Annotated in this window: 53 protein-coding genes and 1 pseudogene; 35 read left to right on the forward strand and 19 right to left on the reverse strand. The window is 61.0% G+C overall.

Going from position 1 to position 54,855, the window contains the following annotated elements:
• Window positions 1-355 precede the first annotated feature (355 nt).
• Window positions 356-1,204 (forward strand): annotated as a pseudogene (gene trpC, locus IF803_RS31530) (indole-3-glycerol phosphate synthase TrpC).
• 587 nt (window positions 1,205-1,791) lie between these two features.
• Here trpC and IF803_RS31535 read toward each other — a convergent pair.
• The 3 genes from IF803_RS31535 to IF803_RS31545 all read right to left on the reverse strand — a co-directional run bounded on the left by IF803_RS31535 (window position 1,792) and on the right by IF803_RS31545 (window position 4,990).
• The gene (locus IF803_RS31535; RefSeq protein ID WP_461194742.1) at window positions 1,792-3,051 is read right to left on the reverse strand and encodes an arsenic transporter; all 1,260 of its coding nucleotides are present in this window, start codon (window positions 3,049-3,051) and stop codon (window positions 1,792-1,794) included.
• Entirely contained in the window at window positions 3,051-4,319 is a 1,269-nt protein-coding gene (locus IF803_RS31540) for an MFS transporter (protein ID WP_051447955.1), read from the reverse strand. The genes IF803_RS31535 and IF803_RS31540 overlap by 1 nt, the downstream gene beginning before the upstream one ends.
• A gap of 221 nt (window positions 4,320-4,540) precedes the next feature.
• Window positions 4,541-4,990 carry a hypothetical protein gene (locus IF803_RS31545; protein ID WP_461194743.1) on the reverse strand — a complete coding sequence of 150 codons (450 nt, stop codon included), beginning with the start codon at window positions 4,988-4,990 and terminating at the stop codon, window positions 4,541-4,543.
• Between the two features lie 258 nt (window positions 4,991-5,248).
• On the opposite strand from IF803_RS31545, the gene IF803_RS31550 reads away from it, so the two are divergent.
• The 3 genes from IF803_RS31550 to IF803_RS31560 all read left to right on the forward strand — a co-directional run bounded on the left by IF803_RS31550 (window position 5,249) and on the right by IF803_RS31560 (window position 7,861).
• The gene (locus IF803_RS31550) at window positions 5,249-5,686 is read left to right on the forward strand and encodes a hypothetical protein (RefSeq protein WP_035631964.1); all 438 of its coding nucleotides are present in this window, start codon (window positions 5,249-5,251) and stop codon (window positions 5,684-5,686) included.
• 85 nt (window positions 5,687-5,771) lie between these two features.
• Window positions 5,772-6,437: a response regulator transcription factor gene (locus tag IF803_RS31555; RefSeq protein ID WP_304497290.1), complete on the forward strand. Its 666-nt coding sequence runs from the start codon at window positions 5,772-5,774 to the stop codon at window positions 6,435-6,437.
• Window positions 6,434-7,861 carry a sensor histidine kinase gene (locus IF803_RS31560; protein WP_461194744.1) on the forward strand — a complete coding sequence of 476 codons (1,428 nt, stop codon included), beginning with the start codon at window positions 6,434-6,436 and terminating at the stop codon, window positions 7,859-7,861. Before IF803_RS31555 ends, IF803_RS31560 begins: the two co-directional genes overlap by 4 nt.
• A 315-nt stretch (window positions 7,862-8,176) precedes the next feature.
• Here IF803_RS31560 and IF803_RS31565 read toward each other — a convergent pair whose 3' ends face one another.
• Together IF803_RS31565 and IF803_RS31570 are read right to left on the reverse strand one after the other, a co-directional pair.
• Window positions 8,177-9,325 (reverse strand): patatin-like phospholipase family protein, encoded by a 1,149-nt coding sequence (locus IF803_RS31565; RefSeq protein ID WP_461194745.1) that lies wholly within the window; start codon window positions 9,323-9,325, stop codon window positions 8,177-8,179.
• 68 nt (window positions 9,326-9,393) lie between these two features.
• Window positions 9,394-10,215, reverse strand: a complete 822-nt coding sequence (locus IF803_RS31570; protein WP_461194747.1) for a 3-hydroxybutyrate dehydrogenase — start codon at window positions 10,213-10,215, stop codon at window positions 9,394-9,396.
• 168 nt (window positions 10,216-10,383) lie between these two features.
• Here IF803_RS31570 and IF803_RS31575 point away from each other — a divergent pair, with 168 nt between their 5' ends.
• Window positions 10,384-11,280 carry a LysR family transcriptional regulator gene (locus tag IF803_RS31575; RefSeq protein WP_028341957.1) on the forward strand — a complete coding sequence of 299 codons (897 nt, stop codon included), beginning with the start codon at window positions 10,384-10,386 and terminating at the stop codon, window positions 11,278-11,280.
• A gap of 24 nt (window positions 11,281-11,304) precedes the next feature.
• Here IF803_RS31575 and IF803_RS31580 read toward each other — a convergent pair whose 3' ends face one another.
• Window positions 11,305-12,015 carry a peroxiredoxin-like family protein gene (locus IF803_RS31580; RefSeq protein ID WP_028341958.1) on the reverse strand — a complete coding sequence of 237 codons (711 nt, stop codon included), beginning with the start codon at window positions 12,013-12,015 and terminating at the stop codon, window positions 11,305-11,307.
• Between the two features lie 83 nt (window positions 12,016-12,098).
• A complete protein-coding gene (locus IF803_RS31585) occupies window positions 12,099-12,383 on the reverse strand; it encodes a hypothetical protein (protein WP_461194750.1) in 285 nt (94 codons plus the stop codon).
• 211 nt (window positions 12,384-12,594) lie between these two features.
• Between IF803_RS31585 and IF803_RS31590 the strand changes: the two genes are divergently transcribed.
• The 8 genes from IF803_RS31590 (at window position 12,595) to IF803_RS31625 (ending at window position 20,047) form a co-directional block, all read left to right on the forward strand.
• Window positions 12,595-13,083 (forward strand): DUF302 domain-containing protein, encoded by a 489-nt coding sequence (locus tag IF803_RS31590; RefSeq protein WP_461194752.1) that lies wholly within the window; start codon window positions 12,595-12,597, stop codon window positions 13,081-13,083.
• A 79-nt stretch (window positions 13,084-13,162) separates the two neighbouring features.
• Window positions 13,163-14,518: a dihydrolipoyl dehydrogenase family protein gene (locus IF803_RS31595; protein ID WP_461194753.1), complete on the forward strand. Its 1,356-nt coding sequence runs from the start codon at window positions 13,163-13,165 to the stop codon at window positions 14,516-14,518.
• Window positions 14,519-14,633: 115 nt separating this feature from the next.
• Window positions 14,634-15,122, forward strand: a complete 489-nt coding sequence (locus tag IF803_RS31600) for a cupin domain-containing protein (protein WP_028341962.1) — start codon at window positions 14,634-14,636, stop codon at window positions 15,120-15,122.
• A gap of 110 nt (window positions 15,123-15,232) precedes the next feature.
• Window positions 15,233-16,444 carry an MFS transporter gene (locus tag IF803_RS31605; RefSeq protein ID WP_304500406.1) on the forward strand — a complete coding sequence of 404 codons (1,212 nt, stop codon included), beginning with the start codon at window positions 15,233-15,235 and terminating at the stop codon, window positions 16,442-16,444.
• A 216-nt stretch (window positions 16,445-16,660) separates the two neighbouring features.
• Window positions 16,661-16,978, forward strand: coding sequence for a DUF485 domain-containing protein (locus IF803_RS31610; protein WP_051447956.1), 318 nt, complete (start codon window positions 16,661-16,663; stop codon window positions 16,976-16,978).
• Window positions 16,975-18,669 carry a cation/acetate symporter ActP gene (actP, locus tag IF803_RS31615; protein WP_461194754.1) on the forward strand — a complete coding sequence of 565 codons (1,695 nt, stop codon included), beginning with the start codon at window positions 16,975-16,977 and terminating at the stop codon, window positions 18,667-18,669. The genes IF803_RS31610 and actP overlap by 4 nt, the downstream gene beginning before the upstream one ends.
• Window positions 18,670-18,692: 23 nt before the next feature.
• Window positions 18,693-19,802, forward strand: a complete 1,110-nt coding sequence (locus IF803_RS31620) for a fumarylacetoacetate hydrolase family protein (protein ID WP_461194756.1) — start codon at window positions 18,693-18,695, stop codon at window positions 19,800-19,802.
• Window positions 19,751-20,047, forward strand: a complete 297-nt coding sequence (locus tag IF803_RS31625; protein ID WP_461194757.1) for a fumarylacetoacetate hydrolase family protein — start codon at window positions 19,751-19,753, stop codon at window positions 20,045-20,047. Before IF803_RS31620 ends, IF803_RS31625 begins: the two co-directional genes overlap by 52 nt.
• A gap of 130 nt (window positions 20,048-20,177) precedes the next feature.
• On the opposite strand, the gene IF803_RS31630 is transcribed toward IF803_RS31625, so the two are convergent.
• Window positions 20,178-21,254, reverse strand: coding sequence for an AraC family transcriptional regulator (locus tag IF803_RS31630; protein WP_028341966.1), 1,077 nt, complete (start codon window positions 21,252-21,254; stop codon window positions 20,178-20,180).
• A gap of 249 nt (window positions 21,255-21,503) precedes the next feature.
• Between IF803_RS31630 and IF803_RS31635 the strand changes: the two genes are divergently transcribed.
• The gene (locus IF803_RS31635) at window positions 21,504-22,271 is read left to right on the forward strand and encodes an enoyl-CoA hydratase/isomerase family protein (RefSeq protein WP_028341967.1); all 768 of its coding nucleotides are present in this window, start codon (window positions 21,504-21,506) and stop codon (window positions 22,269-22,271) included.
• 2 nt (window positions 22,272-22,273) lie between these two features.
• Window positions 22,274-23,485: a CaiB/BaiF CoA transferase family protein gene (locus IF803_RS31640; protein ID WP_028341968.1), complete on the forward strand. Its 1,212-nt coding sequence runs from the start codon at window positions 22,274-22,276 to the stop codon at window positions 23,483-23,485.
• A gap of 426 nt (window positions 23,486-23,911) precedes the next feature.
• On the opposite strand, the gene IF803_RS31645 is transcribed toward IF803_RS31640, so the two are convergent.
• Together IF803_RS31645 and IF803_RS31650 are read right to left on the reverse strand one after the other, a co-directional pair.
• A complete protein-coding gene (locus IF803_RS31645; RefSeq protein WP_461194758.1) occupies window positions 23,912-24,148 on the reverse strand; it encodes a type II toxin-antitoxin system prevent-host-death family antitoxin in 237 nt (78 codons plus the stop codon).
• Between the two features lie 279 nt (window positions 24,149-24,427).
• Entirely contained in the window at window positions 24,428-25,471 is a 1,044-nt protein-coding gene (locus IF803_RS31650; protein WP_461194759.1) for an AraC family transcriptional regulator, read from the reverse strand.
• Window positions 25,472-25,720: 249 nt separating this feature from the next.
• Between IF803_RS31650 and IF803_RS31655 the strand changes: the two genes are divergently transcribed.
• The 13 genes from IF803_RS31655 (at window position 25,721) to IF803_RS31715 (ending at window position 37,925) form a co-directional block, all read left to right on the forward strand.
• Window positions 25,721-26,215, forward strand: a complete 495-nt coding sequence (locus IF803_RS31655) for a helix-turn-helix domain-containing protein (RefSeq protein ID WP_461194760.1) — start codon at window positions 25,721-25,723, stop codon at window positions 26,213-26,215.
• 43 nt (window positions 26,216-26,258) lie between these two features.
• Window positions 26,259-27,368: an HlyD family secretion protein gene (locus IF803_RS31660; RefSeq protein WP_461194761.1), complete on the forward strand. Its 1,110-nt coding sequence runs from the start codon at window positions 26,259-26,261 to the stop codon at window positions 27,366-27,368.
• Window positions 27,369-27,798: 430 nt separating this feature from the next.
• Window positions 27,799-28,476 (forward strand): hypothetical protein, encoded by a 678-nt coding sequence (locus tag IF803_RS31665; RefSeq protein ID WP_420888154.1) that lies wholly within the window; start codon window positions 27,799-27,801, stop codon window positions 28,474-28,476.
• 156 nt (window positions 28,477-28,632) lie between these two features.
• Window positions 28,633-30,075 carry a DUF1254 domain-containing protein gene (locus IF803_RS31670; RefSeq protein WP_461194762.1) on the forward strand — a complete coding sequence of 481 codons (1,443 nt, stop codon included), beginning with the start codon at window positions 28,633-28,635 and terminating at the stop codon, window positions 30,073-30,075.
• A 294-nt stretch (window positions 30,076-30,369) separates the two neighbouring features.
• Entirely contained in the window at window positions 30,370-30,501 is a 132-nt protein-coding gene (locus IF803_RS31675) for a hypothetical protein (RefSeq protein ID WP_304497274.1), read from the forward strand.
• A 37-nt stretch (window positions 30,502-30,538) separates the two neighbouring features.
• Window positions 30,539-31,504 (forward strand): helix-turn-helix domain-containing protein, encoded by a 966-nt coding sequence (locus tag IF803_RS31680; RefSeq protein ID WP_304497273.1) that lies wholly within the window; start codon window positions 30,539-30,541, stop codon window positions 31,502-31,504.
• A gap of 314 nt (window positions 31,505-31,818) precedes the next feature.
• A complete protein-coding gene (locus tag IF803_RS31685) occupies window positions 31,819-32,562 on the forward strand; it encodes an outer membrane protein (RefSeq protein ID WP_304497272.1) in 744 nt (247 codons plus the stop codon).
• A 74-nt stretch (window positions 32,563-32,636) separates the two neighbouring features.
• Window positions 32,637-33,353, forward strand: coding sequence for an outer membrane protein (locus IF803_RS31690; protein ID WP_461194763.1), 717 nt, complete (start codon window positions 32,637-32,639; stop codon window positions 33,351-33,353).
• 27 nt (window positions 33,354-33,380) lie between these two features.
• Window positions 33,381-33,857: a DUF992 domain-containing protein gene (locus tag IF803_RS31695; RefSeq protein WP_461194764.1), complete on the forward strand. Its 477-nt coding sequence runs from the start codon at window positions 33,381-33,383 to the stop codon at window positions 33,855-33,857.
• A 62-nt stretch (window positions 33,858-33,919) separates the two neighbouring features.
• Window positions 33,920-34,276 carry an HdeA/HdeB family chaperone gene (locus tag IF803_RS31700; protein WP_461194765.1) on the forward strand — a complete coding sequence of 119 codons (357 nt, stop codon included), beginning with the start codon at window positions 33,920-33,922 and terminating at the stop codon, window positions 34,274-34,276.
• A 166-nt stretch (window positions 34,277-34,442) separates the two neighbouring features.
• Window positions 34,443-35,780: a TAXI family TRAP transporter solute-binding subunit gene (locus IF803_RS31705; protein ID WP_461194766.1), complete on the forward strand. Its 1,338-nt coding sequence runs from the start codon at window positions 34,443-34,445 to the stop codon at window positions 35,778-35,780.
• A 469-nt stretch (window positions 35,781-36,249) separates the two neighbouring features.
• The gene (locus IF803_RS31710; RefSeq protein WP_461194767.1) at window positions 36,250-36,957 is read left to right on the forward strand and encodes a L,D-transpeptidase; all 708 of its coding nucleotides are present in this window, start codon (window positions 36,250-36,252) and stop codon (window positions 36,955-36,957) included.
• Window positions 36,958-37,508: 551 nt separating this feature from the next.
• On the forward strand, window positions 37,509-37,925 hold the full coding sequence (locus IF803_RS31715; protein ID WP_461194769.1) for a hypothetical protein: 417 nt from the start codon (window positions 37,509-37,511) through the stop codon (window positions 37,923-37,925).
• A 459-nt stretch (window positions 37,926-38,384) separates the two neighbouring features.
• Here IF803_RS31715 and IF803_RS31720 read toward each other — a convergent pair whose 3' ends face one another.
• Genes IF803_RS31720 through IF803_RS31730 form a run of 3 tightly spaced genes read right to left on the reverse strand, consistent with a single transcriptional unit; the run spans window position 38,385 to window position 41,309 of the window.
• The gene (locus tag IF803_RS31720; protein WP_461194771.1) at window positions 38,385-39,383 is read right to left on the reverse strand and encodes an SIS domain-containing protein; all 999 of its coding nucleotides are present in this window, start codon (window positions 39,381-39,383) and stop codon (window positions 38,385-38,387) included.
• A gap of 11 nt (window positions 39,384-39,394) precedes the next feature.
• Complete coding sequence (locus tag IF803_RS31725) at window positions 39,395-40,351, reverse strand: N-acetylmuramic acid 6-phosphate etherase (RefSeq protein WP_028344258.1); 957 nt, start codon at window positions 40,349-40,351, stop codon at window positions 39,395-39,397.
• Between the two features lie 19 nt (window positions 40,352-40,370).
• Entirely contained in the window at window positions 40,371-41,309 is a 939-nt protein-coding gene (locus IF803_RS31730; protein ID WP_461194774.1) for a glucosamine kinase nucleotide-binding domain-containing protein, read from the reverse strand.
• A gap of 119 nt (window positions 41,310-41,428) precedes the next feature.
• Between IF803_RS31730 and nagA the strand changes: the two genes are divergently transcribed.
• On the forward strand, window positions 41,429-42,604 hold the full coding sequence (nagA, locus tag IF803_RS31735; RefSeq protein ID WP_028344260.1) for an N-acetylglucosamine-6-phosphate deacetylase: 1,176 nt from the start codon (window positions 41,429-41,431) through the stop codon (window positions 42,602-42,604).
• Between the two features lie 313 nt (window positions 42,605-42,917).
• On the opposite strand, the gene IF803_RS31740 is transcribed toward nagA, so the two are convergent.
• The 3 genes from IF803_RS31740 to IF803_RS31750 all read right to left on the reverse strand — a co-directional run bounded on the left by IF803_RS31740 (window position 42,918) and on the right by IF803_RS31750 (window position 44,226).
• Window positions 42,918-43,172 carry a hypothetical protein gene (locus IF803_RS31740; protein WP_018272925.1) on the reverse strand — a complete coding sequence of 85 codons (255 nt, stop codon included), beginning with the start codon at window positions 43,170-43,172 and terminating at the stop codon, window positions 42,918-42,920.
• Between the two features lie 45 nt (window positions 43,173-43,217).
• A complete protein-coding gene (locus IF803_RS31745) occupies window positions 43,218-43,415 on the reverse strand; it encodes a hypothetical protein (RefSeq protein WP_461194776.1) in 198 nt (65 codons plus the stop codon).
• Window positions 43,416-44,007: 592 nt separating this feature from the next.
• Window positions 44,008-44,226, reverse strand: a complete 219-nt coding sequence (locus tag IF803_RS31750; RefSeq protein ID WP_461194777.1) for a hypothetical protein — start codon at window positions 44,224-44,226, stop codon at window positions 44,008-44,010.
• A 130-nt stretch (window positions 44,227-44,356) separates the two neighbouring features.
• Between IF803_RS31750 and IF803_RS31755 the strand changes: the two genes are divergently transcribed.
• Together IF803_RS31755 and IF803_RS31760 are read left to right on the forward strand one after the other, a co-directional pair.
• Entirely contained in the window at window positions 44,357-44,782 is a 426-nt protein-coding gene (locus IF803_RS31755) for a YybH family protein (RefSeq protein ID WP_461194778.1), read from the forward strand.
• Window positions 44,783-45,023: 241 nt separating this feature from the next.
• Entirely contained in the window at window positions 45,024-48,383 is a 3,360-nt protein-coding gene (locus IF803_RS31760; protein WP_461194779.1) for an AAA family ATPase, read from the forward strand.
• Window positions 48,384-48,580: 197 nt separating this feature from the next.
• On the opposite strand, the gene IF803_RS31765 is transcribed toward IF803_RS31760, so the two are convergent.
• Window positions 48,581-48,970 (reverse strand): hypothetical protein, encoded by a 390-nt coding sequence (locus tag IF803_RS31765; protein ID WP_461194780.1) that lies wholly within the window; start codon window positions 48,968-48,970, stop codon window positions 48,581-48,583.
• 170 nt (window positions 48,971-49,140) lie between these two features.
• Window positions 49,141-49,374 carry a LuxR C-terminal-related transcriptional regulator gene (locus tag IF803_RS31770; RefSeq protein ID WP_080687064.1) on the reverse strand — a complete coding sequence of 78 codons (234 nt, stop codon included), beginning with the start codon at window positions 49,372-49,374 and terminating at the stop codon, window positions 49,141-49,143.
• A 790-nt stretch (window positions 49,375-50,164) separates the two neighbouring features.
• Between IF803_RS31770 and IF803_RS31775 the strand changes: the two genes are divergently transcribed.
• Together IF803_RS31775 and IF803_RS31780 are read left to right on the forward strand one after the other, a co-directional pair.
• A complete protein-coding gene (locus IF803_RS31775; RefSeq protein ID WP_259244931.1) occupies window positions 50,165-50,299 on the forward strand; it encodes a hypothetical protein in 135 nt (44 codons plus the stop codon).
• Between the two features lie 415 nt (window positions 50,300-50,714).
• Complete coding sequence (locus IF803_RS31780) at window positions 50,715-50,957, forward strand: hypothetical protein (protein WP_461194782.1); 243 nt, start codon at window positions 50,715-50,717, stop codon at window positions 50,955-50,957.
• Here IF803_RS31780 and IF803_RS31785 read toward each other — a convergent pair.
• Window positions 50,954-51,091, reverse strand: a complete 138-nt coding sequence (locus IF803_RS31785) for a hypothetical protein (RefSeq protein ID WP_155258918.1) — start codon at window positions 51,089-51,091, stop codon at window positions 50,954-50,956. The genes IF803_RS31780 and IF803_RS31785 overlap by 4 nt on opposite strands.
• 649 nt (window positions 51,092-51,740) lie before the next feature.
• Here IF803_RS31785 and IF803_RS31790 point away from each other — a divergent pair.
• Together IF803_RS31790 and IF803_RS31795 are read left to right on the forward strand one after the other, a co-directional pair.
• On the forward strand, window positions 51,741-51,986 hold the full coding sequence (locus IF803_RS31790) for a hypothetical protein (protein WP_155258917.1): 246 nt from the start codon (window positions 51,741-51,743) through the stop codon (window positions 51,984-51,986).
• Between the two features lie 815 nt (window positions 51,987-52,801).
• Window positions 52,802-53,854: an NAD(P)-dependent alcohol dehydrogenase gene (locus IF803_RS31795; RefSeq protein ID WP_028345445.1), complete on the forward strand. Its 1,053-nt coding sequence runs from the start codon at window positions 52,802-52,804 to the stop codon at window positions 53,852-53,854.
• The last annotated feature ends 1,001 nt before the right edge of the window (window positions 53,855-54,855 follow it).

Here is a 54,855-nt window from a genome sequence, read left to right on the forward strand (position 1 = left end):
CTAGCGCTACTCGATGGGGTCTCGCGATAGCGACGCCCATTGATCGCAGCGCGGAACGAAATCTTCTAATAGCTGTCATGTATGGTTTCCATGACAGCGGGGAATACTGCCGCGGTGGCACCGTGCGCCGTTCGTGAATCATGGCAGTGCAGGTGAAATCAGCGCTGGGAAACCTTGGTCACGTGATAGGATGCCGAGCATGCGAAAACGGGTCATGGACGCGCTCGCGTGTGCGTATCGGCGCGGGTCGTCGATGAAGAGGAAGTGAGTAAGTGTCGAAGTTTGTTGATTTGTATCGTTCCGATTATGTGATGCAGGCTGTTGAGCGACAAGTGAATCCACGAACGGGTCGATGATGCCGGACATCTTGAAGAAAATCGAAAGCTATAAGCGCGAGGAGATTGCTGCCTCCAAACGTGCTCGTCCTCTCGCGAGCATCGAGGCTTGCGCCAAAGCGGCGTCGCCACCGCGCGGCTTCTTCCGTGCGATCAAGGAAAAGCATGGCGCCGGCGACTATGCGCTGATTGCCGAGATCAAGAAGGCTTCGCCATAGAAGGGCCTCATCCGCGCCGACTTCGATCCGCCCGCCTTGGCAAAAGCCTATGAGGCCGGAGGCGCGGCGTGCCTTTCGGTGCTGACCGATACGCCGTCGTTCCAAGGGCATCTCGACTTCATGGTCGCGGCGCGCGCCGTAACCAATCTACCAGTGCTGCGCAAGGACTTCATGTTCGACACCTATCAGGTTGTCGAAGCCCGCGCTCACTGCGCCGACTGCATCCTGATCATTATGGCCGCGCTCGACGATGCGGCCGCCCGAGATATCGAGGACGCGGCGATCTCGCTGCAGATGGATGTCTTGATCGAGATCCACGACCGGTTCGAACTCGACCGCGCGCTGAAACTCCGCTCGCCCATGATCGGCGTCAACAACCGCAATCTACGTACGTTCGAGACGACGCTCGCGACAAGTGAGGCGCTGGCGCCGCTGATCCCGGAGGAGCGGCTGATGGTCGGGGAGAGCGGCATTTTCACGTCGGACGATTTGGCCAGGCTTGAGCGGGTCGGCATGTCGACTTTTCTTGTCGGCGAGAGCCTGATGCGTCAGTGCGATGTAGCGGCTGCAACCCGCGCGCTGCTGGAGCGGAACAAGCCAACGACAGCGGCGGAAATACCCTCCGCGCGAACCGAGCCATCCTCTCGATGAGCCCGCGGCCCAAAGCCGAAGCGTTGAATTGAATTAGCGCGGTACGCGAAAGTACAAGCGTTATTTGACGTGCCTCGAATAGTAGGTTCCAGCTTTGGGAGGCAAAATTCTCCTTATCTTTCAATGGGGATTGACTGACACTCTCTCCGCCAAGTCGAGCTTCCGTTCTGTCCCTTCCGGCGGACCGAGCGCCCCTCAAGCTATTGTTTCAACGAGTAATTTGAGATGGTTGCAGGTCCCCGCAACCAAATCGTACGATTTTGTACGCCAAACTACGATTTCCGCGATTTCCTGCGCTCGACGGCGCTGCTTTGGACGTCGTGGCTCCGAGAAGTGGCTCCCCGAAAGAAGGGGAGCCTCCGGCTGCGGACACCATCTCGGGCTACATTCAAGGCCTCCTTGATGGCATCGAGTTCAAGCAGACTGCCTACCCGTTGGATCGCGATTCGCGAAAGGCCGCCCTGCCGCGCTTCCTATAGAGAACTTCGAGCGGCGACCAACGGCTGATCGGGCAGGGGTGCCAATTGGCGGCTTAGGTTCTATGCCAATCTTGGCGGGCTAGCCTTAGTAGCAACGGCTGAACGCACTTAACTCGCGGTCAGCGAGAGTGCGATTAGCGACAGCGCCAGTGCGGGAGGCATGACCAGGATACCGAGCCGCAGAAAGTGGAGTGCACCAACGTGCACGCCCTCACGCCGCAGCGCGATCAGCCACAGGATCGTTGCGAGCGAGCCGGTGACCGACAGGTTGGGTCCGAGATCGACGCCGATCAGAACTGCGCCGGTGATGTGATGCGACACCTGCGCGGCATGCGTCGTGGTCGACGCGATTAGGCCCATTGGAAGATTGTTGATGAGGTTCGAGGCGATCGCCGTGATGATGCCGGCACCCCACGCGGTTGCGTGCGGCGACAGCGCGGCCATCTGCTTGAGTTCCTCGGCGAGTGTCGGCAGCACGCCGGTACGATTGAGGCCCTCGACCAGGATGAACAGCCCGGCGACGAGAGGAAGGACCGACCATGAGATGTCGCGAGCGATCGATAGCGGCGATTTGCGGCCGAGCAGAAGGACCATCCCGGTCACTGCCGCGCCGCAAGCAAAGGTCGGGATTCCAAGATCGCGATCGAAGGCAGACGCGGCGAGCAGCACCACCGCAGTCGCGCCGATGCCGGCGGCAACGATCGCAGCGCTCCTCGTCAAAATAACCGGCTCTCCGTCACGCTCGTCGACGCCGCCCGACAAGCTCTTGCGCAGGCTGAACCGGAGCACGATGAAGGTCGCAGCGATCGCCACGATCGAAGGCAGCAGGAAGTAGTGTAGCCATTCCAGCAGCGTCGGCATGTGTGCGCCGAACACCACGAGGTTCGCCGGGTTCGAGATCGGCAGCACGAAGCTGGCTGCGTTGGCGATGAATGCGCAGACGAACAGATAAGGCAGCGGCTCGACCTTCGCGGTACGGGTCGCAGCGTAGACGGCGGGTGTCAGCACGACCGCGGTGGCGTCGTTCGACAGGAAGATGGTGACCAGGGTACCGACCGCATACACGATCGAAAACAACCGGGTTGCCGAGTTGCGCGCATGCCCGACAGCCTGTTCGGCCAGCCAGTCGAACAGACCCTCCTTTCGCGCGACCTCGGCCAGCAGCATCATGCCGATCAGAAAAAAATAGACATCGGTGCCTTTCGCTGCGGCCGCGGCTGCATCCCACCACGGCAACAGATCGAATGCGATCAGCAAGACTGCGCCGGTCACGGCCCAGATGTATTCCGGAAGATTCCACGGACGCGCTATGACGCCCAGAGTTGCGAGACCCGCGATACCCCAGGTCGCTGCGTTGCTCCCGAACATCAGGCGACACTCGCAATGCTTGAGACAGTCTTGTCTGTTAGCGGCCGCGCTTTCATTGCACAAGCAGGCTTCACCAACGGAGCGAAGACGCTCCACAGCGCGACCGAGACCGTGGCGAAGCCGCCGAGAATGAGAAACATCGCTCCGTATCCGAGCTCCTGCGCGATCCAGCCGCCGATCGCGGGACTGAGCGAGGCGCCGATGCCCTGCACTGTCATCACCGCGCCCTGGCCAGCATTGATCCGCCCGGTGCCATCGAGGATCCGTGCGACGAGTCCCGGCACCGCGACGCTCTGCAAGCCTGCTCCAACACCGTCGAGGATTTGCACCGGATAAACCCCCCATTTGTTCAAGAGCCATGCCGCGATGATACCCCGGATCGGCAAGGCCATGAACGATGCCAATAGGACCAGCCAGTAACCTTCCTTTTCGGCCATTCGCATAGCGGCCAGCGAGGTCAGGATCATGGTGCCCTGGGCGATGACGATGGTCATGGCGACGAAGCTCGCCGGATCGGCCTGCTTGTCTGCGACGACGGCCAAACCGTAAAGCGGAAGCATGGCCGCATTGCCGAGGTGGAAGAAGAGCAGCGCCGCGGCAAGGATCAGCAACGGCTTCGACTCGGCCAGCACCCGCAGCCCGTTTGCCGGCCCGTCATTATTGCCCTTGCGTTCCAGCCCGCGGGCTGCGTCGTCGTCGATCGATGCGCTCGGGATCATCAGCACGGAGACGATTGAGAGGACGCCGAATAGCGCAGCAAGCCAGAATACCGCGGTGAATCCGTAGACCCACCCGACGAATCCGGACAAGCCGGCGCCCACCATGTTGCCGGCATGATTGAAGGCCTGGTTGCGGCCGTTCTGCTGGTTGAAACCGGCCTGGCGCACGATGCCGAGCGTGATGCCCGCGACCGCCGGCCCGATCGAAGCACCCGCGATCGCGGTCGCGACCTGAGAGGCAGCCACCAGCCAGAACTCCTGCGACAGCAGCACGATGCCGGACGCGATGACGGTGCAGATACCGGGGATGATGACGAAGAGCTTCTTGCTGCGGGTGGCGTCGATCAGCGCGCCAGCGGGCGTCGTCATCAGCATGCCGGCGACGCCGCCCGCCGTCATCACCGTTCCGATCCAGCCGCTCTGCCAGCCGTGCGCGAGCAGGAACACGCCGAGGAACGGGCCGATGCCGGCCTGCATGTCTGCCATGAAGAAGTTCAACGCGAGCAGCGGACGAAGCACGCCATCTCGATTTGCACTGAGTGTGGTCATCGGCGTTGCTCTTCAAATGCTCGAACTAAGGAAAATGCCGGCCTGTACCAGTCGCGTCGAAATTTCATGGATCGCATCGAGACGTTGCATCCCCAAGCTTGATTGAACAATCGCGCCCGCGCGATGAGGCCCTCAACGAACCCCCGAGCCGGTGAGTTCCGGCTCGGGCTCGCTTCGACGTTGCGCGACTTGGTCAGAGCGGACGTCAGTCGTCCCAAGCGCTAAGCGGTGTCGTGTCCCGCGCCGACAAGCTTGGCTTTCCGGATTCGTCCGCCCAATTCGACGTGGAGTTCGTAAGTCTCGCCGTTGCGCCGGCCGTCGAGTTCGAAATGCTTGGGCTTGCGGCGGGGCGTGCCCAGCGGCTCGAACCCGGCAGCGCGCGCGGCCTCGACGGCCGTAGCGACGTCGGCGGGCTCGTGGTGGCCGTGATCGGGCTTCTTCTTGTGCGGGATCGTCACAGTCTCGCCGTCGCACGCGAACCGCGTCACCTTGAGCTCGGAGGGCTTCTGTTCGCCTTCCAGCACGACGTCGGCGCCGATCCGGAGCTTGACGCGATCCGCGCCGTGCGGCGTGAGATCGGCAAGTACGGCGCCGCTCGAGGTCTGAACCACAAAGCGGTGCGCGAACACGTACACGATCTTTCCGGATAGCTTGATCTTGTCTTCTGACATCCTGATCTCCTGATTGTTATCCACTTGTCATTGTCAAAGCGCCCTTTTCCCCGGCGCCCTGTTTCCTGGAGTGTCTTTTTCTCAAAGCGTCTTGGGCCCCGGAGGCGGCGGTGGCGGGGCATCGGCCCGCGGCGGTGGCGGCGGAGGAACGTCAGCCCGCGGGGGCGGCGGAGGAGGCGGCCCGTCGGCCCGCGGCGGTGGCGGCGCTCCGCGAGGTGGATGCGGCGGAGGACCGAACGCCTCGGTTCGGCCGTCGGCATGAGAGACGATCTGAGCGCGGAAGATGCCCTGATCGAACATGCCCTGGACTGTCACCGCCTCGCCTTTGACGATGTCGGCGTTCTCGCCGCGCGGTCCGAGATCGATCAGAGCGCGGCCGCTGCCGTCCTCGACAACGAACATGTGGCCGAAGATTTCGGCGACGTTGCCGCGCACGGCGGATGGGCCGCCGGGTTGCAGCCTGTCTATCGCAGTCGGCTGCAGCAGCAAGACGCTGCGCGGCTGCCAATTCTGGGCGACGCGAACGCCGCCGGCACCGGCAGCCGCACCTGCGAGAAGCACGGCAAGTGCGGCTCCGGCCAGCAGGCCGCGATGCCGGACCTGCCGGCGTTCGGGCGGCGACGGGGTGGGGTCACTCTGTGCATCGCTTTCGGTCATTGGAGGCTCCTTTCATCGATTGCGATGCCTGGAGCCTAGGGTGCCGTCCCCAATCCAGCCTGAACCGTTCCGTTCAGGTTGGGTTAAGCTTGGGCGCCTAGTTCCGGTCCGAGGTGTGAACCGAATGAAAATCCTTCTGGTCGAAGACGATCGCCTGCTGGCGCACGAGATCGCCCGCGCCCTGCGCGAGGAGAATTTTGCGGTCGACATCGCCGTCAATGGTGAGGACGGGCAGCACCTCGGCGAAACGGAATCCTACGATGCCGCGGTGCTCGATCTCGGGCTGCCCAAGGTGCCCGGGGTCGAGGTGCTGCGCGGCTGGCGCAAGAACGGCCGGCATTTGCCAGTGTTGATCCTGACCGCACGCGACGGCTGGACCGACAAGGTGGACGGCTTCAAGGCGGGCGCTGACGACTATCTCACCAAGCCGTTCCGGATCGAGGAATTGGTGATGCGGCTGCGCGCACTGGTCCGTCGCGCCTCCGGGCACGCCGCACCGCGCATTTGCTGCGGGCCGCTCAGCTTCGAAACCCAGACGGGCGTGTTCGAGCTGGACGGACTGCCGTTGAAGCTGACCGCGCTGGAATGGCGCATTCTTGAATGCCTGATCCTGCGCAAAGACACCGTGGTCGAGCGCGGCCTCCTGGCGGAAAAGGTTTATGAAGGCGACGTCGGTACGGATTCGAATTCGATCGAGGTGATCGTCGCGCGGCTCAGGCGCAAGGTCGGGAAGGCACTGATCGAGACCGAAAGGGGCCGCGGCTACAAGCTCAATTCCGGATCCCGATGATGAGCCGGAACGCATCGCTCGGCCGGCGTCTCATGATCGGGGCCGGCGTGTTCATCACCGCGGCCCTGATCGTTGCCGCGATTCTGATATCATTCGTGCTGCATCGGTTCGTGCAGGGCCAAATCGATCAAAGGCTCGACGCCCAAATCCTCTTCCTCGCGTCCATGCTTGAAGTGGACGGCGCCGGCTACATGCGTCTCGCGGGATCCGCCGATGGGCCGCCGTTCGATCGACGCCGGCACGGCTGGTACTGGCAACTGTCCGGACCAAAGAATGTCTTGCGGTCGCGGTCGCTCGATGGGGCGGATCTTGCTGCGCCCGACCTCCGCAATAGACCGTTGCCGCCCCCGCCGCCGCGTCCTCCGGCCGGCGACGATCCGCCGGCGCGAGAACGCCCGCTGCCTGCCGACGGCAAGGGTCCATACGACCGCATGCTTCACTTCCGCATCTTGAACGTGGCGGTGGCCGGCACCCCCGTCACGATCGTGGCCTCTGCGCCCAGAGACGCGGTGCGCGGACCGCTGTGGGAGGCGATGCGCACATTGGGCCTGTCGCTCGGGGTGCTCGGCGTCGCACTGATCTGCGCGATGCTGATCCAGGTTCGTCTGGGATTGCGACCGCTGGAACGGCTTCGTCTGGCGATCGCCGATGTGAGATCGGGCCGTCGCGACACAGTGCCCGATGCTCAGCCGGACGAAGTGCAGCCGTTGGCGACCGAGCTCAATGCGCTGCTGATCCAGAATACCACCAATCTTGAGCGGGCGCGCAAACACGTCTCGAACTTGGCACACGGACTGAAGACGCCGCTCGCCACACTGGCGATCGCGCTGCAAAAGCAGCCGTCGGGTTCAGACGATCTTCACGGCCTCGTCGTGCTGATGGACCGACGCATCCGGCATCATCTGGGGCGCGCCCGGTCGGCCGCAATCGGCGGTCCGGTTCGGGCCAGAACGGTGATCGCGTCACGCGTCACGGATCTTGCTCTCGTTCTCGGCAAAGTAAACGCTGACAAGGCAATCGATTTTGTCAATGACATGCCGGCGAGCCTCGCCGTGGCCTGCGAACCGCAAGATGTGGACGAAATATTGGGAAACGTGCTGGAGAACGCGTTTTCCTGGTGCCGCAGCAAGATCGCTGTCGGATCTCTCGAGGAGATGCGAAGCGTCATCATCGTCGTCGACGATGATGGACCGGGACTTTCGCCGGAGCAGATGTCGCAAGCGGTGCAAGCCGGCCAACGGCTCGACGAGAGCTCTCCAGGATTCGGCTTCGGTCTGTCGATCACGCGCGAGCTTGCCGAGTTGTATGCCGGATCCCTGACTCTGGACCGGTCACCACTCGGAGGACTTCGAGTAGCGATACGTCTGCCGTCCGCGGGCCCGGATCGACCAATTATTCCAGATGCCTCGCGACGTCCTCATTGAACAGTCGCGGGTGCGTCGCCGCCAGGAGCTTTGGCTCCCGGATAAACGACAGGCAGGCGAACACCGTCCGGTGCTTTTGAGGGCGGTCCTTGCATGGTCCTCGACGAACCAGCATAGCGGTGGCGTTCAACACCGGGAAACGGCGATGGAGCAGGCGTAGCGAGAACTGGTTCGGTGGGGAATCGCGGGCTCGCTTTTCGAATCAAATTACAAGAACTGCTTCGTCCAACGATGGCATCCTGCGCCCGATGCCAAAGGCGAAGCGGCTGTGTCGACGTATGCCGATCCGAAGCAAAAGCCGGCCGCAGCCCGTGTCTACTCGGCCGCGAGGAGCGCCTCCCGGGGCTCCTCGTGGAGAATGACGCCAGACAGCGGGTCGAATTCGCCGATCCAGGGCCGGCGTTGCAGCACCGCCTCGGTGTGCGCATAGCCAGCGTCCCAGCGTTGCATGATGCCCGACGGACTGAAGTCGATATCCTTGGTGTGGGTCTCGCGGTCGAGCTGCGGCGCCAGCAGGCGAACGACGTGCATGCGTGTTGGGCAGCCATAGCTTGCGAGTTCGCGGACGGCCGCGCTGTTGCGTTCGGCCTCCGGTAGGCGTTCGGCGAGCTGATTGATGACATGGCGCAGACGATGCGCCTGCTGCTGGCGCGCGATGTGGCTGGCAATCCGGCTGGAATATTGCACGTCCTTGTGCCGGTTCAACACCTCCGCCATTGTGGTCGGCTCGGCGCCGGATGGATTCCAGAGGTGCACGGCAAAGATCAGCGAATTCCGGCGCGGATTGTCGTCGAACACCGCTTCCGTCGGGGTGTTGGACAGAATGCCACCGTCCCAATAGAGCTCGCCATCGATGCGGATGGCGGGGAATGCTGGTGGCAGCGCGCCGGAGGCCATGACGTGCCTGAGGCCAAGCCTGACGTCGCGGCTGTCAAAATAGTGCATCTCGCTGGTGCGAACATGCGCCGCGCCGACTGTGAGCCTTGGTCGGCATTGGTTGACGAGGTCGAAATCGACGAGCTCGGTGAGCGTCTTCTCCAGCGGGGCTGTCGAATAATAGCCGGCATTGTCGGCGCCGAGCGGATAGCTGTCACCGGCATGCGCAAGCGCGTTCGGCCGGAAGAAGCCGGGAATGCCGTTGGTCACCGTTGACCAGTACGACAGCTTCTCGTTGAAGCCTGGAAAGACATCGCGAAAGCTCCAGACCGGGCTCTGCTCCATCTTCTTCCAGAACTCGCGCAGCCGCGACACCCGCCTCTCTGGCGCATTGCCGGCGATGAGGCTGGCATTGATTGCGCCAATCGAGGTGCCGATGATCCAGTCCGGCTCGATTCCGGCCTCGTGCAGCGCCTGGTAGACGCCGGCCTGGTAGGAGCCGAGCGCACCGCCGCCTTGCAGCACCAGGACGACTTGCCCTGGATCGGAAGCCTGCGTCTTCGACGAACAATTGTTCTGGCGGGTCATATCAAGCTCCCTGCTGTTCATCCCTGATGCGGTATTCGCTGACCAATGGTCCCTGTTACCTTCACGTTTCAGTGCGCGGTCCAGCCGCCATCGACCGGCAGCGCAACGCCGGTGATGGAGGCCGCAGCGTCGCTGGCGAGAAACACCGTCAGCGCGCCAAGCTCATCGACGCCGGCGAAATGCTTGTTCGGCTGCTGCGCCAGCAGCACGTCCCGGATGACCTTGTCGCGCGAGATGCCGTGTGCCTTGGCCTGGCTGTCGATCTGTGCCTCGACCAGCGGCGTGTAGACGTAGCCGGGGCAGATTGCGTTGCAAGTGATGCCGTCCTCGGCGGTTTCCAGAGCTGTTACCTTCGTGAGGCCAACCAGGCCGTGCTTGGCCGCGACATAAGCCGATTTGTAAGGCGAACCGACCAGCCCATGCGCTGAGGCGATGTTGACGATCCGGCCGAACTTGTTCTGCCGCATCACCGGCAGCGCCAGCCGCGTGGTGTGAAACGCCGAGGACAGGTCGATGGAGAGGATCATCTCCCGCTTCTCGACCGGAAACTGCTCGAGTGGCGCGACATGCTGGATGCCGGCATTGTTGACCAGCACATCGAGCCGGCCATGGGTCGCGATCGTCATCGCGATCATCTCGGCAATCGCCATGGCATTGGTCATGTCGGCTGACGAATAGCTCACGGCGACGCCGAACTGATCCGCCAGCTGGTCCCTGGTCTTGGCGATCTCGCTGGCGATCCCTAGCCCGTTCAAAACCAGCGTTGAGCCCGCCTGGGCCAGAGTTCGTGCGATGCCAAGCCCGATCCCGCTGGTCGATCCCGTAACCAGGGCGACCTTGCCGGCAAGCGGTCTGGCGGCGGCATCCTGGGGCTTCAACTGTATGTTCATGGCGTATCCTTCGGTTCCTGACGACTACCGCACCGTGCGCCTTGCGCGAACCCAACTGAAATGCCCGTTCGCTTCCATAACGATAGGCCGCCGCTATCGACGTCTGGGTGTCAATCCGCCGGGGTTTGGGCTAGTTTGGCGCATGAGAGCATGCAGGGCAGCAGCGTCATGGAAATGCATCAGGTCAGGTATTTCCTCGCCGTCGCGCGGTTGTTGAACTTCACGCGCGCCGCCGACGAGTGCAACGTGACGCAACCGTCACTGACGCGCGCGATCAAGCAGCTCGAGGCCGAGCTCGGCGGCGACCTGTTTCGCCGCGAGCGCCCGGCCGCACAACTGACCGAGCTCGGCCAGCGCATGCTGCCGCTGCTGCAGCAGTGCTACGATGCCGCCTCCGGCGCGCGCATGCTGGCCTCGTCCTTCAAGAGCGGCGAGATCGGTGCGCTGCGGATCGCGCTGACCCATTCAGTGGATCTGTCGCTGCTGATCCCCTATCTCGACCAGATCAAGCGGCAGTTCAACCGGCTGGAATTCCGCTTTCTCCGTGGCAGCAGCGCAGAGGTCGCCGAATATCTGAAGAAGGGCGAGGCTGAGCTCGGCATCGCCGCTGAGCTCGGCAGCGATTGGGATCGGCTCGACACCTGGCCGCTATTCACGGAGCACTTCTGCCTGGTGATGAGCAGGATGCACCCGCTGGCCGCCCGGGATCGCATCGGCTTCGACGATCTGCAAGGTCAGCAGCTGCTGTCGCGTAGCTATTGCGAGCACGCCGATCGCGTCGGCAACGCGTTGCGCGAGCATGGCGTGGCGGTCGACGGCAGCCACCAGATCTCCTCCGAACGCGATCTGATTGAACTGGTCGAGGCCGACATCGGCATCTCCGTGATGCCGCACACCGCGACGATCCCGGAAACGCTGAAGCGTGCGACGGTCGATGGGCTGGATTCGCGGCGGACCGTGCATCTCTATGGGGTCGCCGGCCGCGAACGCACGGCGGTTGCATCCGCCGTGATGCGGATGCTGCGCGGCACGGACTGGCAGCAATATCTGGCCAACGGCGCCTGAAGGCGCGCCTTGAGTAACCGCCGTTCAGCGGCCGGCGTCTTCCACCGCTTTGATGAGATCGTCGATCTCCATCCGCTTGCGGAAGTCGGGGTCGACGAAGCGGGCCTTCACCAGTCCGTCGCGGCCGATCACGAAGGTCGCGGGGATCGGCAGCACCCAACCGTCATTGCCGTGGAAACCGGACAAATCGAGATATGACAGCAGATCCTGGATCTCCGCGCCGAGCCAGATCGCGAGGTTGAGCGACAGCGCATAGCCGTTGTCGAGATCGGTCAGGATCGGAAACGGCGCGTCCGCCTCGGCCTTGAATTGCGAGGCATATTTCTGCGTCTCCGGCATGATGCCTACAACCTGCCCGCCAAGCGCCGTGATATCCGCTAGCGCCTTGACGACGGACCCGACATTGATCCGGCAGTATGGGCACCAGTGCCCGCGGAAGAACATGGCGATCACCGGCCCCTGCCGCAGCAGTGCCGGCAGCGTGACGAGCTGGCCACGTTCGTCGGGCAGCATGAAGGGCGGCATCATATCGCCCGGCCGCGGCGCATTGTTGCCGCCGCCATTCTGTTTCAGCCGTTCGACCAAGCGGTCGACCGCATCGCTATAGGCCGGGAAGATGTCGCGGCCGGCTGCTGCATAGGCTTCGAGCCGCTCGCGCAGCGAGCCCTCCATATCACGGCAGTGCAGGAAGGCCTGCCTGAGACGTTCGGCGCTGGCAGGCGAGAGCTGCGTCATGTCTGGCTCCGGCGGACGAGTTGAAGGTGATCTTATTTTCCGGCGATGGCCGCCCGCAAGGGGCGGCCCCGCTACAGCTACGATCAATTGATATAGAAATTGCCGGTCGGATCGAGCCGGCCCGACGCCGAATAGAGCTGGCCGTTGTCCATGAAGAAGACGGTGTTGTTCGGCACCTTTGTGGCGTGCTTCATCATCGTTTCGTGGTTCTTCTCGGTCGCGGCCATTGCCATAGCCGACATCTTCCCGGGGCCGACATACATGTAGGCCATGCCGGATTTGAGCTCCCACGCGGCCTGCGCGAGAGCCGAAGTAGCGACGACAGCAAGCGCCGCGGCGGTGATCAGGATCTTGGGATGGTTGGTCATGGGGGCTCCTTGAGGACGCCCGCCAATCGGGCGCGGCTTTATCAAGGAGCAGCCTGTCCTCGCAATGAAATGCCGATGCCCAATCGGTTCGATAGCCGCCATGCATCGCGCGCCGATAGCGCCTGGCTATCGAGACGAGAGCAGGTTCGCATTTCCGTGATGCGGTCCGGACCTCCATCCTGTGCACGACGCCAAGCACAGGAGAAATGCTATGCCCCGTCTCGTCCTCCGCCGGTTTGCAACCCTCTGCGCGCCGCTACTGATCGCTCTCGCCCTCTCGATCCCTCCTTCAGCCCGCGCCGACAGCGACGACGGCGTGGTTCGCGTCAAGAGCGCGGTGCCGATGGCCGAGGCGATCGCCCGCATCAAGGGCGACATCGCCATCAAAGGCATCAAGTTCTTCTCCGAAATCGATCAGTCGAAGCTTGCCGCCGACGCCGGCATCAAGCTGCGGCCGTCCACCTTGCTCGTGTTCGGCAACCCGCCGCTCGGGACTCAATTCATCACGTCGAACCCGAATGCCGGGCTCGACTGGCCGGTGCGGCTGCTGGTGACGCAGGACCAGAATGGCGATGTCTGGGCCGTCTGGACCGATTTCCAATGGATCGGCCGCCGGCACAACATTCATGACCGCGACGCCCAGCTCAGAATGGCGACGGCGGTGGTGCAATCAATCACCGCGACGATCGCCGCCAAGTAACGCGCGCGGAGCCTGGACCGTAGAATCAGCGGGCCGCGTCACAGATGCGGCCCTGTGCCTGTTGTTGGAGGATATGAGGATGGAACAATTCGATGTCGTGATCCTCGGCGGTGGCAATGCCGGGATTGGCGTCACCGGACCGGTGCGCCGCGCCGGCATGTCGGTCGCGATGATTGAAGGAGATTTGCTTGGCGGCACCTGCCCCAACCGTGGCTGCACGCCGAAAAAGGTGCTGGTCGCGGCCGGCCATGCCCTGCATGAGATTGAGCGCGCCTCGGTGCACGGCATCACCGTCGATAAACCCAAACTCGACTGGGCCGCGCTAATCGACCGCGAAAAGGACCTGATCAAGGACATTCCGGCAAATCTTGCGCGGTCGATAGCCCATCGCAATGTCGAGGTTATCAGGGGATACGGTGCCTTCGCCGGCCCGAACGCGATCCGCGTCGGCGGACGCCTGCTCGAAGCCAAACACATCGTGATTGCCACCGGATCGAAGCCGCGGCCGCTCCCGATTCCCGGCTCGGCACACATGATCACCTCTGACGACATGTTGAGTGAGCGAACGCTGCCCGGCTCCGTGGTTTTCGTTGGCGGCGGCGTGATATCGCTGGAGTTCGGCCATGTCTATGCGCGCGCTGGTGCCGAGGTCACGATCCTGGAGGCCCTTCCGCAGCTGCTGCCGTCGCAGGACAGCGACGCTGTCGCACAATTGCGCGCCGACAGCGAGCGGATCGGTATCCGCATCAAGACCGGCGTCAGCGTCAAACGGGTGGAACAGGCCGACGGACCGCTGCGTGTCGTCTTCGTTCATGACGGCGTCGAACAAACTGTCCTCGCCGACCGCGTCGTCAACGGCGCCGGACGCATCGCCAATGTCGACGGGGTGGACCTTCCGGCGGGCCAAGTTGCCCACGACAACGGCCGGATCAATATCGACAACTATTTGCGTTCGACCTCAAATGCGTTGGTCCATGTCTGTGGTGATGCGGTGCCGATCTCGCCGCAGCTGTCCCCGATCGCAACCTATGAAGGCGATATCGTCGGCCGCAACATCGTGGATGGGCCGGTGCACAGCCCGGACTACGCCAGCATGGCCACTTCGGTCTATACCGTGCCCGCGCTCGCTTCGGTCGGGCTGGCCGAGGCCGTCGCCAGAAGGAACGGCCTTGCCGTCGACGTCCACGTCAACGACATGCACGACTGGTTCTCGGCGCGGACCTATGCCGAGACGATTGCGTGGTCGAAGATCATAGTCGAAAGGACCAGCGATCGCATCATCGGCGCGCATTTCGTCGGCCATGCCGGCCAGGAGCTGATCAATCTGTTCGGGCTGGCGATGCGATTCGGTATCACCGCGCGGCAGATCCGCGAGCAGGTTTACGCCTATCCGACCTTCACCTCCGACATCAAGAACATGCTCGGTCGCGGATAGCGCGGCGCTATCGAGTCCAGAGCGAGTAGGCATTTCAAGCCACGCGCGATTTCGATCATGGTGCCGTCATCGCCAGCCACACCCGAAGGCCACGGCAGAACCAGAGGAGACCACCATGTTAAAGCCCACGCATTCACGTTCGCTACGCCAAGGCATCGCCCTTGCCGTCGCCATTGCAGGCTCGCTGGCGGCCGCGACCGCGGCGTCTGCCGGCGAATGTCCGGCAGGCAAGATGAAGGCGGATGTCCGCGAGAAAGTCGATTACAAGCCGGTCGGCGTCACCGACGTCACGCTCGGTTCGATCGACCTCGAAAAGCAGCCCGCCCACCTCAAGGATCGCGAGTTGCGCTTCCGCAAGCTGACCATCGAGCCCGGCGGCATCGTGCCCTGGCACAGCCATGACGATCGTCCGGCGCTGATCTTTGTCCAGCAGGGCGAGATCGTCGAATACGCCAGCAACTGCGCCGAGCCGATCGTGCACAAGGCCGGAGACATCCGCCCCGAAGTGTTCGGCACCTCGCACTGGTGGAAGAACCTCGGCAAGGAAACCGTGATCCTCTATGTCGGCGACGTCCGCAAGGACCCGCACGACCACAACATGTGAACGAGATCAACGAGCGTAGCCCTGCGCTTCGTTGCCGGATGTGACGCCCTGGAGTCTCGTGCTGCCCCACACGTGCCGGGCGTCACATCCCCCTTATTGTGGAGCGGGCCATGACAGAGATATCACCCTCATTCAAGGCGCACGCGATGGTGGGGTATTCGCCCGGCGCCACGTTGCGTTCGTTGGTCATCGGCCTGACCGCCTTCCTGACGGTTGTGGACCTGTTTGCGACACAGGCGATCCTGCCTTCGCTGACCCGGCACTATAACGTCACGCCGGCGGCGATGGGCTTTGCAGTCAATGCCAGCACCTTGGGCATGGCGGTCGCGGGGCTGGTCGTCGGCTTCCTCAGCCCGCATATCGAGCGCCGTCTAGGCATTCTGGTCAGCCTGCTGCTGCTCGCCATTCCGACCAGCCTGCTCGCGGTGGCGCCTGATCTCACCACCTTCACGTTCCTGCGCGTGATGCAGGGCCTGTGCATGGCGTCCGCCTTTGCACTCACGCTCGCCTATCTCGGCGAGCAATGCGGCGCGATAGATGCCGGCAACGCCTTCGCAGCCTACATCGCCGGCAATGTCGTCAGCAATCTGATCGGCCGCCTGGTGTCGGCGGCAGTCGCCGACACGTTCGGTCTGGCGTCGAATTTCTACTTCTTCGCGATGCTCAATCTCGCCGGCGCGGCCCTGGTCTTTGTCACGATCAAGCGTGCCCAGCCGATGCATCCGATGCCGACGACACAATCGCCGTTGCAGGCGACGATCGCGCATTGGCGCAATCCGGCATTGCGGGCCGCATTTGCAGTCGGCTTCTGCATCCTGTTCGCCTTTATCGGCACGTTCACTTTCGTCAACTTCGTGCTGGTACGCGCGCCTCTGTCATTGGGCATGATGGATCTTGGCTTCGTCTACTTCGTCTTTCTTCCATCGGTAGTGACGACCCTGCTGGCTGGTCAGGCCGTCACGCGCTTCGGCACGCGTCAGGCGATCTGGGGGGCGCTGGCATTGGCCGGGCTGGGAATGCCGTTGTTGCTGACCTCTCATCTCGCCGCTGTGCTGACCGGACTGGTCGTGGTCGGTGTGGGGACGTTCTTTGCGCAGGCGGCTGCGACCGGATTTGTCGGTCGTGCCGCGCAGCAGAATCGAGGCGTGGCGAGCGGGACTTATCTGGCATGCTATTTTTTCGGCGGTCTGGTCGGTACCGCTGTGCTCGGTCAACTGTTTGATCGCTTCGGATGGACGGCTTGCGTGAGTGGCATCGTGCTGTCGCTTGCGTTGGCGGCGTTTATGACCCTCCATCTGAGGGATCCGCGGTCTCATAGCTGATTTCTGCGTTCGAGACAGGCGATCGGGCAACGATAGCGGCGCACCCGGCATGGCATGAAATCACCCGGAGTTTGGCATGATATCACCTTGCCGGATGGGGTCCGGATTCTAATGCTCCGACCCTGGAGCGGAGACACCCCGAGCCCTTGAATCCAAGCGGCGTAACGCGCGCGGATGGGCACGGCGATCTGAAAATGTCTCCGAGGGAGGAATCGGATGCTGCAACTGTCGCCGGACCGCACGCGAGAAATCCTTGCCGATGCCGCGTTCAGGGAGCTCGTCTCGGGACGCGCGCGGCTGCGATGGGGTCTGTCCATTCTGACGCTGCTCATGTTCTTCGGCTTCATCGCCCTGATCTCGACCGCGAAAGCCGCGCTCGGCGCGAGTTTTGCCGGCAGCGCGATGCCGCTCGGCTTCGCGCTCGCGCTTCTCATGGTCGCGGCGATCATCGCCTTCACGGGCTTCTATGTTCAGCGATCAAACGCGCGCTTCGACGAACTCGCGCGCAGCGTCAAGCGGGAGCTCGGCCGATGATCGCCAGATCGCTGTTGATCGCGCTGTGCGTGGCGTTTCCGTATGCCGCGGCGGCCCAGGGAGTGTCCACTGCAGGGGCGCGCGGGCCCGACTGGATCGCGGTCGCAATGTTCCTCATGATCGTCGCCGTCACGCTCGTCATCACCTGGCGATCGGCCGGCAGCACCGGATCGAAGGCCGGCTTCTACACCGCCGGACACGCGATCACGCCGGTGCAGAACGGGCTGGCGACCGCCGGCGATTTCCTGTCGGCGGCGGCCTTCCTCGGCATATCCGCGCTGGTCTATGCCAATGGGTTCGACGGCTTCATTTACGCACTCGGGTTTCTCACGGGATGGCCGATCGTGCTGTTCCTGATGTCGGAGCGGATGCGCAATCTGGGCAGCTACACGTTTGCGGATGCCGCCGCGTTCCGCCTGCAGCGGACGCCGGTGCGGCTGGTCGCCGCGACCGGAAGTCTCGTCGTCGTCCTGTTCTACCTGATCGCGCAGTTGATCGGCGCCGGCAAGGTGATCCAGCTCCTGTTCGGCATCAACTACATCTTCGCCGTGCTCGGCGTCGGCGTGCTGATGATCCTCTATGTGATCGTCGGCGGCATGCAGGCGACCACCTGGGTGCAGATCACCAAGGCCGTGCTGCTGCTGTGCGGCGGAACGCTGCTCGCGCTGGCGGCGCTGTGGCATTTCGACTTCAGTCTCGGGCGGCTGCTTTCGGCCGCAAGCCGCGTCCATCCCAAGGGGGCCGCCATTCTCGTCCCAGGCGGGCTGTTTGCCGAGCCGGTGTCCGCCATCTCGCTTGGCCTCGCTTTGGTGTTCGGCACGGCCGGCCTGCCGCATATCCTGATGCGGTTCTTCACGGTGAAGGATGCCGCGGCCGCCCGCAAATCGGTGTTCTATGCGACCGCCTGCGTGGCGTATTTCTGCTGGATCATTCCGGTTCTGGGCTTTGCCGCTGCGGCGATCCTGATGACCGATCCAAGCTACTTCAATGTCGCGGCGTCCGGGCAGTTCAACAAGATTGCCGACCTGGTCGGCGGGCCGAACATGGCGTCGATCCATCTTGCCCATGCTATGGGCGGCCCGCTGCTGCTCGGGTTCATCTCGGCAGTGGCATTTGCGACCATTCTTGCCGTCGTCGCCGGCCTAACGCTCGCCGGCGCGTCCGCCGTCAGCCATGACATCTACGGCCAGGTGCTAGCCGGCGGCAAAGCATCGGAAGCGCGCGAGCTGTTGGTCTCGAAGATATCGGCTGTCGCCATCGGCGTCGTTGCGGTTCTGCTGGCCTATGCCTTCGAGAACCAGAACGTGGCGTTCATGGCAGGACTCGCGTTGTCGGTGGCCGCGAGCTGCAATTTTCCGGTGCTTGTGATGGCGATGTTCTGGCGGGGCACCACCACGCGCGGTGCCGTCGCCGGCGGCCTCGCCGGGTTGGTAGCATCGGTCGTGCTGGTCGTGCTCAGCAAGACGGTCTGGGTCGCCGTCTTCGGTTTTCCGACCGCGCTGTTCCCGTACGACAATCCTGCGCTGGTCTCGATGCCGCTCGCCTTCCTGTTCGTCTGGCTGTTCTCGGTAACGGACCGCAGCGAACGCGCGGCGCGCGAACGCGAGGCGTTCGCGGCGCAGTTCATCCAATCCGAGATCGGAACGGCTTTGGCCAGCGAACGCCCGGCGCTCGCCGCCGCGGCCTCGTGACATCGGGGAGTCTGGAAGACAGCATGGCCAACGCGTATCAACTCGACGAGACCCACGACCCGGCAAGGCGCAGCTTTGTCGAGGCGGCAAACGGCGACGCGACCGACTTCCCGATCCAGAATTTGCCGCTCGGCATCTTCAGCACCGCGGCCGATCCCCAGCCGCGGACCGGCACCGCAATTGGGGATTTGGTCTTCGACCTGAAGCGAGCGCTCGGTTCGGATGAGCGCCTCCCGGTACCGATCCGCCAGGCCCTCGGGCAGGGCACGCTCAATGAGCTGTTCGCGCTCGGACCTGTGGCGATGCGGGAGCTGCGCCGCCGTGTCGCCGATCTGCTTGGCCAGGGCAGCGCGGCCAATGACACCAGGCGGCGTGCCTCCGAACTGCTGACGCCGCTCGCCGACGCAACGCTGCATCTGCCCACACGCGTCCCGAACTACACGGACTTCTATGCCGGCATCTATCACGCACAGGCGGCAGGTGCGCTGCTGACGCCGGAGAACCCGCTTCCCGCGAACTACAAATGGGTGCCTATCGCCTATCACGGCCGCGCCTCGTCCGTGCAGGTCGGTCGCGGGATCGTGCGGCGGCCGCTCGGGCAGCGTCCGCCAACGGTGGCGGGCGGCGCGCCGGGCTTCGGCCCGTGCGAACGGTTGGATTTCGAGCTCGAGATGGGTTTCTACCTCGCTGCCGGCAACCGGCTCGGCAATCCCGTCCCGATTTCCGAGGCATCGCAGCAGATCGTCGGCTATTCGCTGCTGAACGACTGGTCAGCGCGCGACATCCAGCGCTGGGAGATGTTTCCGCTTGGACCGTTCCTCAGCAAGAGCTTTGCGACCTCGGTGTCGCCATGGGTGGTCACGTCGGATGCGTTGGCGCCGTTCCGGGTCGCGGCGCTGGCCCGGCCCGACGGCGATCCGCGTCCGCTCGATTATCTGTTCGACATGGCCGATCAGTCGCACGGCGGACTCGACGTTCATCTAAGGTCCGGATCTCGACGGCAAAGATGCGCGCTGCGAACCAGCCCGCCGCGGCAATTCTCACATCCAATGCCAAATACCTGTATTGGACACCTGCGCAGATGGTCGCGCACCACAGCATCAACGGCTGCAATCTGCAGCCGGGCGACCTGATCGGCTCCGGCACCATCTCGGGACCGAGTCCGGCCCAGCTCTCGAGCATGCTCGAGTTCACCGCCGCAGGAGCGAGGCCGGCCGTGCTTCCGAACGGCGAGCGCCGCGGCTTCCTCGAGGACGGCGACGAGGTGACCTTCCGCGGCCGCTGCAGCCGGGAAGGTTTTGCGAGCATCGGGTTCGGCTCATGTGTCGGCCGGATCGGCCCAGCCGATGCCGTCATTGCCGGAAGTAACCACGCCTGACAGCGCGAGGCTGATGTGGAGTGTCAATCGCTGCTCATCTACGCACATCTTCAGACGGGAGCGGTCGACCCGGACGATGTCCGCTTGGGACAGCTCGTGACCTTGGCGGTTGGACTGTCGCTGCTCCTGGTCACGCGTCTGGTGATGCTGCTGCTCGCGGCCCTGTAGGGTGACGGAAGTCGGACGGCGAACGGCTTGTCCATTTCTTGAACGCCTTGCGAAAGCTGGTCGCATCGGCAAAGCCGACACGCTCGGCGACCTGGTCGATTGCCAGATGGGTGTTCTCGAGCAGCTCCGTCGCGATCGACCGCCGCATCCCGTCTACGATCGACTGGAACGACTGCCCGTCCTCCGCCAGCCTGCGGTGGAAGGTTCGCAACGACAGCCCGAGCTGCGATGCGATCTCCGGCGCGCCGGCAAATCGGTTGGGACTGTTGAGGCAGGCGGCCCTGATCCGCCTGACCAGCTCGGATTCGCCGGCCCGCTCGGTCATGACGACGTCGCAGAGCTGGTGGCAGATCTTCGCGGTGATCGGGTTCGCGTTGGGGCAGGGCAGATCGAGCACCTTGGCGTCGAAATGCCATTCCATCCGATCGGCGCTGAAGTCGATCGGGCAGTTGAACATCCGCTCGTAGTTGCGCCAGTGCACTGGGGCGGCGAACGGAAAGATCATCCGCTTGCTCGGGAACGGCGATTCGAGGATGCGGCTGAACACCGCGGTCATCGAGCTGCGCCAGAATTCCGCGGCGAACGGCAGCAGCGCGCCCAGCGGGTCGAGCCCATGGCTGCGCAGGATCGCGGTTGTTCCGTGCTCGATCCGGAAGCTGATCTGCCGCACCGCCGGCCCCGCCATCGTGATGTGATCGAGCGAGAACATCAGCGCTTCGCCGAATGTGCGGCTCGACACCAGCGCATAGCCGTAGATGCCGTAATCGCTGATGCGTTGCCGGGCTCCCGCGAGCAGCCCGATGTCGGATCGCTTCGCCAGCCGCATCGCGTTGCGGTAGATCGCCAGCCGTTGGCGGTGCGAGATTCGGGCATGGGGATCCTCGAGCTGGGAAGCGTCGAGACCGGTCCGCGCAAACAGCTCGCGAACCGACACGCCCTGTGCCGCGAGCTCGGCAGCCAGCGCGCCGAGGCCCAGCAGGCTCTGCGTCGGCGCATCGGGATCGCTTGAGATCGGCATCACGATCTTGATCGGCTTCATGGCACGTCCTCCACGTCCGGCTGGCACAGATTGACAAGCCGACGAACGGCTCTTCCGGCCGTTTGGCAATTTTCGACATCATAATTGGCAGAGCTTGACGTTGTCACGCTTGTTATGACGCGTGACATTCAAATGGTCGGAACCGCGGGAGCTGTACGGAACGGCCCTGCAAGAGGAGACGTCTGGCCGCCGTGACGCCGCGCCGAAAGCGGGGCCGGCCGGCTTTTGCATCGAGCGGAGGGAACCTGGATGGCGACGGTACTTCATGAGATGGACGGCAAGGTCGGCGTGGTAACGCTTGCGAAGCCGCCGCACAATTTGCTCGACGACCAGCTCATCAACGATGTGGTCGGCGCGTACCACGCCGTGGTCGCAGCCGGCTGCCGCGCCATCCTGCTGCGCAGCGCGATGCGGCACTTCTGCGCCGGCGCGGAGATGGCCTCGTGGGGAACCGGCACCAAACTTCACACCGATCAGGCTGGGCTCGAAAGAGTCTGGCGCAGTCTCGAGGATGTACCGGTCCCGACCGTTGCAGCCGTCAACGGCGGCGTGCTCGGCGGCGGGCTTGAGCTCGCTTTGACCTGTGACATGATCGTCGCCGCGAACACCGCGTTCCTTGGCCAGGTCGAGGTTGCGGTCGGATTGCTGCCGTTGCTCGGGGGTACGCAGCGCATCGCGCAACGCGCCGGCATCGCGCGGGCCAAGGAGATCGCGATGCTAGGCCGCCGTCACACGCCCGAGGCGTTCGAGCGCTGGGGCATCATCAACCTCGTCGTCCCGGAAGCGGAGCTGGCGGCATCATCGATGACCATGGCCCGGCAGCTCGCCGCCGGCCCGACCAAGGTCATCGCGGGCGTCAAGATGCAAGCGAACCTGCAGGCACGCGGCGGCGTCGCGGCGGCAGATGCGCGACAGGTCGAAATCAACGACATGATCTGGAAAGCGAAGGATCGCCAGCGCGGTGCCGATGCCTTCTTCTCGTCGGGCCCGGCAACGGCCGTCTTCGAGGGAGATTGATGATGTCCGCTGCACCTCTCCAAGGATTGCGGGTGGTCGATTTTACCCGCGTGCTGGCTGGTCCTCATTGCACCAAGGCGCTACGCGACCTCGGCGCCGACGTCACCAAAATCGAACCGCCGTCAGGCGACATCGGCCGCGCCGGACTGCCCCATGTCGGCGGCATGGGCCTCTATTTCGTGCAGCAGAACGCCGGCAAGCGGAATCTCAGCATCGACCTGAACTACGCGGAGGGGCGCGAGATCGTCGCTCGTCTGTGTAAAGATGCCGACATCATCGTCGAGAATTTCCGTCCCGGCACCTTGGCGCGATTCGGCTTTAGCTATGATGACGTCCGCGCCTTCAACCCCGGCATCATCTACGTCTCGCTGAGCGGCTACGGGCAGTCGACCTCGTGGCGCAATCGTCCGGCCTTTGCGCCAACGGTGCAGGCCGAGACCGGCCTGACCTCGATCGTGCAGGATCACTTCGGCGAGGCGCTGTCCGAGCCGCGCGGCGATTCCTGCAGCCATGCCGATGTCTATACCGGGCTGCAGGGCGTGATCGCCGTGCTCGCCGCGCTTCAGCATCGCAACCGCACCGGCGAGGGACAGCACATCGACGTGTCGATGGCCGCGACGATGCTGTCGGTCAACGAGCGCGCTGGCGCGATGATGTCGGGGATTGATACCGACGGCGAGCCGATCGCTCTGTCGGCGAACGAGTCGCACATCTTCGAGATGTCCGACGGCGTCCGGCTGACGATCGCCGCGAGCCCGATCTATTCGCCGATGTTCACGCGCTACTGCGCGATGATGCGTCGAAGCGATCTGCTGGTGGATCCGCGCTACGCCACCGCCAGCCTGCGCCGGCAGAACCTCGCGCCGTTGCTCGCGGAAATCCGTGCCTGGATCACCACGTTCGAGAACCTCGAACAGTTGCAGGCACAGGTCAGTGAAGCCGGGCTCGCGGTCGGGCGCGTGCGTACCGTCAACGAGTTCGTGGAGACCGAATGGGCCAGGGAGTGGAACGCCGTGGTCGAGGTCGATGACCGCGCCGGCGGGCTGGTCCGCATGCCGGGCAACCCCTGGATCTTCAGCCGCTCGGAACTGCCGTCGCCCGGCGTGCCGGCCTATCAGGGCGAGCACAATGAAGACGTTCTTGGCCAGCTCGACTTTGCGCCCGCGAGGATCAAGGATCTGCAGCAACGGAACATCCTGCTCAGCCGGCGGTAGGCGGAACTTGTCCGAGGCTGGTCAAAAGAGCGCTTCAATTGCATGGAGGAGGAACCCGACAGGATCAGGCGGCCCGCGCCGAGCTTCTCGGCATGGTCCGCTGCGGAGTTTTTTGCGACGCAGACTCCCCAGGGCCGGCGGCTAACTGATTCCGACCCTCTTGCCGTGGCCTTAGGCCTCGGCCTCGAAGAGCAATTTGAGATGGTTGCAGGTCCCCGCAACCAAGTTGATGAAAAACCCCAGTAATCTCAACGGATTGCTGGGGTTATTCTTGCTTCTTAAATCGGCCCTAACAACATCAATGACTTAGCTCATAGGTTCAAATCACAACGTAACCACGCACATGATGTCGTCGCGGCACGAACTTCGGCCGGCAAGCGCTACGTTTCTGAATCCAATGGCCAAGCTCAGCATAGCGTGAGCACGTCATTTCAACAGTTCGTCGAGTGGCTCATGTTCCGGGCGCATTGTGGCCCGCTTCACCGCATCGATGACGACGGCGGCCGTATCAGAGGTGCGGCACGTCCGTCGACTAGCTGCCTCCATCCAGTCGAAACGCTCAGCGCGCCGACGATGGCGTGTGATCTCAACAGGCTCGAAGCGGGCGCGTTGCCGAAACGCGCCGAGCTTGCGGCGGAATTTCCAGATCGTCGTCGTGATCATGGTATCAACTGTCGACGAAGCCGATCTTGTGGAGGCCCATCTTCCGTTTGCGGAATGGGCAGTTATGGAAAGAAAATCGTCCTCTCCGCCCATGGCTGGTGGCCCAAAGACAACGTTGGCGATGTTGAGATCGTGGGAAATTATCACCAAATTTGAGGAGGCGGCGACAGAATGAGGTCTCACGTTCGGCATCCTATGGCGGGTACACGTTGTCAAAGTTGCCATTTTTGCGCCAATCGGAAGCCGCCATGTTTGACGTTCATATCGCCGGACCGACGCCTATTGCGGCTTCCATTTGCCGCGAAACTCTCTCGGCGTAACTCCGGAAAAGCGTCGGAAAGCTCGAGTGAAATGCGCAGGGTCGGTGTAGCCCGAGGAAAATGCGACATCGATGATCTTGGAATTCGTGTCGCGCAGAAGTTTAGCGGCATTTTCAAAGCGGACCCCGTCAAGCAGGTCAGAATACGTAACCCCGGCGCTTGAAAGCTTGCGTTGAAAGCTTCTGATACTGATGCCGGCCATCTCTGCGATTTCCGCGAGGGTTGGAATCCTTTCGTCCAAATAGGACGGCAGCATCAATTTGACTGCTGAGACGATTTCGTGGCCGGACGGCGCAACCCCGTCGTCATGTGAAGCCGCCTGCGTCTCGCTTGCGAGATTGGGGAGATCCAGGAATGAAACGGGAATATCGATCCATGAGGAATTCTGATCCGATAAGAAGCGGGTATTTTGCCAGAACGACCGTGTCTCAAGGCTCGGTTCATAGCGGGCTTCGAAGGCCATCGTCTCCGGAACCCAGTAGAGGCCGGCAAATTGCCTTACGATATGCATCACGACAACATTCTGAAGCCACTGCGAATGCTCAAGATGCGGTATGCAGGCCGCGCCTGCGAGCTTGCTGCAAATTCTCACGTGATTATCGTTGCGCTCCAGCCACACACTCACGGTCGTGTCTTCAAGCGGCGCCCATTTGCACAATTGCTGCAAGGCAATGAACAGCGTCGGCGAGAAGCGGATGCTGGCGCGAAGCTTTTCGCTCAGGTGGCAGAATTGCAGCCGGCGAGCAGCTTGAAAACCAATGTCTGTGATGCCCTGCGACCGCTGTGCGGCTTCCGCGAAACGTATCGCTTGCAGGATTGGGATATAGTGCTCGGGCTTTTCCTCCAAAGAAGCTGGAAGGCGAAACTTGGTCAGCAACGCCTCCGTTGGAGCACCGATCTCATCACAAATGTGAGCGAAAGGAATAATGAATTGGCAACGAGTTAGAGGAAGTACGGTCAATTTTGGGTTCTCGCGCTGAAATTGAGTTCGGCGATTTTCCACGTATTCGGCGTGCGGCCTGGCTGGGCTGCCGAAAGCTTAATAGCTCCCGGTTGGCGTGTATTGCAAAATATCTACTCGCTGCATTGGGAGGAAGAGGCTGGGCTGGCCCATTGGCAGCCAGCGCGCCCTTCGGCTTTAGCTTGGCGGCTTATGGCAAGACGTCCGACGATTCTTCTCCCATGCTCCAGCAAAAGCGAAGGCTAGACGAGGCGTCTCGGCGTTTGGTCTTCACCACATGCCTTCGGTCCCATGAAGCCTGTTCATATTCCTTCCCGGTACTCGGTGCGCGCGGCGATTGCTGCCTCACTGCGTCACGGTGACGCAGCGCTTCAACGCACCGCATTCCAACTGGGGATAAGCCCGCGCTCGTTGCAGCGTCATCTCGCCGGAATGGGCACCAGCTACAGCGACATAGTTGCGGAAGTGCGTCTCGATACAGCCTGCTACCTGCTTCTAGAATCCAACCAGCGCATATCGGAGATCGCCCTGCGCCTCGGCTATGCGGGAACGAGCAGCTTCAGCCGTGTCTTCATGCGTTTGACAGAAATGCAGCCCGTCATCTATCGGCGGCAGCGAACTGTTCAACGAAATGACAAGTCCCAACCCGGGAAGGAGCCGCATGCGGGCAATCAGCAGAAATCGTCGCGATTGGCGCGAAATGGCAAGACACCTTCGCTGCCAAGCGGGAGTAACGTCGCGCCCCCTCGACAAGGGAAAAAACAGCGTTCCAACGGCACCGACTGAAGAACATTAGCGTCAGCCTGCCACCGCTACGACAGGACGAACGATGGTTATCATTCTCGTCAGTTACCTTGTCCTGATTTGGCTGGCATTTTCAAAATTCAAGCTGATACGCCTGACCTGGTCGTCCGGAACCGTCGCTGCCCTTGCAGGCATTGCCATTCTCGCCGTCTTCATGGCGATGCTGAATTATCTCACCCCCAACGGGCGCGTCGTGGTCGTATCACGCGTCGTGGAAGTGACGCCGAACGTCAGTGGTGAGGTGATTGCAATCCCCGTCAAACCAAACGTGCCGGTAAAGGCCGACGCGGTCTTGTTCGAAATTGACCCGACGCCGTTTCGATTCAAGGTTCGTCAGCTTGAAGCCGCACTAATAGCCGCTCAGCATCAGGCCGAGGTGCTGAAGGCGAATTACGATCAGGCCAATGCAAATGTGGCTGGTCTTGAAAAGCAGGTCTCTTTTCATGAAAAGAGGCTGAACGATATCGCCTCCTTGACAAACAGCGGAGCCACCACGTCGTTTCGCGAACAGGACACGCGCGAACAGTTCAACATTGCGGTGGCCCAGTTGCAGTCCGCAGAGGCGCAGCAGCAGAGCGCAAAGGCCTCGTTCGAATCGTCGATCGGCGGTGTCAACACAACCGTGCTGCAGACTCGCGCACAGCTCGATGACGCAAAATGGGAGCTTGAGCAGACGACGGTCAAGGCACCGTCGGACGGCTACGCTAGCGTCGTGGCGCTCGCGGTTGGTGCCCGCGCCCTGCAGGCGCGTGCGGCGATGTCATTTATCATAGAGTCGGACGTTTCCATTGTCGGTGTGTTTTCGCAGAATGGCTTTCGCACCATCAAGCCCGGCGCGCAGGTGAAACTCGTTTTCGACAATGACCCGGGACGCATCTACGAGGCCAGGATCGCGGAGATTCCGGAGGGCGTCGGGCAGGGTCAGATCGCGGTATCAGGGACGCTCGCTCGTGTCGGATCAATCGGCGGTACGAGCGCGTACCCCGCGGTGATTTCGATTCCAGCGAATGCCGACCGCTCTACCTTGCGCCTCGGTACATCGGGCACGGCGACGGTGTTCGCCGAAAATGCGGGACCCATCGGGCTCATCGCCCGTATCGTGCTCTGGATCCAGTCCTACACGGCCTATCTGTAAGGATCCGATCTGATAGCCGCATGCGAGGGGTGTAGCCGGCAACCGGAGATGCAGCGTCGGGGCATGGCTGCCGTCCGTCAAACCCGATCAGCAGGTATCCGTACTCCAGCGATCCAAAAGCCTGCAACCCGCGTGATCTTGTCGAGCGCTTGTTTTGTCGGCTCGACGATTTCACGGGCTTCGCGGATCCGGCAGCAAGAATTGGCAAAGCGCGCCGCTATTGGCGTGAAATGGCAAGACATCCTCCTCAATGGCCGTGAAATAGCGAGATGAAAACCATTTCCCGGTGCTCACCGGATGCCAGCAACGATGGTCCAAGTTGGGGCGGAGAGCATGACACGGGACACGGTGATCTGGCAGTCGAGGTGCCCCGTTAGAGGGCACGACATCGGTCTGCCGCCGTGCGGACAGGATACAGAAAGATGAACCAATGACAATATTGCGCGCCGCTCTTCTCGCCATTGCCGCCGCTGGTATGGCGTGTGTGCCGACGGTTCTTTCCGCTCAATCGGCAGCCGAGCCGAAGCAGCATATGCCGTTGGAGAAATCCATCGGACAGTCGAAGCCCGAGGTCGTTCCGTCGTTGTTTGTTCTCAACTCCAAGGGCGCCGTCCTGAAGGACGGAAAGCTTGTCCTGGCCGGAATTTCTCCGAATGCCATCGTGTTTGCGGATCGCCCGGTGCGGGCCGCCGGGCATGATCTGACGGCGCGGATCGTCGAGGATTGGGGCAACGGAAGCGACAATTTCGCGAAGGATCCGCCGAACGCAACGGTTTCCGGATTCAAGAAGGACGGATCGGCTGTTGTCGACGCCGTGGTTGTGCTGAAGTCACCGAAGCTTGAAGGCGACAAGCTGACTTTCGATGTTGACGTGCTCGAAGGCGACCTGGCGGGGTCCGATGGACCGGCATCGGTCTTCATCGACATCATTGGCCGGCCGTTTACGCCGCTATCGTTTGCTGGTGTCGCCCGCAGAACGGCATGGCGCGGCGCTTACTATCGCGGCGCTGCCGTTGCCGGAGCCGCGGCTGTTGGAGCGGCCGCAGTCGCCTATCCTTATTACTACCCGCCGCGCTGTGGCTATTACCCCTATCCGCCTTGCTACTAAGGATACGTGCGACCAGCGGCCCCTGCGCAGGACCGGGCGCGGAGGCCGCGGTCAATGTGTCGGTCGGCATATCAACCAATAAGCTGCAATGGATTTCCTGACATCCGAATGCAGATCGTTTCGATAGCTCAATCGAACAACAAAGGAGTACGGCAAATGTTGACGAAGCGAGACTTACTTCGCTCCACCGCGGCGCTCGCCGCGCTCGCCGCCACGACGGCGAAGTACACCCCGGCAATTGCGCAGAACAAAACCGATTGGCCCAGGCTGTTAGAGGCCAAGGACATCGCTGAGGAAGGCTTCATCTACGGCTTGCCGCTCGTGATGAATTATGCGGTCATGCAAGAATATGCCGTGGACAGGAACTCGGGGCAGTTCAAGGCACCGTTCAACGAAATCTACAACATGCACCACGTCGCCACCCCGGCGGACACGGCAATCATCACGCCGAACAGCGACACCCCTTACTCGATACTCTGGCTGGATTTGCGCGCCGAACCAATGGTCATCTCGGTGCCGACGGTCGAGAAGGACCGCTACTACTCGGTCCAGCTGATCGACGGCAACACCTACAATTTCGGCTACATCGGCACGCGCGCCACGGGGACCGAGCCGGGCGACTATCTGGTGGTCGGCCCCGACTGGAAAGGCGAAACGCCGACCGGAATCAAGAAGGTTTTCCGATCGACGACGCCGTTCACATTCGCGGCTTTCCGCACCCAGCTCTTCAATCCCGGCGACATGCCGAACGTCGAGAAAGTTCAGGCCGGCTACAAGGCCCAACCGCTTTCCGCCTTCCTCAAACAGCCCGCCCCGCCCGCCGCGCCGAAGATCGATTTCCTTCCTGCCACCACGGCCGGGATCAAGGATAACTTCTTCCAATATCTCGACGCAGCCCTGCAATTCGTCCCCGAGACGCCGAGGGACAAGGCGATCCGTGCGAAACTTGCGAGAATTGGCATCGGTCCCGGCAAGACCTTCGCGTTCAGGGATCTATCGCTCGAACACAAGGCCGAAATCCTGGTGGGCATGAAGCAGGGTGACGACAAGGTCGACAAATGGCTGGCCAGCGGAAACAAAAACATCAATGGCTGGAACGTTGGTTCGTTCTTTGGCGACGAGGCCTTCTTCAACGGCGATTGGGCGATGCGGGCGGGCGCCGCCAAGGGCGGTCTCTATGGCAACGATGCCGTAGAAGCGATGTACCCCTATACCCGGAAGGATGCGGCCGGTGAGTTGCTCGACGGCAGCAAGCACAAGTACACCATCACCTTTGCACCCGGCCAATTGCCGCCAGTGAATGCGTTTTGGTCCGTTACGATGTACGACGGCAAGAGCCAGCTCTTGGTCAAGAATCCGATCAATCGCTACCTCATTAACTCTCCGATGTTGTCGGCGATGAAAAAGGACGCAGACGGTTCGCTGACGCTGTACATTCAAAAAGACAGCCCCGGCGCGGACAGGGAAGCAAATTGGCTTCCGGCGCCGGATGACAAGATCTATCTCGTGATGCGCCTCTATTGGCCGAAGCCTACGCCGCCGTCGATCCTGCCGGCGGGTCAAGGAACTTGGCAACCGCCCGGTATCAAGCGGGTCTGATGGCACCTGGACCAATCATGCTGCCTGGAAAGTGATTTGAGCGCGCGAACTCGTGCCGGCCTTTTTTGGCGGGCGCGAGTTCGAGCGTGACCCACAGGCTCTCAAGCAGCAATCGGAAACGAAGATGGTGAGCAATTACACACAGAGCGCTGATCGTCGCAGCAAGGATACATCGACGTTCAGACGCTGACCTGCGCTCAACTTGCGGGCGCTTGGCAGGAAGACGCGGAGTTGCTCACCACGTAGTACGGCGGCTGCTGCGACGGTCTCGCGCGTAAGCATCGTCTCAACGTCATGAGAGCGAAAGAAGCGGGGCACGACGTCATCCAGTACTGCAAGGCCGATCCCAGCAAGCTGGTCGTCGAAGTGATTGCTGTCGTGTTCAAGGATATGCGCGCGAAGCTTGGCATCAAGATGAAGCCGTAGGCGAGCCTGTAGGAAACCGGGTGGGAGGACTTTTCCGTTGGCGGCTGCGAGCGACGTAGCATCATACAGCCTTAGCTTTGACGAATATTCCGACATGGTTATTGGAGCGACGGGGAATTTCCTGCTGACTGGTCCCAGTCAAGCTCCTTGGTCGGTCGATCATTGCAAACTGGGTTCGATCGTCTTGCAGTTTGGCCTGGAGGGAGGCTCCAAGATCTTGCACGGCGTTTCGTGTCCAGATGCTTTGAGCTTTATCGTTCAGGATGAGCAAATTGCTGATTGCCTGATATTTGACGGTCAAATCCTTCGGCCTCACGACTTCGTGGTGCTTCCGCCTGGGAGCGATTTTACGTTCGCGTCGTGCGGCATCCATCGTTGGATGTCGATTTCGATGCCTGTTGGGCTCTTTGAAACATTTGTTGTCAGGACCGGCAGAAACCATCTTACACGGCTCAAGAAAGCAAAGTGCGTCATTTCGTCCCCGAAACAATTTCTCAATTGTTTGACTGAGGCAACCGCGAGCACAGCCGCGCTCGTACGCAAGGAGCAAACGTCGACGCTCCACGGACTTAGCATTGCCCGGTTGTTAAACGCATTGATCGGTGCAATTGCGGATTTGGACAACGAAATGTGCCTCCCAACGGAAAAGTCGCGGTTGTCCAGTGACACTGTGACAAAAGCGTTGGAGCACGCCCATGGTCAGAAATGGGGAGGGCTCCAGGTTGCTGACCTGGCCCTGGCGGCTGACGTAACAAGCCGGACGCTCCTGAGGACGTTCCGGCAGCAACTGGGCGTTGGACCAGCAAGCTATCTCAAGCTACGTCAACTCAACATGGTCCGCCGTTCACTCCGCGGAAAATGTGGGCCGTCAAGCAAAGTCACAAACATCATGAGCGAACACGGCGTTACCGAATTCGGTCGTTTTGCCTCGGAATACAGAGCCCTTTTTGGAGAGCGCCCGTCGGAGACGGTGGCGAGGTCGCGGGTGCAAAGTGCGGGATGAATCGACTCGCTTCAGCCAGCGTCGTCAACCGCAATACCCAAATTTGCAAAGTGCGATTCGCGTCTCCGGACGCGCCGAGAAGGAGCGCGGGTGCGATCGTCTGCGCAATGGCATTCGACAGCTGACTGTCGGCGTGTCGGATAGCTTTGAGTCCGGCCTGAAACAGAAACGTCACGCTGCAGTGTACCGAATTTGCAACGACCGACTTCTTTCGATTGGTTGTCCGATTTTACATAGCGACCGGGAGTTGACCCAAATACTTTTCGGTACAGGCCCTCGAACTTGAGGCTGATGTGTTTGCAAGGGATTTTGAAATGAGAAAGATCGTACTCACCGCCGCCGCATTCACTGCATTCGTAGCTCCTGCGTTCGCTGCCGACCTGCCGCAGCGGCCCTACCCGGCCAAGGCCCCCATGATGGCAACTGCCGTCTACGATTGGACCGGCTTCTACATCGGCGGTAATGGCGGATATGGCACGAGCCGCAATTGCTGGGGTGTCGTACCGGCAGGTGGCCTGGTCATTCCTGATGGTTGCCACAGTCAGTCTGGAGGCGTCATCGGTGGACAGCTGGGGTACCGTTGGCAGGCCGGTCAGTTTGTGTTCGGTTTGGAAGGCCAGGGCGACTGGGCAAATATGCGCAGTTCACACGTGAGCGTTGTCAATCCGCTTCTTACCAATTCTTCCAAGGTCACCAGCTTGGGTCTTTTCACCGGCCAGATCGGCTACGCGTGGAACGCTGCGTTGCTGTATTTGAAAGGCGGCGCGGCGGTGACGAACAACGACCTTCTTCAAGCTACCACGATTGGAGGCGTTGGCCTGAACTATGCGACCTCAACCCGTTGGGGCGGCGCCATCGGCGTTGGGTTTGAATACGGCTTCACGCCGAACTGGTCGGCCGCCATTGAATATGATCGCTTGATCATGGGTAACGCCAACAATTCCTTCTCGGTACCGGCAGGCGCTGCTGCCGTGGTCAATCAGGTCAGCCAAGACGTGGATCTGATCACCGTGCGCGTGAACTACAAATTCGGTGGACCCGTCGCTACGAGTTACTGATCTTTGCCGGCGAGGGCCGGCTTAGCAGCCGGCCCTTGTTGGCCTCTTGACCAATTTGGGACGAAATTTTCGTGATGGACGACATGAAGAAACTTATCATTGGGGCAGGATTTGCTGCCGTCAGTTCTACCTGCGCCTTTGCGGCAGACCTTCCCATGCAGACCTACAAGAGCGCGCCCGTGGCGGCCCAGGTCTATAATTGGACCGGCCTTTACGTCGGAGTGAACGGCGGTTACGGCTGGGGCACGCAAGATCCGCTGACGCTCGTCTCTGGCAGGTTTGACCGTGCAAGCTTCGATATCAGTGGCGGGATGTTCGGCGGCACCATGGGTGCCCAAATCCAGCAGGGATATGTCGTGATCGGCCTTGAGGGCGATCTTGATTGGGCGAACGTGAAGGGCAACGGCATCATAAGTCCGGCTATCGCGGGCATCGGGCAGGGTATTACACTCAATATCGCGTCCAACATCAGCGCCGTTGGAACGGCTCGGGCGCGAGTCGGCGTCGCCGTCAATAATCTGCTTTTGTATGTCACCGGTGGTGCTGCTTTCGTGAAATCGAACGCGAATGGCACCTCAATTGCCGGCGTCGCATGTGGTACGCTCGGCGTACTTCCAAATTGCACAGCCTCAGCCTGGCGTCCTGGCATTGTTGCCGGCTTGGGTATCGAATATGGTTTCACGCCGAACTGGTCCCTGAAGGGTGAATATCTCTACACCCAGGTGGTCGGCACAGGCGTAAGCACCGACAAGCTCAACACCTTCCGCGGCGGCATCAATTATCGATTTTGAAACGGAAGATGCGGGTAGGGCGCTATCATGAATCCTAAGGCGTTGGCTCTCTGTGCAACGTTGGTTGCACTCACCGGTCCTGCTTCGGCCCAGACCCCGACATGGACCCAGACGGGTATGCTCACCTGCAAGCTTAACCCGAGCATTGGATTCATTATCGTCGGACACCAGTCGATGGAGTGCCGCTTCGTGCCATCCATGCCCGGTCCCCCACAATTTTACGAAGGCGCCCTCAACACGGTAGGAATTGATATTGGGGTAATCGGTGGCGGCGCCTTGGCGTGGGGCGTTCTGGCGCCCGTCGCCGGCGTTCCTGCCGGGGCTCTGGCTGGCACCTATGTTGGTGCGAGCGGTGACGTGGCGTTGGGTGTTGGTGTCGGGGCAAACGTTCTGGCCGGCGGATCCAACAGAAGCTTCGCGCTGCAACCGGTATCAGTCGAAGGTTCGGTCGCGCTGAATGTCACGCTTGGCCTGTCAGCGCTTCAACTGCGAGGGGTCCCTTGAGCAAAGCGCGCCTGCCGCGGACCACCCAAGTCGAACAAGAGACGCGAGATAGAGGATCTAGAATGCGGTATTACTACCTTCTCGCAGTTGTTACGACAATTGCGTGCTCCGGCGCTCTCGCCCAGACGCCGCTTTCGGCCTATGTCGACGGCAACGGCTTCATTGATGTTCAAAAGCTGACATGTGCCCAACTCGCGGGTACCTACCAGGAAGACGCGGACGCCCTGACGGCCTGGTACAGCGGTTGGTACAACGGCCTAGCCAAGAAGCATTATCTGGATCTCAGGAAGGGAAAGGTCGTGGAGCATGAGGTGATCCAGTACTGCAAGGCAAATCCAGACAAGCTGATTATCGAAGCCATCGCTGTCGTATTCAAGGATGAGCGGGCGAGACTGGGAATTCGGATGAAGGCCGATTGAGGACAAGAGCGCCATTCGTTAGGCCCGGCGTTCGATGAGGGGGACCTACTGATGTTGTCCTTTGCGAAGCGTATAGTCGGCGCCAACGTGCTGTTTGGTGGGGCAGGCGGGCATCAGCGTTTCCTTAGGGTATCCGGCCTGATGCTGGCGTTCGTACCGTGATGCCATGAGCAACCTCGCAATCAATCTGTGGCCGCGATGGCTCAGGATACTGATTGTCGGAGCAGCCACGGCCGCGGCGATCGGCAGCGGATGGTTCGCGTATCGCTACTTCGCAAAGCCTGTTGCGCTCACCGTGGCTGCCGGGTCGGCCGATGGCGAGTCGCTGGCGCTGATCTCGGCGATATCAGCGCGCCTGTCGGCGTCGAACTCGCATGTCCGGTTGAAGGTCAGCGATGCCGGAAGTTCAGCGAAGGCCGCCGAACTGCTGGCGGAGGGCAAGGCCGATCTTGCAATCGTTCGAGGCGATACCAGAGGCCTGGCAGACGCGCGGAGCGTTCTGCTCCTGACCCATGGGGTGGTCCTGATCGTGACGCCCGCAGCCACCAGCGCCGACAGCCTCGGTGGCATACACGATATGACCATTGGCGTGGTCGGCGGCGCCATCAACGCCCCGACAGTTGAGGCGCTCAAGCAGGTGTATCAATTCGACCGCGCCAAGGTCACCTTTCTGAATGTTGCCATCAACGACGCCGCGGCGTCGCTCGCATCAGGAAAGGTTCACGCGTTGCTGGCCGTTGTTCCTCTAACGGAAAAATACCTCTCCAAAGTCAGGCAATTCGTTCACCAGGAACGCGCCAAAGGGTCAGCGCCAAAACTGATCGAAATCGAGTCGGCCGGCGCGGTCGCCAACGTCGCGCAGCAATACGAGAGCTATGACATCCCGAAAGGCACCTTGCGGGGCGCTCCGCCGGTTCCCTCCGATGACCTGACCTCGCTGCGCTTGTCGTACTTTCTCGTCGCCAATAAGTCAGTCAATGCCGACACCATTACCGATCTGGCGCAGTCACTGGTCGATGCAAAACGGGATCTGCTGTCACAGTTTCCGATATTGGCCCAGGCCGCGGCGCCGAGCACGGATGCGGATGCGTTGATCCCGATCCATCCGGGAGCTGCGACCTACTACAATGGCAACCAGCAGAGCTTCTTCGACAAATACGACGACAAGCTCTATTACGGGTCGCTGTTGCTGGGCTCACTGATCTCCATCCTCGTGGCAGCCTGGCGTTTCGCCCGCTCAGGCAGCGGACCGCAAAGTATGCTGGAGCCGCTTTACGAGCTTGGCAACGAAATCAGGATGGCGAAGAGCGAGGCCGAACTGGACCAAATCGAACGGAGAATTGACGGTATCCTCAAGGCTGAACTCGCCAGGAATGCAGGCGGTGAGGGCGCCGACGGCGCCGAGATGGCCGCGCTAGGTCTTGCCGCCCAACGGCTCCAATACCTGATGAGCCATTGCCGGACCCGGCTTGGCCACACATCGGTTCGCCCGGCAAGCAACTAGCGCGTGCCCGAACACTCACTCTGCAGGGCAAACGCCGCATCCTTGATCTGGATAGGCGCGCTCCGTTGCGCTTCGCTGCGAGACTCAGCTGTCGTCAGAGGAGCCATGATAGTGACCGAACCGCGAGGCAGTCAGGCAAGGGCGATGCGCCTCCTGAACAGGAGCTGAAACGCCCCTTTGAGGTTGAAAGGACCCGTTCGATCCACGTCATCGGCATAAGTCGTTGAAACCGCAGCAAATGCGACCTCCCTCCGAGCGCACCATAAACCCACGTTCGGCTTCGAAGTCGCCGGCCGCGACATGGATAGAAATGGCCGTCAGCTGCCTGCTCCCAGGCGGCAGCCAAAAGGCCATCTGTTGGTCAAGGAGGTTCAACCTCGAATGACGAAGAACTTTTTCTCCTCCCTCCCTATCCCGTATGCCAAAGTCTGGTCCGGCCGTACAACGGGACACTGGAAAATCCGAAATCATGATCATGGACCGTGGAATTGCCGACGCCGGCGCGCTGGGTGAGGGGGCTCTGCCCGGGCTTCGGTCGCGGCCTCTCAACCGCCGGGCGTTTCTGTTCGGCTCCGCTGCTGGTCTCGCCGCACTGGGCCTGGCCGGTTGCGCATCCGACTACATGAGCTTGGCCGAGGCGGAGAAAGTCTACGGGCCTGTGCCGAACGAGAAATTCCCGATCCCTGCGGTCGATGTTAGTAAGGTCAATCCGAAATATCTTCGCAAGACAGTGCGCTATGACAGTAGTGAGGCGCCCGGTACGATTATCGTCGATCCCAGCAAATACTATGTTTACCGCATCGAGGGCGAGGGAAACGCGACCCGCTATGGAGCCAATGTCGGCCGCGATGGATTCCGGTGGAGCGGGGAGGCTTATGTCGGGCGCAAAGCCGAATGGCCTACCTGGACGCCACCTAAGGAGATGATCGCGCGCCAGCCGGAGGCGGGCAAATATGCTCGCGGCATGCCGGGAGGTCTCGACAATCCACTTGGTGCCCGCGTGCTCTACCTCTATCAAAATGGGGTGTACACGCTTTACACGATCTATAGCACCACCGACCCCGAAACGATTGGGAACGGCATTACGAGCGGCTGTACCGGCCTCCTCAGTCAGGACATGATCGACCTATATGCGCGAACGCCCGTCAATACGAAGGTGATCGTGCTGCCGGCATAGGCTTGCCGACACGTCTTTGCACGGCGAAGAGCCAATTCGGACTTTGTCGCCGGCTTCCTCGGTGCGCTGTGGGTCCTTCAATCCGCCGGTGTGTAAGCGCGTCATCGAGAGACGGGGTTTGACCAGGGGGCTCGAAATTGTCTGAATAGAAATTCCAATGGGTGAATGGATGTAGCTGGCTATTGTCGCGCGGCGACCGGCCAACGTTCATCGAACGATGATCAGCGCTTGGCCACACGCAGAACGGGCTGGGGGATAGCTTGAAGATATACGGGGCCTCAACGTCGTCGCCGAGCCGCTCGAAGGACGGCCCCCACAGGACCGTCGCGACGAACCCCAGAACAAGGAGCGTGATCAACAGGATTGTGGAGGCGGTGTCGCTAATCGAGGCTCCCATCTGGACATTCCGCTTCTTGGATGTGGTTGAGAAATTTACAACATCTACGGGTTGAAGCATAGCTTCCGACGCGCCCCAATCTAGGCAACAAGCGAAAAGCGCTGTCTCTTCTTGGCCCATTGTCGACCTCGCAAAGAGTTGGCATCGTGGTGCGATGAATAAACAACCGCTTGCCCATCTGCGTACATGGTCGCTCTGTTTTGCGATTTATTGCGTCGCGTGCACCAACGCCGTTGCCTGCGTAATCCCAGGCGCCGGATCAAGTATTTTATTTGCGCAGGTTCCGACCGACCCCCGCTTTTCTTCCTCCGAGATAATTGAAGCATCGGTCTACGATCGTACGCGAGTCGAACGCGCTGGTTCTGGTTATCAGGTGGAACTGTTGACCGCACGCGTTGATCACGTGATCAAGGGATCGATCAATACCGAGACCGTGAAAATCCTCCTGCACCCCGGTTGCCCCATAGTTGGTTACAACGGGCACGGCATTATTCTCGGAGAGCTTCAGGACGATCCGCAGCTCGGGCTTGTGCTGATACCGAAGGAGCATGGGCTGAGGGAGCCGTTGTGAGAAACGGGCTGGCTTGCTTCCGCTTGTGGCCCTTAGCGACTTGATTGGCGTTGTGGCTGACTTCCGCTTTGCCGGAGATAGCCGACATCATTGCCAAAGGAGAGACTGCTTCTGTCGATCCCTCTCCGTCGGCGGGAAAGGCAAGGATCGTGGGTGGCACTGTCGCGTCCACTCATCAGCAGACGAGCTTGCCTGACGCCGTTGCGAACTTTCGTGTGAACGAAAACAGCACGTATCTGGTGCGGTTTCTGTTGCGGTCGTCGCGGTGGGGACAACCAAGATCCCGTAAGACATTAATCTCATTGGTGGCCCGGCAGGACTCGAACCTGCAACCAGACCGCTATGAGCGGCAGAATAGCGATCAGCCTCGTTGCCTTTGTCGCGCATTCGGTCGCTTCTGCTCGCGTTTGTTACGTTTTGACGATTTCGCTCCCGCTTTGGTCGCCAGCCAGCGATCAGTCAAAACGTCTCGGTAATCTTGCTCAGGCGAGGGGGACGATCCGGGTCAAATCCGCGGGCGCATGCCGCCTGCTCGATCATCCGATAGGCCGGAACGAGCATGGTGATCGGGTCGGTGGCGGGGTCATCCTCGACCAACCAAGGCAGCGAGCCATGCGGTCCGCCGCAGAGATGCAGCGCGATCTTTTGCTCACGCAATTCCTCTGCCAGTGCGTCCACCGTAGTCGCCGTTTCATCCATGACACGCATCATGACAACTGGCGTGCGCGACGATAACGCGGCACGTGGCCCATGCTGCAGCTCGGCGGCGCTCAGTCCGATGGAGGGCAGGCGCATGATTTCCGAAAGCTTGAGCGCGATCTCCCTCGCCGAGCCCAGGCCCAGGCCCCGAGCCGCCACAAACACAGCTGACGCCTTGACGAGATCATCGGCAATTTCCGACCAGTCGAGCGCCAGCGCGCGGTGCAGGCGCTCGGGTAGCCGGTCGAGGGCTGACCGTAGCGCACGATCTTGCGCCAGCTCGGCAACCAGTCCGGCACCGGCGGCCATCGAGCCGATCACGGTCTTCGTCGCCGCTACGGAGTGTTCTTGGCCGGCTTCGATCGGAACGACGAATTCCGCTTCGTCAGCCACCGGCGACGACGTCGCATTGACGATTGCAATCGTGCGTGCGCCCGAGGCTCGTGCCGACCTGGTCGCTGCGACAAGATCCGGGCTGCGCCCGGATTGCGAGATCACGATGAACAGCGCATCGCGCAGCATCAAGGGTGTGCGAAATGCCGTGATCACCGAGGGAGCACTTGCTGAAACGGGAAGGCGAAGCCGCGTCTCGACAAGATATCTCAAGAAAACCCCGGCATGCCCGGAGCTTCCCCGACCACACACGACGCACAAAGGGGCGGAGTCAATCCCAATCCGCTGTGCGATGTCGCGCGTGGCGGGTCGGCTGCGAACAATGTTGGCGACAACATCCGCGCTTTCCCCGATTTCGCTCGCCATCGCGGATGTCGTCACGGCTCAACCACTCCGCCTCGGCCGCGTCCCGCCGCTCCCTTTGGGAGCCGGTCACGATGCGAGTCACGATTCTTGGCAAGCTCGACAAACACTTGCCGAAGGTTGCCGTCACAGTTCTCCAGAACGGTCTCCGCATCAACCCTGTCGACACCGAGCGCCAGAAGGACTGCAATCTTGATGTCTCCCTCGGCCTGCTCGAGCGAGCGTGCCGCGTGCGACGGATTACAGCGCGCGATTTGCGCCACCATGGCCTCGGCGCGCCGCTTTAGCTTGGCATTGGTCGGCGGCATGTTCACCATCATGCCGCGATATACCCGGCCAAGGCGCAGCATGATCCCTGAGGAGATCAGGTTGAGCACGACCTTCTGCGCGGTGCCCGCCTTCATCCGCGTGGAGCCGGCGATCAGCTCTCGGCCGGTCTCGACCAGGATCGGAAACGTTGCCAATGCCAGCAGTGCGGTGCCGGGATTGTTGGCGACACCAATCGTTACTGCATCGAAAGACCCTGCCTGCTGCAGCGCCGCGACCGTGAACGGCGTGGTGCCGCTGGCGGCTACCGCAATCACCACGTCGTGCGGCGTGAGCCGTGCGGCGCTGATCTGCGTGACTGCATCATCGACATCGTCCTCCGCGCCCTCGATGCTGGTGACGAACGCGCTGTCACCGCCGGCAACGACGAAGCGGACGCGCTCGCGGGGCCAGGCGAAGGTCGGCGTCAGCTCGGCGCCGTCCTGGACCGCCACGCGGCCTGACGTGCCAGCGCCGACATATACAATGCGACCACGGTCGCCCAGCACCGTCTTGGCCGCTTCGGCTGCCGCAGTGATCGCGGGAAGGGCATGGCCGATCGCGGCGACCGCCGCAAGCTGGCCCTCCCACATCGCTTCCATCGCTGACGTCAGCGACCATGCATCAAGGTCGGCAAATCTGGGATCGACTTCTTCGGTGGCCATATCCGTGATCCAAGCACCATCAAACGCGGAACTTCGAAGTCTGTTCATGGTCAGTTTCTCTCTTGGGCGGGTCCAGCTTGCGCAGGTCGAGCCGCCCTCGCGCCACAAGCAGCGCGCCGGCCGCTGCGTCGGCGTCAGGACGCCTCAGGCGGGCGCGCAGGTCAGGCGTTAGCCAGGGCGTAATCGCATCCGCGAGCCCGCCCACCAGCGCGAGCCGGTCAATTCCTTTAGCCAGGAACAGATCAAGCAGATCGCCAATGGCATCGGCCGCGTGTTCGACAATGCGGCGGCCGACCGGATCGCCCTGATTGGCGTGCCGCATCACGGTCGGCGCGAACGCAGCGTAGTCGGTGGCCCTGGCTTCTTCGGACCACGCCACGGCCTGATAAGGATCTTGATCGAATGCGCCCAGCACCTCTGCGAGCAATGGTGTCAGCTCGCCGCGGCGATCCGCGGCCCGCAGCGCCAGTCGAACGACCTGCAGGCCAATGTCGGCGCCGCTGCCTTCGTCCGAGACGGGGAAGCCGTAACCGGCGATACGGATCTCGCGGCCACCGATCAGGCCGACACCCACGGAGCCCGTGCCGGTGACCACAATGGCCCCGTCGGCGCCGCTATGGGCGCCGAGACAGGCAGCCAGGCCATCGCTGATGAAGATAACGGAGGCAAAGGGATGCGGGATCTCTTTGAGCGCCGCTTCCGCACCCCGGCGACCAATGCCGGCGAGGCCAATTCCGGCGTGCATCCGCGTGAAATCCTCGTGCGTCAGTTCGGACTGTGCGGCCGCCGCTTCGGTGGCCTCCATGATGGACCGCCAGGCCCGGTCGAAGCCAATCCGGGTCGTGGCAGGCCCCGAGCTCGCTTCACCGAGTACCCTGCCATTTTCGTCCTCGATCCGGGCGCGGCAGCGGGTTCCGCCCCCATCGATGTCGAGATAGGTGGTACCTTTTGTTTCCATGAGAAGTTAACGCAAGGATTTAGCTCCGGGTCCCCGAATCCCGTTGTGTACATATAAGGACCTTTACAGCACGGGACTCGCCTCACGAGCCCGTGATTGGCATTCTCGGATTAGCACTTATGGGCCAAGCTGGGTCTTCCGTGGTTCTCTCGATTGCTGCGCAGCACATCTTTGATGGTGCCGACATGCGCGGGCCGGGGTTGGTCAGGATCTCGCAGGGGCGGATCGAAGGCATTACCGAGGAGGCGCGCGCCTCGATCCACCTTCCCCGAGATGCGATCCTTGCACCCGGATTTGTCGATGTTCAGGTGAACGGAGGCGGCGGCGTTCTTCTCAACGACCAGCCATCGGAGGCCGGCGTTCGCCGCATCGTCGAGGCGCACCGCAAGGCCGGCACCACGGGCTGTTTGCCAACCCTCATCACCGATCGAAGCGAGGTCATCGAACGATTGGCTGTAGCAGCTCAGGCGTGCCTCGAAATTCCTGGCGTGCTCGGCTTTCATCTGGAAGGTCCGGCCCTCAACAGGTCTCGCAAGGGCATTCATCCGGAAGCCGAGATACGCGTGCCCGATCGGCGCGATCTCGCCACCATCAAAAGCTTCGGGGACCGCGGTCGCTCCATGGTGACCTTGGCCCCGGAATGCGTGCCCGCGTCCATGATCGATGAATTGATCGGCGCTGGATTGCGTATCGCGGCCGGCCACAGCGACGCCACCGCAGCCGAAATCGGGCAGGCAGTCGATCGCGGTGTCTCGGGGGTGACCCATCTGTTCAATGCCATGTCGCAGTTAACCGCCCGAGAGCCGGGCTTGGTGGGCGCCGCGCTGGGAGATGACCGGTTGTTTGCAGGGATCATCTGCGACGGCATCCACGTTGACCGCGCCTGCTTGCGTGTTGCCTTGCGCTGCAAGGGACGCGATCGATTGATGCTGGTTACCGATGCCATGCCATTGGCGGGCACGAGCGACCGGCAATTCCTGCTACAGGGAAGGGAGATCACGTTGCACGACAATCGCCTGACTGACCGGGATGGCACGCTCGCGGGCGCTCACCTCACCATGATCGAGGCGGTGCGCAACGCTGTTGCGCTCATCGGAATCTCCCTTGTCGATGCTCTTATCATGGCTTCCCGGACGCCCGCGGCATTTCTGGGCCTTGGGTCCGAGCTTGGACGGATCGCGCCCGGATACTGCGCGGATCTTGTCGCCTTTAATTCGAACTTTGAGGTCGTCGGCACATGGATAGGCGGGGTCGGTTCGATGGGCGAGGCGAACAGGCCTTCCGAGCGAGGTTAGATGCGCAACCAGCCCAAGCGGGGGGAGTGTAAGCGCCAATCCTGACAGGGGCCTGGCGAGGCATCTGCGCCGGTAGACTGCGTGGTGCACGTCGCCCGGCAATTACGCCGTAGTCAGTGCCCGAAGAACAACCACAGCAGGATGATCACGGGAATTGGCACGCCCAAAGCCAAAGCAAGACGCCTCGTCCCATCGCGCTTCACTCCCTTGTTTATTTGCGCCAATGGCAACTCCGGAAGACGCGTCCACGTTCCTAGCCCGCCGATCGCGTCGTCATTGCCGCCGCGCGAAGGTGAAGGGCGGATAACGGTAGTCATCCCTTAATGATGAGGCGACCCAGGAACGCATTGCAGGCCCGCTCGGCTTCAGCGAACGAACTGAAGGGAGACCCGGATACGTGAGCCGCTGGCATATTCAGAAAGTCGGGGCGATATGATGCAACAAAGCCCGGCTCTCCATGCAATCCAGGTCCACTCCGGCTCTCGTTGCTGATGACGAATGAATAGTCGTCGCTGCTTGCGATCCATATCTCCAGTTCAGTATCGACTCGGCGGAAGTGCAGGGCCATTTCACCCTCCACAAACTTTGGTCCGTGATCATCCGCATGGGACGCTTAGCCTGCTTTTGTGCGGTCGGCCGCTTCTGCCTCCCGCGCCAGCCGTTCGGCCTTTAGGCGCTCTCGATTATCATGGACCGCTTTTTGCGCTTTGGCGTAATCCGTCATAGCATCCTTCGGCCTGACAGTTTTGAATGCCTTGTTTGCTTCGCGTTCCGCAGCCGTCGGCGCCCGTCGGTCTCGCTCTTTAATCATTGTTGACCTCCCATTTGGGCTGACTAATCAACGCGCGGAGCTAGTTTTCGATCCTATTAGCTCGGCCCACGGTCGGCTCGAAGATCTTCGACACCAAGCGCTTTGAGCCACATGGCCCAATCGGCGCGGTCGCTATCCTGCACCGAAACCCCGGTGAACAAACAGCGATAAAGGTGGTCAATCAGAATCGAGTTTCATTGTTCTTGTTGATTGTTTCGGTCGCTGATTACGTTCCGGACGTGGGGTCCGGGGCGGCAATGGCAGCTGAAACGCTCCTACAAGGCTGATATGAACCTTTGGCTCTTCATCGTTGGGATGGGCAACTGAAATTGCAGCAGATGCGAACGCCCTCCGAGCGCACCATAATCCTAATGCGATACGTCGTCACTATGGGCTTCACATTGGCCGAGCATCCGGCTCGAGAATTGGTGCGCGAAGCATTTGCTACCATAACGCACGAGATGCGCCCACTTGATACGTCTGAGCGATAGCGAAAAGGGACTTAATGCTAAGCTACCTGTCTGCTTGTCGAGCGATAGGCGGCAATCGTCTCTTGGTAGGACACCGTCAGTTTTTGGACCCGAAGCCGACATCAGCGCTTGGTGAGGCGCTGTGACTGCCCCAAACGTGCCAGCGCTATGCGCCGGCGGTTGAAGGATAGTGGCGCTGCCTCTTGCGTAGCGGTCCCACATTTCTTTTCTTCTAGATCCTCGACCAGCTCGAGCCCAGCACGCATCAGATCGTTCGCAATCTCATTGGGATCAAAACCGCTCAGGTCGCCGGTGAGGCGCGCGTTGCGCTGGTTAGTCAATGTTGCTGACGGTAATTCCCCGGAATTGCTGGCGCGCCGAACCCGGTCTGGGATGCCTCATTCAACGCATCCGGTTCTTGTCAAGTCAACGTCCGCCCTGCATTCGCATCGAACATATTTGGAGATGATCATGCGTAGCATAGCCTTGATGATTGCATTCGTGATCTCGTTTGCCGCACCGGCTTTGGCTCAAAGAGCCGAGATCGAGGCCATCAATGCGAAATGGATTGAGTTGTTCAACAAGGGCGACTTCTCTGGAGTTGCGTCACTCTACAGCACGGATGCGACCGCATTCCCGCCAGGTTCTGCGATGGTGCACGGCCGATCAGCCATCGAAGCAATGTGGAAAAGCATGGCGGAACAAGTTGGCGATCCGAAGCTCGCAACCCTTGACGTTAAGCCCCTTGGCCCATCCGCGGCGCGCGAGATTGGGACGTTCGCCCTCAAGACCAAGGGACCGACACCGAAGGATGTGACTGGAAAGTATGTCGTGGTTTGGGAGAAGAGCGGCGATGATTGGAAGCTGACCACCGACATCTGGAACGAGGGCAACTAGGCATCTCTGTTCATAGCTGTGCTTCGCGCCAAACGAGGCTTTACGTTGAGTTGGCTATTGCACGGTCGCGAAGGCGCTCGCGATCGGGGCCTCATGGCATCGCTTGGCAGCGCCCACCTTTCGCCGGAGCCAATGTGTTAAACTGGCTGAGAAGTCTCGCGATCGGTGCTTCCATTTGCAGATGTGCCTTCGCAGGTCTCTGCGATGTGCTACTCTTATCCCTATTGGCCATAGGTATACCATGACAGGTATTGCAGAGTGGCTGGCATCGATCGGTTTGGGAGAGTACGCCGATCGTTTCGCAGAGAATGCCATCGACCTCTCGGTCGTCGGCGATCTCACGGAGCAGGACCTCAAGGACCTCGGCGTCCTGCTTGGGCACCGGCGCAAGATGCTGCGCGCAATTGCGGAACTTGAGGATGATGTCGCTGAATCGGACCAAGCGGCTGCCAAACCAGCGCCGCGAGACAGCGCCGAGCGGCGCCAAATCACGGTCATGTTTTGCGATCTGGTGGGCTCGTCCGCACTTTCGGCCCGGCTGGACCCGGAGGACTTGCGCTCGATAATCGGCGACTATCACGCCTGCATCGCTGAGGTTATCGCCCGGAGCGAGGGCGTTATCGCGCGCTACATGGGGGATGGCGTGCTTGCCTATTTCGGCTACCCCCTGGCGCACGAGGACGATGCCGAGCAGGCGACACGGGCGGGGCTGTCACTGGTCGATACCGTGGCCAACCTGCAGACAGATATCGGCACCAAGCTGCAGGTTCGCGTTGGCATCGCTACCGGTATGGTCGTCGTGGGCGATCTGATCGGCGAAGGCGCCGCCAAGGAGCAGGCGGTGATCGGTGAGACACCGAATCTGGCTGCTCGTCTGCAGCAGTTTGCCGAGCCCGGTACGGTGCTGATCTCCGAGAGTACGCGCCAGCTCACCGAAGGATATTTCGAATACTGCGATCTTGGCTCCATCGCGCTGAAAGGATGGGCGGAGCCAATACCTGCCTGGCAGGTGCTCGGGACGACTGGAGTCGAAAGCCGCTTTGAGGCTCAGCACAGGACTCGATTGACACCCTTAATCGGGCGAGACGAGGAGATCGAGCTGCTGTTGCGGCGCTGGCAGCACGCCTCTTCGGGCGAAGGTTGCGTAGTGGTTCTAACCGGAGAGCCAGGTATCGGTAAGTCGCACATCGCGCTGGCGCTTCAAGAGCGGCTCCAAGCCGAACCACACATTACGGTCCGCCATTTCTGCTCGGCGCACCATACCAACAGTGCGTTGTATCCGTTCATCGACAATCTCGAACGTGCTGCCCGGTTCGAAAGAGGCGAAGCGCCGCCGGAGAAGTTTGCCAAGCTTGAAGCTCTGCTGTTGCGGTCCGGCGCCGACGCAGATCGTGTGGTGCCGGCCCTAGCAAACCTTCTGTCGCTGCCGGTCAGTGACGGCTACCAGCTGCCCGAGCTCAGTCCGCAGAAACGCAAGGAGATGACGTTGGCGGCATTCTCGGCTCAGCTCGAAGCGTTGGCGGCGCGGCAGCCAGTGTTCATCATCTTTGAGGATGCCCATTGGTCGGACCCGACTTCGATGGAGCTGCTCACGATTACACTGGAAAAGGTACCACGACTCCGAGTGCTGCTGCTCATCACCGCGAGACCAGAGTTCACGCCGCCCTGGCCTGGTCATGCACATGTGACGACCGTCTCGCTTACACGGCTGAACCGGCGCAACGGGGCGGCCTTGATCGAGCGCGTCACGGCAGGCAAGACGCTCCCGGAGGAGGTCTTGGACCAAATCCTCGCTCGCACCGACGGCGTGCCCCTGTTCGTCGAGGAACTGACCAAGGCGGTGCTCGAAACCGGCTTGCTGCAGGAGCGAGACGACCATTACGTGGTCAGCGGTCCGCTACCCTCGATGGCGATTCCAACGACATTGAACGCATCGCTGATGGCTAGGCTCGACCGATTGGCCCCCGTGAAGGAAGTTGCTCAGATCGGCGCCGTTGTGGGACGCGAGTTCTCGTACGAACTGCTGAGCGTGGTCGCCAAGCTGCCAAGGCAACGGCTTGAGGAGGCGCTTGCCCAGTTGGTTCAGGCGGAGTTGATATTCTGCCGAGGCGAGATACCCCGGGCGGTCTACACCTTCAAGCATGCGCTCGTGCGGGACGCTGCCGAAGCGGGACTTCTGAAGAGCCGACGCGCAGCGCTGCATGCCGCCGTCGCCAACGCTTTCGAGCAACGATTCCCGGAAATTGTGGAGTCTCAACCCGAGACTCTCGCACTCCACCTTACCGAGGCGGGATTGTTCGAAAAGGCGGGAGAATATTGGCTCCAGGCAGGCAAGAAAGCGGCCATGCGCTCCGCCAACCTCGAAGCGATCGCACACTTGCGCAAAGGCATTGAGGTCTCGGCCCATTTGGCCGACGGTGCACTTAAGGACCGGCTGGAGCTTGATTTCCAGTACGAGCTCGGGCCCTGCCTCATTGCCACCCAGGGGCCGGCCTCGCCCCAGGCGGTGGCGACCTTTGCGCGAGCGCGCGAGCTGTGCCAGCGGCTCGGAGATCCCCCCGAGCGACTACAAATCATGTTTTGGTTGACCACCGCGAGCGTCATTCGTGGCGAGTTGCCGGTCGCCGAGGAAATGATCTCGGTGTTGCTCGATCTTGCGGAGGGTCGGGGCGATCGACCAACGTTGCTCAACGCGATGCGTGGGCAAGGGATGATACGCCTTTTCATGGGAAATCTCGTAGGTGCCCAGGAGGTGATCGAACGGGCCTTCGAAGCGTTCGAAGCGAGCAGCGAGCATGACAGATTGGCGGCGCGTGCTGCCGGCCAGGATGCGGGTGTGGCCGACCTGGCTCTGATGTCATGGGCGCTCTGGCTGCAGGGCCGTGCTGATACGGCACTCGCGCGTGTAAATGCCGCCCTTCAGCGTGCCGACGTCATCAGTCATCCGCATTCGCAGGCCTATGGATGCTATTATGCATCCATTCTCCACGCTCTTCGGGGTGACTTCCGAAAGGCACACCGCTATGCCGATCGTTGTCTCGCCTTGTCGGAAGAGCTCGGATTCCGGCAGTGGCGAGGATTGGCTCGCGCCATCCGGGGGATAAGCGCCACCTTCCTTGATCCTTCGTCCGCTGCGCTCGAGGAAATCCGCACGGCGATGAACGAATATCGCGGCGCGGGCTATCAGCTTGGCATCACAGCACTGTATGTGCTCCTGAGTGCCGCTTTGTTGTCGAGCCATCAAAGCGAAGCCGCGCTTGAACTGATTGAGCAGGGTCTCGCTACAACCGGCCGCAATAGCGAACGGATATTTGAGGCCGAGCTGTATCGATTGAAAGCGCGCGTATTGCTCGTCCGCGATGCACCGGAGGCCAGCACCGATGCACGATCACTGCTCGATCACGCATTGACAACTGCAAAAAGCCAACGCGCGAAGGCCCTTGAACTTCGAGTATCAGTAGACCTCGCCAACTTGTGGATCGATCAGGGCAGAACCAGCGAAGCGCTCGACCTGCTCGTGCCCATCTACGGCTGGTTCGTCGAGGGTCTTGAAACGCAGGATCTGAAGCAGGCAAAGGCATTACTCGACCGACTGCAATAATTCCGCCTGGACTGCGGATATTGGAGCTTGGCTCAGCAGGTCGGCCTCAAGGCTGCTTTACCTTGCCGTTACGCAACCCGCCTTCGACATTCGTGATATGCTTGTTTTACCTCTCGCCATCCCGCCTCATCGCTTTCCGAAGGATCGTGAAGGTTTTCCGGTTTGCGGACTTGCTTTGAATCGACGATCAAGCTCACTCATATCTCGTCCAGCTCATCGCCTGGCTTATGACGCTCCTGGAGCAAGCTCTCGAAGTTGACCGTATCGACCAGTGCTCCTTCGCAGTAGGTAACTCCGTCGATCTCTACGGTTTCTTCGACGACGGGAAGGGCTGAACACGCACATAAGCTGGATGCGCTGATAGGCACTTTGTACTCTTTCCCATCGACCTTCTTGTTCTCATCGACCTTCTTGGGCATTGGGCGGTTGGAAAACAACGCGAGTTTATGCTCATCGAGATTCCAGGCGTTGTGGAATATGAATGGCTTTTCGGGTCTTCCCAGCGCGTCGAAATTTATGCGCTTCATAAACTGGCTGTGTGGATAGTTGATCCTGGAGAGGCCGGTGACTTGGGACAGATACATCATTGACGTGAGATTACGAACGAAAGGATTTGGTGCCAGCACCTGATTGAGAACCCATCTGTTTACGTCTCCCTCATCCGGGCTCGTGAACTTCTTCCCGCCGTCCGTGAGGCGGCCTTACGATTGAGCGGCCCCAGCAACTTTGGGGGCATGGGGGCCGTTGCTGGGGCCATCTACCGGGCCCGATGCACCGAGCCAGGTTTGCGAAAGACTACTGTAGGCCAACTAGTCAATCTTTCCGCCGCATCCACGATCTGAGCTTGAGAGTGGATTTGGAGCTTCCTGAGTAAGCGAAGGCGCTGGACCGATATCTGCGCTTCTGTCCCGCCGATCTGCGTGGCGATCTGAGTATCACGCCGCCCGAGAGCCATGCGCCTCAGGAGTTTCTTTTCACGCGGGCTCAGCATCGGCGTCGTCACGGCGCGAACATTGCAACACCGATGATGGCAAGCGGAGTCAGACCAAGGATTACAATGAAAACTCTTTCAAGTAGGTCACTGCCCATGACACAACCCCTGCGGTTGGGGTTGAAAACCTATTCCTGAATGCCTGATGGCCGCTAGTGCAATTTGTGCCACGGCAAACTGAGGCGGTCTTGCCGTCGGGTGCACTCATCTAGCACACGTAGGCTTTCCTGCAGTTCAGCCTGTAGCTCGCGGATCTGGTTGGCAGTCGGGCCATCAGCGAATTGTTCTGCTAACTGACGGCAGCGCGCCAGCTTCCGTTCGATTACCATTTTTTCCCGATCCAGCTCCATTCCTAGTAGATGTGGGAAGTGCGGATCGGTTCAACCTCGGAACTACGTTCACCCACGGAGAACGCCTGTAACAGTTCCGCTGTGGAGGGAGAACGGTTGGCGGACCATTAGAATTGCTAAGGGCAGAACTATTAGGCATGCCAACTCAGTAGTCCTACCGAGCGGGGATCGACACCCGTCCGTTAAGCATCCGGACGATTTGTTTACCTTTGATTCACGCAAGTTAATTGACTGGCTTACGCTTTGGTTCGATCATCCCCGCACTGGGCAGGGCGGTTTCATTAAGGACAACTTTTTGAGGCCCAGAGGGGCCAGCCCGATTACCGATAGCGGCGGCTCGGCAAGCAATGGGAATGAGGAACGGCCTCAGCACTGCCTCCAAGGGTGCTGGGGCCGTTTCTTTGGGGCACCCTCACTGACATCCATATCTAAATGCGGGAATGACGCTTCCCGGCGATCCTGCGAGCATGTTCAGTTTCGATCACATGAATGGTGTTGAATACGGCTTTCTCAGCTTCGCTGAAATGTCGTTCGTGGCGCTCATCGTCAGCGTAAGTTGGCTGCTGATCGGCTGAGCGTCCTACCTCTCGTGATGACATGACGACTTGGCCTCAGCGCGTAACCCCTCGCTGGGCCCGTTTCTCGTCGAGCGAATAGACTATCGCTGTAGGAACGTGCAGTTGGCAGCAGCGTTGCCGCGGTATGAAATGCCCACAATGCTGCAAGCCAATGACGGTGCGATCCGAAAAGGGCTTTATCTGTGAGCCGTGCCGCGAGTTCATTTCGTCTTTACCGTGACGTCTAGCTTTAGGCCTTCCTCCCTATACGATCGATCCGCATCGTCCGGCTCTGAAGCCGATACCGTGAGAGCGAGTCCGCGCTAAGGTGGGTGGGCTCTGGGCTTGACCGACTTCTTGGGTCGAAGCTGGCACTGAACCGCTAGCTCTCGTGGGATTGAAGGTCGCGCCAACGAGCGCTGTAATCCTGCGCATGAAGAACGATTATCCCACCAAGATCACGTTCGGCGAAATGCGCGAAACCGGCGCAACGCGGATCATCGTCTTCAGCAAGGACTACGGGTGCTCGCACAACGTCCAAATGGATGCCTCGAGGTGGCCTGATCAGGTGCGCATTTCCGATGTCGAGGCGCGGTTCGTCTGCACGGTTTGCGGCAAGCGCGGCTCGAACATTCGGTCGGCTGACGAGCCGCCAAGGATGGGAACAAGGCGCTAGTTTCCCATCGAACGCATAGCGTTATCGGTCATTTGCTTCCGATAGGCTGCGCGTGCGTTGAAACGGGCGCCAATGATCAAAGCGATCGGAATTCCGACCAGTACGAGAAAAGTCACGGTGCCGATCGTTGTCATCGTCTAGCTCCCGGTGATCCCCTTCGGGAACTCTGAATCAACTAGGAGTCGAGTGCAAGGGGCTAATTACCTACCGGTGCTCCCGTTCGGTCCGGGCTTTTTGCGGTGGAGAACACGGACGGGCGTCACCCTTGCCGCCCAAATATCTCGAGCCGAACTGATCGAGCCGCTTCGTGGAAATATCGTGCCTCCGCGATGCCGCCAGCGAGGAGACTCTCCGGCTTTACCAGATGGGTGTTGACGATACCGCGGCCGCAGAAGCCTTTGAGGGCGCCATGGATCGGCTGCGAATGATTTTCGCTCGCTTGATCACAATGCGCCCCACGACTATCGAGGGGATGCGGGCGACGGCCTCAGCGGTCCTCCATTTCGAATAGGACGGAAAACGTCGAGTTCACTGAAGGGGCCATCGAAGGCGCAGCCTTCGGCGTGCTTGTCGCCGGCCTGCTCGACAAGCCGCTTCCGGATCGTTTGCCCGACTGGGCCGCGGCCTGGATCTGAATCAACGAAAATTGGCCCGCCGGCCGTGGACCGGCGTCGGGCCCAGTCTCGACATCAAGTGCCCGTGAAATGTGAGGCCGTTCACACTCGATCATCGCGAGCTGGCATAACGCAAGGATGGGTGGCGACTCGGTGTCGGAGAATCGTGATGCCGTTTTTGAGCAGCCAAAGCTTGCCGTCAGCAGCCGCCGCTTCAGTGCTCAGTATTCTCGTCGTGGGAGTGGTCGCCTTTTCGGCTGTTAGTTATGTGGAGTGGTCATCGGGCGCTAATCTGATCCATTTTATGGGCCGGACTGCCCCGGATGCCTCAACGCCGGTTCTACCGCTCAAGGGACGAACAGGTTGCGAGCAGGGCAATAAGCCGCTGCCGGCGCTTTCTCTACCGCTCGAATGACGCCGACCTAAAGCGACAGCGCCATCTCCCAAGCCCTGTAGGGGCTCTTACGGCCTGCTGGCAACGTGCATCGGCGAAGTTGTGCCTGGCTCGGGCGCCCCCATGGTTGCCCATACGGCAATGCCGATGGCCAGCGCGAATAGCACGGCCTTTGTAGCAATCTTGTCGCCAGTCATATCGAGACGCCTCTCACGCATTAGCCTGGTAAACCTCAAAAATTACGCCGCCGGTCCCGAAATGGTTTGTCCCGGCGGCGCCCCGTCATTCCCAGCGCTAGGGCCCTGAAATTCCCCGCATCATCTCCTTAGCAGGCACGCGGAGTAACGGCTGTTGCCTAACTCACACAAGGTCCAAAAGAGGAGCCGACGCTCAGGGCCGGCGCGCCAGCTCCTCCGAAACGTGACCGTGCTTCCCCCAACGGTCCCGTCCCTCGGATAAGCCCGCGCGGATCTGCTTGCTGATTTGCTAACGACTCACCTGCATCCGCCGAGAATTATTTCGCAGGTCACCGGAGAGATGGCAGGACTCGAACCTGCAACCATGAGCGGCTGAATATCGATCTGCTTCGTTGATTTTGTTTCGTTTTCGTTCGATCTCGATCGCGCGGTTCGCTGATGTCGTTACTGGCGCAGTCAGCGAACCCGGAGCAGGCGCCTTCGTGCGGCGGCCTCCACAAGATGAGGGTTGAGTGTGGCCAATGATGGGCTCCAGCACGTCCCGCATCGCGCTGCAACAGCAATCGCGCTGGCACGAAAAATGCTGAGGCGCCCCCCGCGACGGCGAGCACAAGGTTCGCTGGGCAGACGGAGGAGACCATGAGAGCCCAAGTATTGAAAGCGTATGACGAGAAGCTGTCCAACGACCGTTGGGTCATCGAAGAAAACGTACCTGATCCCAAACTGACGAAATCGACCGACGTCATCGTCCGCATCGGTGGCGCGGGCGTATGCAGGACCGACCTCCACATCATCGAAGGTGTCTGGAAGCCGCACATGGATCCGTCCGGCGACAAGCTCCTCCCCATCATCATGGGTCACGAAAATGCAGGTTGGGTCGAGGAGGTCGGCAAGGAGGTCGAGGGACTGAAAAAGGGAGATCCCGTCATCGTTCATCCGAAGATCACTGGAGGGACGTGTCTCGCCTGTCGGCGCGGCTTCGACATGCATGGTCCCGGCACATTTCCGGGTCTGGATTGCAACGGCGGTTATGCAGAATTCCTATGCACCTCGGAACGGAATATCGTGCCGCTGCCACGGACGCTAGCGCCCAAGGAGGTGGCGCCTTACGCGGATGCTGGCCTCACAGCTTATCGCGCGGTCAAGAAAGCCACGCGTCACCTTTTGCCAGGTGAGTTCTGCGTCGTGATCGGTGCAGGTGGATTGGGTCACATCGCAATCCAGTGCCTCAAAGCAATGTGCGCCGCCGATATTATTGTGGTCGATAAGTCCGAAGCTTCGCTGAAGCTGGCTGAAAAGTCGGGCGCCGATCACCTGGTAGCGGCCGACGGCAACGAGGTGGCTGCCGTTCTGGCTCTGACCGCCGGAAACGGCGCGGAGGCGGTGATCGATTTCGTCGGAGAAAAGGGCACGACATCCAAGGGGCTGGCGATGACCCGTTCGATGGGCAGCTACTACGTTGTTGGCTACGGCGAGGATATCCGCATCCCGACCGTCGACATGGTGATTACAGAGAAGAACATTATCGGCAATCTCGTCGGCACATGGGCCGAGCTGACGGAATTGATGGCGCTCGCAGACCGCGGTCTGGTTGAGTTAGCAACCGCTGAGTATCGTCTCGCGGATGCAAACAAGGCCTTGCATGATCTCAATGCCGGGAAGATTCATGGACGTGCAGTTCTAATTCCGTGAACCCCAACCTGGTCCACCGCGAGCATTTGCTCGTGGTGGATTTCATGCGCCTGTAAGCCTGGCATTGCGAATAAATTCGCTTTCGATTGCGCTCGCCGGAGATGACTTTGAAGAAACCTTATCGAAGCGCTTTCTTGAGATCAGCGGGAAGCAGCCAGTCGATCCAAATTCACTCCAAGCATCCCGGATATACTGCCCATGTTGCATTGCAAACGCCGGGCCCGGGGAATCCCAACTACAGGTCGCAGAGAGTCTCAATTTGCATCTTTGTCGCAATTTGCGTCCCGGACGCTCTCAAGTCGAGGGACACGGTATCCAGGATCGCCGGTGATCACTTCGCTTAGGAAACGACGGTCGGAAGAATTCGACGGTCTGGCACGGCCGTTGCACGAACCATGCGCAGGCACCAGCGAAGCGCATTGACCGGTTTAGAGAAATGCTGGAGCCGTCTGCAAGACGCTTCGTTGGTTCCTGGTCGGCTGAATTGGGGTGGGCGATTGCCAGTGAGATCGTTTCTTCGCATTGAAAGGCGCCACATGAGGTTCATTCTGGTGAATGGCGTGACGCTGCGCCCGAGGACCCTATGTATGCTTTGTTGTGAACCAATCGGCGCGAGCTATCTCAAGGAATTCAGCACCGGGCTGTCGTTCTGCGGTCATGACTGCTACGCGCTTTACTGCGACCGCTGGGTCTCCGGGGTAGCGCAGACAAAGCGCTCAACCGTTGCGGAGACCTCCCGCTAGTTCGCGCGTGCGCGTGGGGGAAGCGGTCCGGCGCAGTGCTTCGGGCTAAAGACCCGGTAGTCCCGAAAGGTCGCTGTATCCAACCTGCGGTCGCTACCGATTCAGACGAAGCAGTACCATTATCCAAGCGCGCTTCTCTTTTGCGCTGCGAACATTGCTGCGCACACCAATGCCTTTGCGCGGTCGAGATTCTCATTCTGCAATTTCCTCTGCAATTCTCGTCGCAATCTGCATCTCCTTCAACCGCAAGCCGGGCGA

It is taken from the genome of Bradyrhizobium sp. UFLA06-06 (assembly GCF_054820065.1).

What these genes read in the sequence shown, in the direction of transcription:
- IF803_RS31590 (WP_461194752.1), top strand. Translation starts at nt 12,595, where the DNA reads ATGCCCCGTCTCGTCCTCCGCCGGTTTGCAACCCTCTGCGCGCCGCTA.
- IF803_RS31635 (WP_028341967.1), top strand. Translation starts at nt 21,504, where the DNA reads ATGGCGACGGTACTTCATGAGATGGACGGCAAGGTCGGCGTGGTAACG.
- IF803_RS31560 (WP_461194744.1), top strand. Translation starts at nt 6,434, where the DNA reads ATGATGAGCCGGAACGCATCGCTCGGCCGGCGTCTCATGATCGGGGCC.
- IF803_RS31700 (WP_461194765.1), top strand. Translation starts at nt 33,920, where the DNA reads ATGCGGTATTACTACCTTCTCGCAGTTGTTACGACAATTGCGTGCTCC.
- IF803_RS31745 (WP_461194776.1), bottom strand. Translation starts at nt 43,415, where the DNA reads ATGATTAAAGAGCGAGACCGACGGGCGCCGACGGCTGCGGAACGCGAA.
- IF803_RS31550 (WP_035631964.1), top strand. Translation starts at nt 5,249, where the DNA reads ATGAGAGACGATCTGAGCGCGGAAGATGCCCTGATCGAACATGCCCTG.
- IF803_RS31760 (WP_461194779.1), top strand. Translation starts at nt 45,024, where the DNA reads ATGACAGGTATTGCAGAGTGGCTGGCATCGATCGGTTTGGGAGAGTAC.
- IF803_RS31565 (WP_461194745.1), bottom strand. Translation starts at nt 9,325, where the DNA reads ATGACCCGCCAGAACAATTGTTCGTCGAAGACGCAGGCTTCCGATCCA.
- IF803_RS31685 (WP_304497272.1), top strand. Translation starts at nt 31,819, where the DNA reads ATGAGAAAGATCGTACTCACCGCCGCCGCATTCACTGCATTCGTAGCT.
- IF803_RS31705 (WP_461194766.1), top strand. Translation starts at nt 34,443, where the DNA reads ATGAGCAACCTCGCAATCAATCTGTGGCCGCGATGGCTCAGGATACTG.
- IF803_RS31715 (WP_461194769.1), top strand. Translation starts at nt 37,509, where the DNA reads ATGAATAAACAACCGCTTGCCCATCTGCGTACATGGTCGCTCTGTTTT.
- IF803_RS31755 (WP_461194778.1), top strand. Translation starts at nt 44,357, where the DNA reads ATGCGTAGCATAGCCTTGATGATTGCATTCGTGATCTCGTTTGCCGCA.
- IF803_RS31580 (WP_028341958.1), bottom strand. Translation starts at nt 12,015, where the DNA reads ATGACGCAGCTCTCGCCTGCCAGCGCCGAACGTCTCAGGCAGGCCTTC.
- IF803_RS31665 (WP_420888154.1), top strand. Translation starts at nt 27,799, where the DNA reads ATGACAATATTGCGCGCCGCTCTTCTCGCCATTGCCGCCGCTGGTATG.
- IF803_RS31780 (WP_461194782.1), top strand. Translation starts at nt 50,715, where the DNA reads ATGAAGAACGATTATCCCACCAAGATCACGTTCGGCGAAATGCGCGAA.
- nagA (WP_028344260.1), top strand. Translation starts at nt 41,429, where the DNA reads ATGGGCCAAGCTGGGTCTTCCGTGGTTCTCTCGATTGCTGCGCAGCAC.
- IF803_RS31535 (WP_461194742.1), bottom strand. Translation starts at nt 3,051, where the DNA reads ATGTTCGGGAGCAACGCAGCGACCTGGGGTATCGCGGGTCTCGCAACT.
- IF803_RS31710 (WP_461194767.1), top strand. Translation starts at nt 36,250, where the DNA reads ATGATCATGGACCGTGGAATTGCCGACGCCGGCGCGCTGGGTGAGGGG.
- IF803_RS31720 (WP_461194771.1), bottom strand. Translation starts at nt 39,383, where the DNA reads ATGGCGAGCGAAATCGGGGAAAGCGCGGATGTTGTCGCCAACATTGTT.
- IF803_RS31660 (WP_461194761.1), top strand. Translation starts at nt 26,259, where the DNA reads ATGGTTATCATTCTCGTCAGTTACCTTGTCCTGATTTGGCTGGCATTT.
- IF803_RS31630 (WP_028341966.1), bottom strand. Translation starts at nt 21,254, where the DNA reads ATGAAGCCGATCAAGATCGTGATGCCGATCTCAAGCGATCCCGATGCG.
- IF803_RS31605 (WP_304500406.1), top strand. Translation starts at nt 15,233, where the DNA reads ATGACAGAGATATCACCCTCATTCAAGGCGCACGCGATGGTGGGGTAT.
- IF803_RS31655 (WP_461194760.1), top strand. Translation starts at nt 25,721, where the DNA reads ATGAAGCCTGTTCATATTCCTTCCCGGTACTCGGTGCGCGCGGCGATT.
- IF803_RS31730 (WP_461194774.1), bottom strand. Translation starts at nt 41,309, where the DNA reads ATGGAAACAAAAGGTACCACCTATCTCGACATCGATGGGGGCGGAACC.
- IF803_RS31795 (WP_028345445.1), top strand. Translation starts at nt 52,802, where the DNA reads ATGAGAGCCCAAGTATTGAAAGCGTATGACGAGAAGCTGTCCAACGAC.
- IF803_RS31695 (WP_461194764.1), top strand. Translation starts at nt 33,381, where the DNA reads ATGAATCCTAAGGCGTTGGCTCTCTGTGCAACGTTGGTTGCACTCACC.
- IF803_RS31540 (WP_051447955.1), bottom strand. Translation starts at nt 4,319, where the DNA reads ATGACCACACTCAGTGCAAATCGAGATGGCGTGCTTCGTCCGCTGCTC.
- IF803_RS31585 (WP_461194750.1), bottom strand. Translation starts at nt 12,383, where the DNA reads ATGACCAACCATCCCAAGATCCTGATCACCGCCGCGGCGCTTGCTGTC.
- IF803_RS31740 (WP_018272925.1), bottom strand. Translation starts at nt 43,172, where the DNA reads ATGGCCCTGCACTTCCGCCGAGTCGATACTGAACTGGAGATATGGATC.
- IF803_RS31675 (WP_304497274.1), top strand. Translation starts at nt 30,370, where the DNA reads ATGAGAGCGAAAGAAGCGGGGCACGACGTCATCCAGTACTGCAAGGCC.
- IF803_RS31570 (WP_461194747.1), bottom strand. Translation starts at nt 10,215, where the DNA reads ATGAACATACAGTTGAAGCCCCAGGATGCCGCCGCCAGACCGCTTGCC.
- IF803_RS31555 (WP_304497290.1), top strand. Translation starts at nt 5,772, where the DNA reads ATGAAAATCCTTCTGGTCGAAGACGATCGCCTGCTGGCGCACGAGATC.
- actP (WP_461194754.1), top strand. Translation starts at nt 16,975, where the DNA reads ATGATCGCCAGATCGCTGTTGATCGCGCTGTGCGTGGCGTTTCCGTAT.
- IF803_RS31620 (WP_461194756.1), top strand. Translation starts at nt 18,693, where the DNA reads ATGGCCAACGCGTATCAACTCGACGAGACCCACGACCCGGCAAGGCGC.
- IF803_RS31600 (WP_028341962.1), top strand. Translation starts at nt 14,634, where the DNA reads ATGTTAAAGCCCACGCATTCACGTTCGCTACGCCAAGGCATCGCCCTT.
- IF803_RS31640 (WP_028341968.1), top strand. Translation starts at nt 22,274, where the DNA reads ATGTCCGCTGCACCTCTCCAAGGATTGCGGGTGGTCGATTTTACCCGC.
- IF803_RS31725 (WP_028344258.1), bottom strand. Translation starts at nt 40,351, where the DNA reads ATGGCCACCGAAGAAGTCGATCCCAGATTTGCCGACCTTGATGCATGG.
- IF803_RS31595 (WP_461194753.1), top strand. Translation starts at nt 13,163, where the DNA reads ATGGAACAATTCGATGTCGTGATCCTCGGCGGTGGCAATGCCGGGATT.
- IF803_RS31765 (WP_461194780.1), bottom strand. Translation starts at nt 48,970, where the DNA reads ATGATGTATCTGTCCCAAGTCACCGGCCTCTCCAGGATCAACTATCCA.
- IF803_RS31770 (WP_080687064.1), bottom strand. Translation starts at nt 49,374, where the DNA reads ATGCTGAGCCCGCGTGAAAAGAAACTCCTGAGGCGCATGGCTCTCGGG.
- IF803_RS31790 (WP_155258917.1), top strand. Translation starts at nt 51,741, where the DNA reads ATGCCGTTTTTGAGCAGCCAAAGCTTGCCGTCAGCAGCCGCCGCTTCA.
- IF803_RS31785 (WP_155258918.1), bottom strand. Translation starts at nt 51,091, where the DNA reads ATGACAACGATCGGCACCGTGACTTTTCTCGTACTGGTCGGAATTCCG.
- IF803_RS31545 (WP_461194743.1), bottom strand. Translation starts at nt 4,990, where the DNA reads ATGTCAGAAGACAAGATCAAGCTATCCGGAAAGATCGTGTACGTGTTC.
- IF803_RS31645 (WP_461194758.1), bottom strand. Translation starts at nt 24,148, where the DNA reads ATGATCACGACGACGATCTGGAAATTCCGCCGCAAGCTCGGCGCGTTT.
- IF803_RS31610 (WP_051447956.1), top strand. Translation starts at nt 16,661, where the DNA reads ATGCTGCAACTGTCGCCGGACCGCACGCGAGAAATCCTTGCCGATGCC.
- IF803_RS31625 (WP_461194757.1), top strand. Translation starts at nt 19,751, where the DNA reads ATGGTCGCGCACCACAGCATCAACGGCTGCAATCTGCAGCCGGGCGAC.
- IF803_RS31775 (WP_259244931.1), top strand. Translation starts at nt 50,165, where the DNA reads ATGACGCTTCCCGGCGATCCTGCGAGCATGTTCAGTTTCGATCACATG.
- IF803_RS31670 (WP_461194762.1), top strand. Translation starts at nt 28,633, where the DNA reads ATGTTGACGAAGCGAGACTTACTTCGCTCCACCGCGGCGCTCGCCGCG.
- IF803_RS31690 (WP_461194763.1), top strand. Translation starts at nt 32,637, where the DNA reads ATGGACGACATGAAGAAACTTATCATTGGGGCAGGATTTGCTGCCGTC.
- IF803_RS31575 (WP_028341957.1), top strand. Translation starts at nt 10,384, where the DNA reads ATGGAAATGCATCAGGTCAGGTATTTCCTCGCCGTCGCGCGGTTGTTG.